General features: G+C 41.9%; 61 protein-coding genes and 1 pseudogene. 52 read left to right on the top strand and 10 right to left on the bottom strand.

What is annotated here, in order from left to right:
• Positions 1 to 39: 39 nt before the first annotated feature.
• The 9 genes from AC787_RS30235 (at position 40) to AC787_RS30195 (ending at position 5,992) form a co-directional block, all read left to right on the top strand.
• Positions 40 to 489 carry an SRPBCC family protein gene (locus AC787_RS30235; protein WP_054028704.1) on the top strand — a complete coding sequence of 150 codons (450 nt, stop codon included), beginning with the start codon at positions 40 to 42 and terminating at the stop codon, positions 487 to 489.
• A 204-nt stretch (positions 490 to 693) separates the two neighbouring features.
• A complete protein-coding gene (locus AC787_RS30230; protein WP_054028703.1) occupies positions 694 to 1,236 on the top strand; it encodes a hypothetical protein in 543 nt (180 codons plus the stop codon).
• 738 nt (positions 1,237 to 1,974) lie between these two features.
• Positions 1,975 to 2,658 (top strand): hypothetical protein, encoded by a 684-nt coding sequence (locus tag AC787_RS30225; protein ID WP_054028702.1) that lies wholly within the window; start codon positions 1,975 to 1,977, stop codon positions 2,656 to 2,658.
• Positions 2,659 to 2,944: 286 nt separating this feature from the next.
• Entirely contained in the window at positions 2,945 to 3,283 is a 339-nt protein-coding gene (locus AC787_RS34395; protein ID WP_054028701.1) for a hypothetical protein, read from the top strand.
• A gap of 166 nt (positions 3,284 to 3,449) precedes the next feature.
• Positions 3,450 to 3,881 carry a hypothetical protein gene (locus tag AC787_RS30215; RefSeq protein WP_054028700.1) on the top strand — a complete coding sequence of 144 codons (432 nt, stop codon included), beginning with the start codon at positions 3,450 to 3,452 and terminating at the stop codon, positions 3,879 to 3,881.
• A 166-nt stretch (positions 3,882 to 4,047) separates the two neighbouring features.
• Positions 4,048 to 4,428: a hypothetical protein gene (locus tag AC787_RS30210; RefSeq protein WP_054028699.1), complete on the top strand. Its 381-nt coding sequence runs from the start codon at positions 4,048 to 4,050 to the stop codon at positions 4,426 to 4,428.
• A gap of 153 nt (positions 4,429 to 4,581) precedes the next feature.
• A complete protein-coding gene (locus AC787_RS30205; protein ID WP_054028698.1) occupies positions 4,582 to 4,908 on the top strand; it encodes a hypothetical protein in 327 nt (108 codons plus the stop codon).
• Between the two features lie 267 nt (positions 4,909 to 5,175).
• Positions 5,176 to 5,565, top strand: coding sequence for an ankyrin repeat domain-containing protein (locus AC787_RS30200; RefSeq protein ID WP_152970815.1), 390 nt, complete (start codon positions 5,176 to 5,178; stop codon positions 5,563 to 5,565).
• A gap of 73 nt (positions 5,566 to 5,638) precedes the next feature.
• Positions 5,639 to 5,992 (top strand): hypothetical protein, encoded by a 354-nt coding sequence (locus AC787_RS30195; RefSeq protein WP_054028696.1) that lies wholly within the window; start codon positions 5,639 to 5,641, stop codon positions 5,990 to 5,992.
• Here AC787_RS30195 and AC787_RS30190 read toward each other — a convergent pair.
• Positions 5,979 to 6,206 (bottom strand): hypothetical protein, encoded by a 228-nt coding sequence (locus AC787_RS30190; RefSeq protein ID WP_054028695.1) that lies wholly within the window; start codon positions 6,204 to 6,206, stop codon positions 5,979 to 5,981. The genes AC787_RS30195 and AC787_RS30190 overlap by 14 nt on opposite strands.
• 334 nt (positions 6,207 to 6,540) lie before the next feature.
• The gene (locus tag AC787_RS30185) at positions 6,541 to 6,891 is read right to left on the bottom strand and encodes a helix-turn-helix domain-containing protein (protein WP_054028694.1); all 351 of its coding nucleotides are present in this window, start codon (positions 6,889 to 6,891) and stop codon (positions 6,541 to 6,543) included.
• A 650-nt stretch (positions 6,892 to 7,541) separates the two neighbouring features.
• On the opposite strand from AC787_RS30185, the gene AC787_RS30180 reads away from it, so the two are divergent.
• The 6 genes from AC787_RS30180 (at position 7,542) to AC787_RS30160 (ending at position 13,554) form a co-directional block, all read left to right on the top strand.
• The gene (locus AC787_RS30180) at positions 7,542 to 8,858 is read left to right on the top strand and encodes an epoxide hydrolase family protein (protein WP_235561170.1); all 1,317 of its coding nucleotides are present in this window, start codon (positions 7,542 to 7,544) and stop codon (positions 8,856 to 8,858) included.
• A 497-nt stretch (positions 8,859 to 9,355) separates the two neighbouring features.
• The gene (locus AC787_RS34260; protein WP_161807591.1) at positions 9,356 to 9,508 is read left to right on the top strand and encodes a hypothetical protein; all 153 of its coding nucleotides are present in this window, start codon (positions 9,356 to 9,358) and stop codon (positions 9,506 to 9,508) included.
• A gap of 135 nt (positions 9,509 to 9,643) precedes the next feature.
• Complete coding sequence (locus tag AC787_RS30175) at positions 9,644 to 11,083, top strand: spore germination protein (protein ID WP_235561169.1); 1,440 nt, start codon at positions 9,644 to 9,646, stop codon at positions 11,081 to 11,083.
• 11 nt (positions 11,084 to 11,094) lie between these two features.
• Positions 11,095 to 12,243 carry a Ger(x)C family spore germination C-terminal domain-containing protein gene (locus AC787_RS30170; protein ID WP_054028692.1) on the top strand — a complete coding sequence of 383 codons (1,149 nt, stop codon included), beginning with the start codon at positions 11,095 to 11,097 and terminating at the stop codon, positions 12,241 to 12,243.
• A gap of 7 nt (positions 12,244 to 12,250) precedes the next feature.
• Entirely contained in the window at positions 12,251 to 13,354 is a 1,104-nt protein-coding gene (locus tag AC787_RS30165) for a GerAB/ArcD/ProY family transporter (protein ID WP_054028691.1), read from the top strand.
• Positions 13,351 to 13,554 carry a hypothetical protein gene (locus AC787_RS30160; protein WP_054028690.1) on the top strand — a complete coding sequence of 68 codons (204 nt, stop codon included), beginning with the start codon at positions 13,351 to 13,353 and terminating at the stop codon, positions 13,552 to 13,554. Before AC787_RS30165 ends, AC787_RS30160 begins: the two co-directional genes overlap by 4 nt.
• A gap of 525 nt (positions 13,555 to 14,079) precedes the next feature.
• Here the strand turns inward: AC787_RS30160 and AC787_RS35480 are convergent.
• Positions 14,080 to 14,265: a hypothetical protein gene (locus AC787_RS35480; protein WP_054028689.1), complete on the bottom strand. Its 186-nt coding sequence runs from the start codon at positions 14,263 to 14,265 to the stop codon at positions 14,080 to 14,082.
• Between the two features lie 112 nt (positions 14,266 to 14,377).
• Between AC787_RS35480 and AC787_RS30150 the strand changes: the two genes are divergently transcribed.
• The 5 genes from AC787_RS30150 to AC787_RS30130 all read left to right on the top strand — a co-directional run bounded on the left by AC787_RS30150 (position 14,378) and on the right by AC787_RS30130 (position 18,380).
• Positions 14,378 to 14,599 carry a monothiol bacilliredoxin BrxC family protein gene (locus AC787_RS30150; RefSeq protein WP_321166192.1) on the top strand — a complete coding sequence of 74 codons (222 nt, stop codon included), beginning with the start codon at positions 14,378 to 14,380 and terminating at the stop codon, positions 14,597 to 14,599.
• Positions 14,600 to 15,287: 688 nt separating this feature from the next.
• Positions 15,288 to 15,767 (top strand): DinB family protein, encoded by a 480-nt coding sequence (locus AC787_RS30145; protein ID WP_054028688.1) that lies wholly within the window; start codon positions 15,288 to 15,290, stop codon positions 15,765 to 15,767.
• Positions 15,768 to 15,958: 191 nt separating this feature from the next.
• A complete protein-coding gene (gene ytxJ, locus AC787_RS30140; RefSeq protein ID WP_054028687.1) occupies positions 15,959 to 16,297 on the top strand; it encodes a bacillithiol system redox-active protein YtxJ in 339 nt (112 codons plus the stop codon).
• Between the two features lie 125 nt (positions 16,298 to 16,422).
• Positions 16,423 to 17,166 (top strand): SDR family NAD(P)-dependent oxidoreductase, encoded by a 744-nt coding sequence (locus AC787_RS30135; protein WP_082361316.1) that lies wholly within the window; start codon positions 16,423 to 16,425, stop codon positions 17,164 to 17,166.
• A 548-nt stretch (positions 17,167 to 17,714) separates the two neighbouring features.
• Positions 17,715 to 18,380, top strand: coding sequence for a TetR/AcrR family transcriptional regulator (locus AC787_RS30130; protein ID WP_200930796.1), 666 nt, complete (start codon positions 17,715 to 17,717; stop codon positions 18,378 to 18,380).
• Positions 18,381 to 19,349: 969 nt separating this feature from the next.
• Here the strand turns inward: AC787_RS30130 and AC787_RS30125 are convergent.
• Both AC787_RS30125 and AC787_RS30120 read right to left on the bottom strand, forming a co-directional pair.
• Complete coding sequence (locus AC787_RS30125; protein ID WP_054028685.1) at positions 19,350 to 19,955, bottom strand: hypothetical protein; 606 nt, start codon at positions 19,953 to 19,955, stop codon at positions 19,350 to 19,352.
• A 147-nt stretch (positions 19,956 to 20,102) separates the two neighbouring features.
• A pseudogene (locus AC787_RS30120) lies at positions 20,103 to 21,121 on the bottom strand (branched-chain amino acid aminotransferase).
• 597 nt (positions 21,122 to 21,718) lie between these two features.
• Between AC787_RS30120 and AC787_RS30115 the strand changes: the two are divergent.
• The 7 genes from AC787_RS30115 to AC787_RS30085 all read left to right on the top strand — a co-directional run bounded on the left by AC787_RS30115 (position 21,719) and on the right by AC787_RS30085 (position 28,827).
• Complete coding sequence (locus AC787_RS30115; protein ID WP_054028684.1) at positions 21,719 to 22,756, top strand: phosphotransferase; 1,038 nt, start codon at positions 21,719 to 21,721, stop codon at positions 22,754 to 22,756.
• A 232-nt stretch (positions 22,757 to 22,988) separates the two neighbouring features.
• Positions 22,989 to 23,576, top strand: coding sequence for a hypothetical protein (locus tag AC787_RS30110; RefSeq protein WP_082361313.1), 588 nt, complete (start codon positions 22,989 to 22,991; stop codon positions 23,574 to 23,576).
• A 273-nt stretch (positions 23,577 to 23,849) separates the two neighbouring features.
• Positions 23,850 to 25,115: an alpha-L-fucosidase gene (locus tag AC787_RS30105; protein ID WP_200930795.1), complete on the top strand. Its 1,266-nt coding sequence runs from the start codon at positions 23,850 to 23,852 to the stop codon at positions 25,113 to 25,115.
• A gap of 72 nt (positions 25,116 to 25,187) precedes the next feature.
• On the top strand, positions 25,188 to 26,165 hold the full coding sequence (locus AC787_RS30100; protein ID WP_054028682.1) for a metallophosphoesterase family protein: 978 nt from the start codon (positions 25,188 to 25,190) through the stop codon (positions 26,163 to 26,165).
• A 25-nt stretch (positions 26,166 to 26,190) separates the two neighbouring features.
• The gene (locus AC787_RS30095) at positions 26,191 to 26,394 is read left to right on the top strand and encodes a hypothetical protein (protein ID WP_054028681.1); all 204 of its coding nucleotides are present in this window, start codon (positions 26,191 to 26,193) and stop codon (positions 26,392 to 26,394) included.
• 213 nt (positions 26,395 to 26,607) lie between these two features.
• Positions 26,608 to 27,624 carry a Gfo/Idh/MocA family protein gene (locus AC787_RS30090; protein ID WP_054029033.1) on the top strand — a complete coding sequence of 339 codons (1,017 nt, stop codon included), beginning with the start codon at positions 26,608 to 26,610 and terminating at the stop codon, positions 27,622 to 27,624.
• A gap of 597 nt (positions 27,625 to 28,221) precedes the next feature.
• On the top strand, positions 28,222 to 28,827 hold the full coding sequence (locus AC787_RS30085) for a YdcF family protein (protein ID WP_321166191.1): 606 nt from the start codon (positions 28,222 to 28,224) through the stop codon (positions 28,825 to 28,827).
• A 430-nt stretch (positions 28,828 to 29,257) separates the two neighbouring features.
• On the opposite strand, the gene AC787_RS30080 is transcribed toward AC787_RS30085, so the two are convergent.
• Positions 29,258 to 29,899 carry an NAD(P)-dependent oxidoreductase gene (locus AC787_RS30080; protein WP_054028680.1) on the bottom strand — a complete coding sequence of 214 codons (642 nt, stop codon included), beginning with the start codon at positions 29,897 to 29,899 and terminating at the stop codon, positions 29,258 to 29,260.
• 139 nt (positions 29,900 to 30,038) lie between these two features.
• Between AC787_RS30080 and AC787_RS30075 the strand changes: the two genes are divergently transcribed.
• Positions 30,039 to 30,383, top strand: a complete 345-nt coding sequence (locus tag AC787_RS30075) for a winged helix-turn-helix transcriptional regulator (RefSeq protein ID WP_054028679.1) — start codon at positions 30,039 to 30,041, stop codon at positions 30,381 to 30,383.
• Between the two features lie 875 nt (positions 30,384 to 31,258).
• Positions 31,259 to 31,543 carry a hypothetical protein gene (locus tag AC787_RS30070; RefSeq protein ID WP_054028678.1) on the top strand — a complete coding sequence of 95 codons (285 nt, stop codon included), beginning with the start codon at positions 31,259 to 31,261 and terminating at the stop codon, positions 31,541 to 31,543.
• Between the two features lie 315 nt (positions 31,544 to 31,858).
• Here AC787_RS30070 and AC787_RS30065 read toward each other — a convergent pair whose 3' ends face one another.
• The 3 genes from AC787_RS30065 to AC787_RS30055 form a co-directional block, all read right to left on the bottom strand.
• Positions 31,859 to 32,785, bottom strand: coding sequence for an acetamidase/formamidase family protein (locus tag AC787_RS30065; RefSeq protein WP_235561168.1), 927 nt, complete (start codon positions 32,783 to 32,785; stop codon positions 31,859 to 31,861).
• A gap of 626 nt (positions 32,786 to 33,411) precedes the next feature.
• Positions 33,412 to 34,368: an ABC transporter permease gene (locus AC787_RS30060; protein WP_054028677.1), complete on the bottom strand. Its 957-nt coding sequence runs from the start codon at positions 34,366 to 34,368 to the stop codon at positions 33,412 to 33,414.
• Positions 34,361 to 35,281, bottom strand: coding sequence for an ABC transporter ATP-binding protein (locus AC787_RS30055; RefSeq protein ID WP_054028676.1), 921 nt, complete (start codon positions 35,279 to 35,281; stop codon positions 34,361 to 34,363). The genes AC787_RS30060 and AC787_RS30055 overlap by 8 nt, the downstream gene beginning before the upstream one ends.
• A gap of 475 nt (positions 35,282 to 35,756) precedes the next feature.
• Between AC787_RS30055 and AC787_RS30050 the strand changes: the two genes are divergently transcribed.
• From AC787_RS30050 to AC787_RS29980, 15 genes are all read left to right on the top strand, one after another.
• Complete coding sequence (locus tag AC787_RS30050) at positions 35,757 to 36,041, top strand: hypothetical protein (protein ID WP_054029030.1); 285 nt, start codon at positions 35,757 to 35,759, stop codon at positions 36,039 to 36,041.
• Positions 36,042 to 37,104: 1,063 nt separating this feature from the next.
• The gene (locus AC787_RS34250) at positions 37,105 to 37,275 is read left to right on the top strand and encodes a hypothetical protein (RefSeq protein ID WP_161807590.1); all 171 of its coding nucleotides are present in this window, start codon (positions 37,105 to 37,107) and stop codon (positions 37,273 to 37,275) included.
• A 131-nt stretch (positions 37,276 to 37,406) separates the two neighbouring features.
• A complete protein-coding gene (locus tag AC787_RS34245; protein WP_161807589.1) occupies positions 37,407 to 37,580 on the top strand; it encodes a hypothetical protein in 174 nt (57 codons plus the stop codon).
• A 142-nt stretch (positions 37,581 to 37,722) separates the two neighbouring features.
• Entirely contained in the window at positions 37,723 to 38,739 is a 1,017-nt protein-coding gene (locus tag AC787_RS30040; RefSeq protein WP_054028674.1) for a phosphotransferase enzyme family protein, read from the top strand.
• A 996-nt stretch (positions 38,740 to 39,735) separates the two neighbouring features.
• Positions 39,736 to 40,470, top strand: a complete 735-nt coding sequence (locus AC787_RS30030) for a YheC/YheD family protein (protein WP_063847737.1) — start codon at positions 39,736 to 39,738, stop codon at positions 40,468 to 40,470.
• 509 nt (positions 40,471 to 40,979) lie between these two features.
• Complete coding sequence (locus AC787_RS30025) at positions 40,980 to 41,297, top strand: hypothetical protein (protein ID WP_054028672.1); 318 nt, start codon at positions 40,980 to 40,982, stop codon at positions 41,295 to 41,297.
• A gap of 335 nt (positions 41,298 to 41,632) precedes the next feature.
• Positions 41,633 to 42,403: a hypothetical protein gene (locus AC787_RS30020; protein WP_054028671.1), complete on the top strand. Its 771-nt coding sequence runs from the start codon at positions 41,633 to 41,635 to the stop codon at positions 42,401 to 42,403.
• Positions 42,404 to 42,695: 292 nt separating this feature from the next.
• Positions 42,696 to 43,178 carry a DUF2975 domain-containing protein gene (locus AC787_RS30015; RefSeq protein ID WP_054028670.1) on the top strand — a complete coding sequence of 161 codons (483 nt, stop codon included), beginning with the start codon at positions 42,696 to 42,698 and terminating at the stop codon, positions 43,176 to 43,178.
• Positions 43,179 to 43,188: 10 nt separating this feature from the next.
• Positions 43,189 to 43,407 (top strand): helix-turn-helix domain-containing protein, encoded by a 219-nt coding sequence (locus AC787_RS30010; RefSeq protein ID WP_054028669.1) that lies wholly within the window; start codon positions 43,189 to 43,191, stop codon positions 43,405 to 43,407.
• A 1-nt stretch (position 43,408) separates the two neighbouring features.
• The gene (locus AC787_RS30005) at positions 43,409 to 44,656 is read left to right on the top strand and encodes a DUF4153 domain-containing protein (RefSeq protein WP_054028668.1); all 1,248 of its coding nucleotides are present in this window, start codon (positions 43,409 to 43,411) and stop codon (positions 44,654 to 44,656) included.
• Positions 44,657 to 44,859: 203 nt separating this feature from the next.
• A complete protein-coding gene (locus tag AC787_RS30000; protein WP_054028667.1) occupies positions 44,860 to 45,357 on the top strand; it encodes a hypothetical protein in 498 nt (165 codons plus the stop codon).
• Positions 45,358 to 45,492: 135 nt separating this feature from the next.
• Positions 45,493 to 45,744: a hypothetical protein gene (locus tag AC787_RS29995; RefSeq protein ID WP_054028666.1), complete on the top strand. Its 252-nt coding sequence runs from the start codon at positions 45,493 to 45,495 to the stop codon at positions 45,742 to 45,744.
• 155 nt (positions 45,745 to 45,899) lie between these two features.
• Positions 45,900 to 46,199, top strand: coding sequence for a hypothetical protein (locus tag AC787_RS29990; protein ID WP_054028665.1), 300 nt, complete (start codon positions 45,900 to 45,902; stop codon positions 46,197 to 46,199).
• 375 nt (positions 46,200 to 46,574) lie between these two features.
• Complete coding sequence (locus AC787_RS29985; protein ID WP_235561185.1) at positions 46,575 to 47,117, top strand: AAA family ATPase; 543 nt, start codon at positions 46,575 to 46,577, stop codon at positions 47,115 to 47,117.
• A gap of 349 nt (positions 47,118 to 47,466) precedes the next feature.
• Positions 47,467 to 48,153: a hypothetical protein gene (locus AC787_RS29980; protein WP_152970814.1), complete on the top strand. Its 687-nt coding sequence runs from the start codon at positions 47,467 to 47,469 to the stop codon at positions 48,151 to 48,153.
• Between the two features lie 550 nt (positions 48,154 to 48,703).
• Here the strand turns inward: AC787_RS29980 and AC787_RS29975 are convergent.
• On the bottom strand, positions 48,704 to 51,262 hold the full coding sequence (locus AC787_RS29975; RefSeq protein ID WP_054028662.1) for a rhamnogalacturonan lyase: 2,559 nt from the start codon (positions 51,260 to 51,262) through the stop codon (positions 48,704 to 48,706).
• Between the two features lie 367 nt (positions 51,263 to 51,629).
• Here AC787_RS29975 and AC787_RS29970 point away from each other — a divergent pair, with 367 nt between their 5' ends.
• From AC787_RS29970 to AC787_RS29935, 8 genes are all read left to right on the top strand, one after another.
• Positions 51,630 to 52,193 (top strand): phosphoglycerate mutase family protein, encoded by a 564-nt coding sequence (locus AC787_RS29970; protein WP_054028661.1) that lies wholly within the window; start codon positions 51,630 to 51,632, stop codon positions 52,191 to 52,193.
• A gap of 172 nt (positions 52,194 to 52,365) precedes the next feature.
• Positions 52,366 to 52,743 carry an NUDIX domain-containing protein gene (locus AC787_RS29965; protein WP_054028660.1) on the top strand — a complete coding sequence of 126 codons (378 nt, stop codon included), beginning with the start codon at positions 52,366 to 52,368 and terminating at the stop codon, positions 52,741 to 52,743.
• A 490-nt stretch (positions 52,744 to 53,233) separates the two neighbouring features.
• A complete protein-coding gene (locus AC787_RS29960) occupies positions 53,234 to 53,428 on the top strand; it encodes a hypothetical protein (protein ID WP_063847744.1) in 195 nt (64 codons plus the stop codon).
• On the top strand, positions 53,421 to 53,930 hold the full coding sequence (locus AC787_RS29955; protein ID WP_200930792.1) for a ParB/Srx family N-terminal domain-containing protein: 510 nt from the start codon (positions 53,421 to 53,423) through the stop codon (positions 53,928 to 53,930). The genes AC787_RS29960 and AC787_RS29955 overlap by 8 nt, the downstream gene beginning before the upstream one ends.
• A 445-nt stretch (positions 53,931 to 54,375) precedes the next feature.
• The gene (locus AC787_RS29950; protein ID WP_054028102.1) at positions 54,376 to 54,894 is read left to right on the top strand and encodes a GNAT family N-acetyltransferase; all 519 of its coding nucleotides are present in this window, start codon (positions 54,376 to 54,378) and stop codon (positions 54,892 to 54,894) included.
• Between the two features lie 173 nt (positions 54,895 to 55,067).
• Positions 55,068 to 55,520 carry a hypothetical protein gene (locus tag AC787_RS29945; RefSeq protein WP_054028657.1) on the top strand — a complete coding sequence of 151 codons (453 nt, stop codon included), beginning with the start codon at positions 55,068 to 55,070 and terminating at the stop codon, positions 55,518 to 55,520.
• Positions 55,521 to 55,636: 116 nt separating this feature from the next.
• Entirely contained in the window at positions 55,637 to 56,305 is a 669-nt protein-coding gene (locus tag AC787_RS29940; RefSeq protein ID WP_054028656.1) for a DNA alkylation repair protein, read from the top strand.
• A 347-nt stretch (positions 56,306 to 56,652) separates the two neighbouring features.
• Complete coding sequence (locus tag AC787_RS29935; protein ID WP_054028655.1) at positions 56,653 to 57,495, top strand: tyrosine-type recombinase/integrase; 843 nt, start codon at positions 56,653 to 56,655, stop codon at positions 57,493 to 57,495.
• Positions 57,496 to 57,671 lie beyond the last annotated feature (176 nt).

Genomic DNA, 57,671 nt, shown 5'->3' with positions numbered 1-57,671 from the left:
TTATCAAATGTAAATGGCTATGTAGAGGAGGGGTGACTCTTGCCAATTATAAAAATATCCCTGTTTATTAAAGCACCTATTCAGGTGTGTTTTGATTTGTCACGCAGCATTGAAATTCACATGGAATCGACCTCACATACAAATGAAAGAGCGGTAAAAGGTCGTACTAGCGGGTTGATTGGACTAGGAGAAACCGTAACCTGGGAAGCTACACATTTCGGAATTCGCCAGCAACTAACATCAATCATTACTGAGCTTGATCCACCTAATAAATTCGTGGACGAGATGGTTAGTGGTGCTTTTAAAAGGTTTAGGCATGAACATACATTTGAAATACAAGATGGTGGGACGTTGATGACAGATAGATTCGACTATACCTCACCCTTTGGGCCACTTGGTATGTTAGCAGACGTGATGTTTTTACGATCGTATATGGAGCGTTTACTCTTGCGACGAAACGAATATATAAAAAATAATGCCGAAAAATGAAAAGCGATACCCAATATAGGTTCATTACTCTAACGAGGAACAATAGTTGAACGAACATATAAGGAGCAGATTGCTACGTGGCAGTTGCTCCCTTTATTTGTTAAGCTAACTGGCAGTAGTGTTCCATTAATCTATATTCAATTCTAGTTATAACTTTTCATCTCTAAACTCGTCTATAATGCAAAAGGAGGGAGGAAGATTGCATTGAAGAAAGTGTTTCTTGTACTGGTTTTTGTTCTGGTTGTAGCGACAGGATGTTCATCTGCCAGTAAAGTCATTCCGATTCAGTTTGAGGAAACCATTGGAGACTTAGCTTATGAAATTCAACTGAGTAAAAATCAATATGAAATGAATGATGAAATTGAGGTTAACGCGAAGGTGACTAATCTAGGGAAAGAGATGTTAACATATGTTAAGGGCAGTTCCAGTTGTCCTAACAACGTATGGATACAGATCGTTAATCAAGATTCGAATAGATATTTAGCGAATAAGCCAGTCGACCAAAGTTGCACATCTGACCTTGCCAAATCACAATTAGCACCAGCTCAAACGGTTGAACAAAAGTTGATTTTCGTTCCGAAGTATTACGGCAAGTCTAATCTTGAGCCTGCAATCCCTGGCACTTACGATGTGAAGGTTTCGTTGCCTCCAGAAGATATCGAAACTACTGAAGATTATCAATCAAAGCTAATAAATGAACGTCCTAGTTCAAAAACATCGATAATGGTCCACGATGCTAAATCGTAACAGTTAAGAGTTTTACAATTGCCCCACTAACGATAAGAAATTTGAACACCGAAAGGGCGACAACGCGGTAGCCCTTCGTTACGCTAATGGGTATCGATATTGGAGGAGCTTGCTCGCTGCAGCTCCTTTAGAATAATCAAACTATAGAAGGTAGTTAGGGGAATGTTTATGAAAACCAAGGTACTTGAAGTATTAATTTGTATTGTCCTAGGCTTTTTTTCAGGTTTATTACTGAGTGGGACTGGGAGACATATTGAAGAAAGTGGAATTCATATTTTGCTCGGATGCATCTTTTGGATTTCTGTTTTTTCTTATCTCAAAAATAAATGATCGACTTGTTATTAAACTAACGTGCAGGATAGTTGAAGATCAAACGCGGGGAACCATACCATAAATAACGGCAAGTAATTTAGACAGTTGCTTACGGCGCAATGACGATTTCGGTCTGCTAGATGAAGACGAGCACAATGCTGTCACCCAGAATTATTTATTTCATGATTTGGAACAAGGTCTTGAGCCAGAGAAAAGACGATCCTCAGAGTAGGGGCAGGTTTGTAAGCTGACGGAGAGAAAACTTTGATTAGTAGCTAATTGACCGTTTTTTCTCTGTTGCACCAAATGGGTTGAGATTTGCAGTCTTTTGATCCATTTTGACATGTGTGACGCCCTCTTAAAACGCCCCATTTATAAAAAGATATGGTAGAATTGGGGTATTGTTGAATAATAGGGGGAAGGTAAATGAACAAGAAATATTGGGTGGGGTTTATTGTGGCAGTGTTCTTGCTTGGCAATGCAACCGGAGCCTGGGCAGGATCTGCTTGGAAGGAAGTAAAGGCGCTCTTTAATCCTTCGCTCAAAGTGGAATTGAACGGACAGGAAATCGATGGAGTCAAGGCATTACAGTACAATGGAAGTTTATATTTGCCAGCCAAGAGCGTTTCTGATTATTTCGGTCTAAATTCGAAGCTCGTTTTCGACAACAAGACAAATAAATTAATCATCGGCGGTCCCATGTACGTGGATTTGTATGATCGGGACACCGCGAACTTCTTCCAGATTGTCATTAACGGCAATTGGAGACCCTCTGTAATGACTGATAATCGGAAGTTGTACAGCAACTATTATATGGGAGTGGACTTCACATTGGAGTCAGAGGAAGGCTTGAGCTTGGACGAGTATGTCAAGCAGGCATTAAAGAATGCGTTCAAGTACGTCAAAGCGAACAAGCAAACGAACACAAAGGTCGCCGGAGCAGAAGCCCAGGTGATCGATTACGAGACAAGTGACACGGTCGGCAAGTTGGTCTTCATCCAAAAGGATTCCAATTTCGCAACCCTGATGTTCTTTGTCGATAAGACTCGGTATCAGGATAAAGATTTGAAGGAATACGACAAAATTATTGCCAGCTTTAACATTCAGTAGACTCCGGAGCATGGAATCTTGAGTCGAATATCAATATAAATTAACGGGAGCGCCGGATTTGGCGCCCCGTTTTTTAATAAAACTTGCGGTTACAGTCAGCGCGGAGAATCTTATCACAAATAAAACTATGTCATTATGCTTTACGAACGGGCAGGTTAACGAAATGTTTTTCCACAATTAGGAGTTAATTGTTGAGCAACCTTTCTCGAATTGAAGCGTCGAATAGATGATTAATAGAATTGCTTTTTGAAAGAAGGAGAGTTTCATCGCCTTTACTCATCTCATAGTGGAACTACATTGCTTACATGGACTTGGTGAAACAGAAGAGAAAGATAATGTTCCGACTTTTTGCAAATATGGTGTTCATAAGCCTGGCTATCATTGTTTAGCAAATGATTGTCAATTCGCAGGACACGCACCTGCACCACATGAAATTGCTTACTCTCACGAGGATGGGGAAGTAGGTCACGATGCATGGATTGGTTTTGGTGGGGATATGGAGCCTGAACCATATAATGAAAATGCGGTTACCATGCTTAAAGATACTTGGAAAAAGGTGTGCAAAGAAAAAGTCCATGATGCTTATGATGAATACATGCTGAAAAGCAAATTAAACGACAAATGACAAACTAAGCGTACTGTTTTATTCAACTAACGGAGAACGATAGTTCAACAATCAAGGAGCAGTTTGCTGCGGCAGCTGCTCCTTTCTTCGTTAAGCTAACGGGCAGTTTAGCGTAACAAATGCTGTCTCAGGGCGTATATAACTAGGTACCGAAAGGGGGGGGATTGTGATCCTAGGAAGATTAGGTTTAGGTCTTTTGTTATTAGCTACTTTAATTACCTTTATTTCTGGATGTTCTGGTAACGAACCGAAAAATGCAGAAATTATTTATTATGCGGAAGGCGAAAATTGGAACGCTCAATACAAAACAAATTCTTCTCAATCAGCAAAAGAAAAAGTGGAATTAAACTTTTTCTACAAAGGCAGTATTTCTGAATTATTAGCAACCAAAGAAATTGTATTTTCATATGGCACAAGAAATGGGAATATTTCGGAAACACTTCACTACGATAAAATAGATAATGCTCACTTTTCGATTGAATTTGATAGTGATCTAATACACGATATTGTAGGTAATCAAGATGAGAAAATTATGAGCATTATTAAATGGAATAACAAAAGTGAAACTATACACTTAACACAATTTGAAAAAAAGTAATTACTCAACTAACGAGGTACTATAGTTGAACAATTTTCCTCTAGTTTCAATTAGAAAACCAAAGCCCCCGGTTCATGCGGATAATTGCTTAGCGTACGATTAATTCCGTTTCGTGAGGTGACCCCTATATAGATTGTGAACTTCAAAGTGAACGGAGGTAGGTTCAATGAAAAAAATTCTTATTTTCTTGTTCATGTTTATACCCTTATGTGGTTGTTTAAACAGTTCCCCCATAGTTTATACAGGTGAGAGTAAGAACTGGTCAGCAAGTTATACAATTGAGAATCCACAGGGGGAGTATCATAACGAAACATTGAAGATCATTTACAAAGGGAAAAAACCAAAAGAAGTAAGTGATATCAAATATAAATATGATGGAACCAATATCGGGGGGAGTGGGGAACAAGAATTATCGGGAAGCCGTTCGATTGTTTCAAAAACTGGGGGTAATGGTGCCCTCCCACCGAAAGATTCGATAATTAATGTAACAGTTGGGTGGAATGGTAATAAAGAAGAGTTACAGCTTTCAACTAACGGGAAACGATAGTTCCATACCTGAAGGGGTGCCACATGGTAGCCCTTCGCTACGCTAACGGGCAGGTTAGTACAATGATTTCGACGAATACTCTTAGGATGGAATTTTTAAATAGTTCGTAGAATATACGTTAGTTGACATGTTAGCAAAACTAAGGAGTTCAAAATGAAACCAATAAAAGAACAAACTGAAGTCAGAAGATTAGGACTTTATATTGGTTTATTCAAACCAAAAGATATAGTAGCTTGGGTAGATAAACTTATTGAAGAAGTAGATATACCTGATAATGCTTTAGTAGATATCTCATTATTCGGAGAAAGTAATGGGATCAATTTTATTATTTCGAAATTCGAAGAGGTTAAAGGAGTTTATTCAAAGCATGAACCAACAAAAGTCATTGTTCAAATGCTTTATAAATCCTTGGTTGAGGACTCTTCGAATAATAATGCTGAAAAGATCTCACGAATGATGTTTAACCAGTTGAAAATGTAATCAAAGAAATGAAAGAACTATTAGAAGAAATAGAACGCAGCTAATCAGAGAAGGCTAAAACGTCATATAACACCCATATTCACGCTGCGGGGCGTCACTTGGTCGCCAAAAAGTATATCGGAGAAGTAGAAACAGGTGACAACCTCTTCAAGCCCAAGTCCAGGATTATAATTAAATATTAAGCTAACGGGCAGGACAATTCCATTACTAAGCGAATACATTGTGTGGAAGAATTATACAAATTACTATTTATAGGGGATGATTGTGTTGGGAAATAAAAATATTAGTCCCGAGTTAGTTCAGCTTTTTGTGGGTCAAGCCCATGGAGATTTTCAAAAGGTCCAAGAATTATTAGAACAAGAGCCAGGTCTTTTAAATGCTTCATGGGATTGGGGCAACGGTGATTGGGAAACTGCACTTGGTGCTGCTGCACATATGGGAAGAAAAGATATTGCAAATTATTTACTTGATAAGGGAGCGCGGATTGATTTATTTGCAGCTGCAATGTTAGATAAGGTCGAAATTGTAAAAGCAATAATCTCTGATAACTCTACCTTAAAAGATAGTTTAGGACCACATCAAATCCCGTTAATTAATCATGCCGAAACAGGCGAAGCAACAGCTGTAGTTAGTTTCCTCAAGTCAATAGAAAATTAAGACCTGTTATTAAACTAACGGGACACGATTGCTCAATGAACATAAGAAACGGTAGCCGGTAGGATTTATCCCCATGAGACCAAGCAGTCAAGCACTCATTGAACAATTAGGAACAGATTATATTGATGCAAGATTAAAAGGATTTACATACGACCATGAAACACATTTTATTCAAATAAGATATGGAGATTCAAATAACATTGAAAATGACAAGGTAATTATATTTAGGGATTGTTTTACGGTAAGTATTAACACATGGCTGGAAGGTATGAAGGGGAACATTCCTCGAAAACCAGATGAAATGAATTACTTTTTTCATAAGATAACTATTGAGGATATTGAAATCAATGGTGTTCAACTCTATAAATGTTCAATGATAATACCCATGATGGATTGTCTTATAACATGTGTCACTATTGTGCTATAGATAGTTTTTCTAAGTGAACATGGTTTACTGACGCTTCGCAATCAGTAAGATCGGAGAAAGTTGTTTTATCGAAACAGCTCGGAAGATCACTTGCAAAACTGCTGATCAAAAAACAGCCGTCCCATTCAATAAAGTGGGTGTACTCATCATTATAAGAAGTCCCTGAAGGTTTGGTCTTATGTAATAATGCTGACATCGCTTTATTAATTTTCATCGTAACCTCCAGATTAGTTGAATTCGCAAATGCATTGAACAAACGTTCCCCGCTAGTTCAATAATCAGTAATATTAGAAATAATTGACGCATGGGAAAACAACCATTGAAGTACAAATAAATAACTGATTCCATTAAATATAATAAGTTTTAAAAAAGCTGAATCCAGGTAGGGTATGGATTCAGCTTTTGAAGTGACAAAATAACAATGCTGAGAATTCAAGATAGATTGTGAAACGACGACTCTCACTCCCAAAAAAATGGGGGCGAGGGTTGTCTTTTTATTCTTTTCTCTTATATGCTCCAAAAAACTACATGTTCTTCAGTGGCCTCCCTTAAAGGCGGTGGGCTTTTCGATATTGCATTGGGGTTACGAGGCAATTGTTTTTGAATACACGGCTTAAGTAAAACCCGTTCTGATAACCGCAGCATTCCGAGATTTGATCCAGTGTCAAATTTGTTTCCGTCAGTAGAGTCTTGGCTTTTTCAAGACGAAGGGAGGTAAGATACTTGATAGGCGTCGTTCCTAATTCCGCGTGAAACTTTTTACACAGCTGCATACGACTAATCCCCAGAGTGGTGGCATTTGCATTCAGGCTGAATCGCTCAAATGCTTGGGCATGAATATGCCTTGTTGCCTGTTGAATAATCGAGTCTGCTGGTCGATGAGGTTCCTCGTTTAACAATTCTTCCGCCTCTTCACAATACAGCAGCCATATATGATGAAGGTAATAACCCGAATAGCCCTCTAAAAACCCGTGATTGCTCCATACCTAAATATACAATACTTTCATTTCTTCCTAATTCATGATACGCCAATTTAAAATTAGTAATACCCATATCCTGGGTTAACGCCAGTAGAGGATGATTGGTTTGATAAACTATAGATTCAATTCAATGCTGTAAGATTCGAGAAACCGATAAAAACATCGGACATAAATACAACAAAGGTCGCGTAAATCGCGACTTTTGTGTATTCATGTTTTTAATTTGGGATAGACCTGAATACTCTCTCAGTGGTTTTCAAATTCCTAAACGTCCGGCAATAATTACCATGCCAGGTGGTACTTATTATTTTTTTATCTAACTCGGAACCAAGTGGGGTAGTTCCGTCCGCTTTGATGTCGTAAAAAAGTGTAATTTGATATGTTTACAGAGGAAGCTATCCTGAAACTTGAACTTGATCAAATAAGCTTTCTCGACAGACTGAGAATAAGTCGACACATCGTATCGGCTTGTTCTGTTTATTTGGAAAAAGTAGGATAACTATTTCGGTTTCGAGGGAATCTAATGATAAGGTTGACCCTAAACCTTTCTGAAAGGAGCGTTACAACAGTTGGATTTGAACAGCAGCAAGTTCTGGTTTCGTATTGCTATGCTTGTGGCGTTATCCCTGGAATTGACGACGTTCGGCGCGATGACCAAAACGGTTAATGCGAATTCGAATTCATATGGAATCCCACAAGAATCCGAAGCAGATTCAACAGCGATTCGACCGTTTCAGGTTCATATTCCGGAGTTGGAGCTTACCGATTTGCATAGGCGTATACTTGCGACAAGATGGCCGGACAAAGAAACGGTGTCGGATCAAACGCAAGGCACGCAGCTTGCAACGATGAAGAACCTTGCCCATTATTGGGCGAACGATTATGACTGGCGCAAATTTGAGGCCAAATTGAACGCTCTGCCGATGTTCGTCACCAATATCGATGGGGAGGAAATTCACTTCATTCACGTCCGATCGAAACATGAAGACGCGATGCCAATCATCCTTATGCACGGATGGCCAGGCTCGATTGTCGAGAAGCTGAAGGTAATCGACCCACTGACCAATCCCACGGCCTATGGCGGGAAGGCATCGGACGCGTTCGATGTCGTCATTCCGTCGATGCCTGGCTATGGGTTTTCGGGCAAACCGACCACGACCGGTTGGGGCCCTGACCGCATTGCTCGTGCTTATGGAGAGCTGATGAATCGTCTTGGTTACAAGAAGTATGTGGCGCAAGGCGGCGACTGGGGCGCCATTATAGCAGACGTAATGGGTGTCCAACAGCCTAGTGGACTAATCGGCATTCACACCAACTTGCCCTTTGTAGTTCCATCTGATCTCGATATGGCGCTTCAGGCCGGCAAGGGCTGCCCGCCTGGTCTGACAAGCGAAGAAAAACGCGCATGCGAGCAGCTGGACTTCTTTTACAAGCATGCTGCATACGCCTTGATGATGGGAACGCGCCCGCAGACTCTTACGGGACTCGCGGATTCGCCTGTAGGTTTGGCCGCCTTTATGCTGGACCATGACGCGAAGAGCCTGGAGCTGATTACTAAGGCTTTCAACGGACAACCAGGGGGCCTCTCACAAGACGATGTTCTCGACAACATCACGCTCTACTGGTTGACGAATACGCCGATTTCTTCGGCTCGCCTCTACTGGGAGAATAAATACCCGTTCTTTGGCATCAAAGGTGTTAAACTTCCCGTTGCCGTGAGCGTCTTTCCCGACGAGCTCTATGAAGCGCCGAAGAGCTGGACACAAAAGGCGTATCCGAATCTTATCTATTTCAACAAGCTCGACAAAGGTGGACACTTCGCGGCGTGGGAGCAGCCAGTGCTCTTTGTAAATGAGCTGCGTAATGCATTCAGGTTACTGCGCTAAATCGAGTAGGAGGCGGTGATTAACCGCCGTCCTCTCACACCACCGTACGTACCGCTCGATAAAAGGCGGTTCATGAAATATTCCGTAGTGAGTTGTATCTGTACGCTAAACTCTTCAAACCATTGGATTTCCAGTACTGGTTGTCTAATGCTCGTTGTAGAATCGGACTGCCTGCAGTTCGCCAATACCCTTTTTGGGTATTTCCCCATTCATAGGTTTTTTAAAGAAAATCACAAAACCAATGCTTGGTTTCAAATCGTTTTTTACAGCAGATCAGTCGTTAAAGGGAATTGAGGCTTTACATATGATATGGAAAGGGCAGGCCGATGATAATTCGACTGTCCTCACTGCTGTTGAATGGATAAATAAGATATTTGGTTTAGTTGCATAGACAAAGTATAGTTTGTCGTGTAACTGCGAACTTTTTTAAATCCTTGCACCAGAACCTATATTTTTCTAATGGTTGTACACAATAACTTATGATGGAGGATTCAACCGTGCCTAAACTTTCTGTTACCGAACTGATGCAGGAGCAAATCCGAAATCGTATGAAGGGGCCCATGACTTCGTCATTCAGCCGTTCCCTCTCCGTGGATCTTCAGCTTTCACCTGCCTCTATCTATCCTCGATTGTGGAATCGGCTCTCGTAGATGAGTTTGTCATCAAACCCAAGCTTGCCGCCGTTCCAATCGAAGAGAAGAGGAAGAAGAAGCAGATCTGGGCTGACTTCAGTAGTATATTCTTCAAATGGTTGTACACAATAACTTATGATGGAGGGTTCAACCGTGCCTAAACTTTCCTTTACCGAGCCGATGCAGGAGCAAATCCGAAATCGTGTGAAGGGGGCCCCTGACTTCGTCATTCGACCGTTCCCTCTCCGTGGATCTTCGGCTTTCACCTGCCTCTATCTATCCTCGATTGTGGAATCGGCTCTCGTAGATGAGTTTGTCGTCAAACCCATGCTTGCCGCCGTTCCAATCGAAGAAGAAGAGGAATACGATCTGGGCTGGTTTCATCGCCACATTCCCTTCGTCCAAAACAAGGAATGGACAGATGCCGATGAGGGCATCCGCCTGCTGCTGGAGGGCCAGTGCCTGCTGATTCCAACGCTCGTTAACCGTTTCCTAAGCTTTGACGTCAAACGCAGTGACTATCGCAGTGTAACCGAGCCACAGTCGGAAGCCACAGTACGCGGACCAAGGGAAGGTTTCGTCGAAGACATCGGTCGGAACGTGGCTCTCATCCGTAAACGGCTCAAAAGTGAACATTTAGTTTTTGAACAGATGACCATCGGAACTAAGACAAAGACCAAAGTGTATTTAACCTATTTGCCCGACGTAGCCCCCACTGGCGTCGTAGAAGAATTCCGTCGTCGGTTGCAGGCCATCCAAGCTGATAGCATTCTGGAAAGCTCTTATATGGAAGATTGGATCCAAGACAAGACCTTGTCACCGTTCCCGCAACTTATCACGACAGAACGGCCGGACGCGGTGACGGGCAAACTGTTGGACGGGCAAGTAGCGCTTCTCACCGACGGCACTCCGATTGCATTGATCGGTCCAGTGACATTTTTCCAACTCTTCTCTTCACCAGAAGATTACTACCAGAGGCCGGATATCGCCACACTGTCGCGATGGTTGCGAATGTTCGCTTTCATGCTCTCGATCTTCATTCCTGCTTTATACATTGCGGTGGTCACATTCCACCAGGAACTACTACCGACTCCGCTCTTGATCAACCTGGCCGCGCAGCGGGAAGCTGTGCCTTTCCCGGCGTTCCTGGAAGCAATGATCATGATGGTCACGTTCGAGATTTTGCGTGAAGCCGGTTTGCGGATGCCTCGGATTGCCGGTCAATCGATCTCCATCGTCGGCGCGCTCGTACTTGGCATGACCACAGTCGAAGCGGGACTCGTCTCCGCGGCCATGGTCATCGTCGTTTCGATCACGGCCATTTCCAATTTCGTGTCGCCAATTTACGGCTTTGGCAATGCGCAGCGGATCCTCCAGTTCGTGTTCATGTTCCTGGCCGGCTTTATGGGGTTATACGGTATTCTGTGCGGAACATTTTTTGTTTTGGTCCATCTTGTCTCATTGCGTTCCTTCGGTGTGAAGTACATGTCTCCCATTGCGCCTTTGATACTGTCAGACTTCAAAGACACTATCCTGCGCGTTCCTCGGTTCTGGATGAAACGAAAACCTCAGATGTTCTCTAGGAAAAAATAGGGGGGCGAACATTGCGAAAATTATGGCTCTTGATCTTACTAGTCGCCTTACTTCTCTGTTCAGGTTGCTGGGACAAGAAGGAAATCAACGAACTGGCAATCGTCACCACAGTCGGCATCGACCGGGAACCATCGACTGGCATGTATATTGCTTATTACCAAGTAATCAACCCACCGGCTCTCTCCTCCAGGCAAGGTGGCGGATCCGTGGCATCGGTTTATACATATCGTTTCAAGGAATATAGCTTAGGCCGGTTCGAGCAGAAAACGGGCACGTTGATGCCGCGTTTGCTTTTCACCTCACATTTGCAGTGCTATATATTATCCGAAGAGGTGGCCCGTCATGGAATCATTGATATTCTCAACTACTTGGAAACGAGTCCTGAACTGCGCATGAACGCTTATCTGTTTGTGACAGACTCCCCTCTAGAGGCCGTAATGAACAGCTTTACGACACTCGAAAAGGTGCCCGGGCGCCATGCCACCTCGCTTGTTCGCGTTCTTTCGCGGGGGTCCTTTGCGGGAGGCGTAGAGCCGATCCGTGTCAAAGACATCGCGACAGGGATGGAATTCCAATTGCCGACACTCATACCGATGATCCACTACCGCGGCAAACCGGCGGCAACTACAAAGAGAATGGAGCAGATTGACGTAAGCGAACAAGCGCAGTCCTTGTTTGCGGACAGCGCTGTGTTTTTCAAAGGACGCATGGAGGGACGCTTGGACAGTCAGAATAAATACTATTTTCACATCCTGAACACGAAATATCGGAAATTCACAGAAACGGTTAAAGTAGGCGGAAGTTACGTCGACGTCGAGACGAATAATGTCAAAGTGAAACGGAAATGGGACCGATCCGCCAACCGTCTCAACATCCTCATTCATGCTGATCTCCGCATATTGAACAACCAACAGAACACCAAATTATCGTTGCAAAACGTTCACAAGATCGAAAAGGCGTTTAATCGCGTCGTAGCGGACAAAGCGGAGAAGATGGTTGTGTTGGGAAGGCTAAATAACTGGGATCTGTTGGGCTTGCAGGATGAAGGGGCTACTTCGGATTCATGGCGGCGGACATCGGTGAGTTTCTCGGTCACTTCTGACGTTACGACGACCGGCAACAAGAGTGATCCCTATACCAAGGAAGGCAAGGAAGGATGAAGAGCATATGGAATCCGTCCGGCTCAGCGCGTGGCAGTTTCACTTGTTGACGCAAGTCTATGTCATCGGCACTGCGTTTATTTTGCTCCCCGGCCCAATCATGGCGAGCGCAAAACAATATGGTTGGGTAGTTGTCATTTGGGCGACCTTGTATGGGCTAGTGCTTGCTTTCGGTTACTCGTACCTTGCCAAGTTGTATCCAGGAAAGACACTTGTCGAGATCGCTTTGCAGGCATTCGGCAAGTGGGCCGGCGGCCTCGTCTCGTTACTGTATATCGTCTTTTTCATCCAAATGGCATCGTGGGTAACCGGCAACCTTGGCGATTTCATGCATATTAACCTCATGCCACGCACACCTATTTCTGTATTCCATATCATGATATTGCTCGTCAGTGCGTACACAGTGTCGAAGGGGATCGAATCAATCGCCATGGTGAACGAACTTCTGGTGCCTTACCTCTATTTAGCGTTCTGGGTTCCGATAGTCATCATGCTGCGGGAGTGGAATTGGCATCATTTTCACGTCGCCTACCCATTCCAACTGAGCGACGTAGTTATTCAAACCCGATACGTGTTGGCGTTCCCCTTTATGGAGACGGTGGCATTCTTGATGATTATTCCGTTCGTGCAGTCGAAAGTGAAAATCGCGTTTATTACGGGAATCGCTGTCGCAGGTGCAATGTTGACCGCTTGCGTTTTTATTTCGATTGGGGTTCTAGGCGTATTTCGCGGCCAGCAATTGGTTTATCCAATATTTTCGATGTTCCGCGAAATGAGATTTACCGGCTTCATCGAGCATTTGGAAGCGATTCTGGCAGTGAATATCGTGCTGGTAGTATGTATTAAGCTGTGTATACTATTCTATTGCGCCGTATTAGGCGTCTGCCAGCTGTTCAAAATTGAGAGGCGAAACATCGTCATTTATCCGATGGTGTGGATCATTTCTGCGTATTCGCTGCTGTTTATGAATATCATCGAAAATCTCGATTGGATGAAAAAATATTTGTTCGAATACTACTCCTTATTCGCCGTGGCTTTTCCCATTCTCTTCATCGTTGCGGCCAAATGGAGAGATAACGGTCGGCGAATGAAGAAGGTCGGCTCTGCATGACGATTCTGGCCGCCATCTATGCCCTAACCATCGGAATCGGTTATGCGATGCGAAAATTCGGCACTTACAACGGCAAAGAGACTACAGTTTTCCTATCAATCGCAACTATCGGAGCCGTTTTGTGGCTCAGTATCTTTCTGCGTCATCCGCTAGATTTGAATGATGCGATCGCCTTCATCATCGAGCGGGTCCTGCCTTAAATCCACTTTATTTCTTCGGGATGAGAGAAATGACTGAGTGAGGCGTAGGCGCGATGCCTGAAAATTAAATTCGTCAAATTATTATTTTACGTAATAAACCCCAAAGATGAGGATTCTTGTTGTTGAACGTCAGTAACATCTACCGATAAATGACAAGAATCTGTGATATATTCCGTAAGGGTCCGAATTATCCTGCCCGGTAACGGAAAGCCCTACGGTAAATATTTATAATGTGGCTTTATCGGCAATCGGACAATATTCTACCTTCCCATGATTAGCTCCTTATCCTCTTCATTTTCTCAATCAAATCCATTGTAATAAGCTAAAAATTGCTCTTTATTTTTCTCCATGCTGCCGCAGTATGCTTGCAAGATTCTCACTCATCGCTACTCATCCTCCTAATATAGGGATCTTTGAACGTAGATCAAAGTCTCTCATTTTTCGTGATTCTTCCTTTTTATTGTAGTAAATTGAAACGTAAGCTCCAAATTATGGGACTTAAGCTTTCCCTTTCCTTTTCAAATATTATTGATAACCCACATACGCAAGCGTCAAAATAATAGCTGCGATAATTAATGGTTTAATGTATGGACCTGCTTTTTCATCAATCGTTTGCTCTGCTACATCAATGATGCTTGCTGATAAATAAATATTTGCTGTACTTCTCCAAGAAGGGTCTGCCTCCGTAGCGTCCGATCCTATAGAGCACAATTTGTGCTAATGTCCCGCCGAGACGCTTGGATTTCTATCTTCCTCGCAACCCTGATAAAAGTGGCTAGGAAAAATCATAATATTGAAATGAACTTAAAAGAGATAACGACAATTGAAGAGTGGAACGGGGTATTGGCTAAGTCGTCAGTACGCGGACTATGAAGATTATTTAAAGAGTAATACGAATCAATATTTGATTATTCTCGTGAAAGTTATCGAATCACGCCCTGTATCCAACCAAATTGCTGAGGATATACATGTGAAGCACGAATCCCCGCAAATGATTTATATTCAAAATAAATCGAAAGCGCATATGACAGCAGTACTTGAATAACGGAAGTATGATAGCGTCGAATAAATGAAGATATTTTTTTTGGAGTTGACAATCCAAAAACGGTTTGTTAGTATGAGCTTCTGAGAATGGATTAAACACTCCATAAAATGAAGGTGGACAGGATACATGATTTCGAATCAATCTACAGCACTTATTACAGGAGGAACATTGTTGATCAACTATCCTGCCCGTTAGCGTAAAGAATAGCTACCTCTTGGTAGCCATTCGCTTTTGAACTATCGTTCCCCGTTAGTATTTACGACATGATAGACCTTGACTTTAACGTAGCGACTTGAATGCGGCGCGGAGTTCTTCAGTGAAAAGCTCTGGCTGCTCCCATACCGGGAAGTGTCCGCCCTTGTCGAGCTTGTTGTAATACATGAGTTGGGATACGCCCGCTCTACCTAACTCTTCGGTGCTTGATAGAGCTCGTCAGGAAAGACGCTCACGGGAACCGGGATGGAGACGCCCTTGACGTTGAAAAAGGGTACTTGTTTTCCCAGTAGAGACGAGCCTAAGAAATCGCCGTGTTCGTCAGCCAGTAAAGCGTGATGTTGTCGAGGACATCGTCTCGCGTAAGACCTCCGGGGTGTCCGGCAAAGGCCTGAGAGATCAGCTCCAGACTAACAATCGGGAAACCGAGCAAGATAATACAAGTTGTCATTAATAAGAAAAGGAGAGATTTTAATTGAAAACAATTCTTTTTAACGAATTGGCTTTTATCAGAACTCAAACACTAAAAGCGATGGAGGGCCTAACAGAGGAGATGGCGGATCGAATTCCGGACGGTTTCCGCAACAACATCCGTTGGCATCTTGGTCATATCTATTTGGTTACAGATTTCTTAGCGTTGTCACAATTGAAACTTCCGATGAATCTGCCGGAAAAATTTCCTGATCTTTTTGGTACCGGAAAATCGCCGTTGGACGAAGACGCTCACTTATTCCCATTGCCAACATTGCCAGAATTGAAGGAGTTGTTGGCTGGACAAATCGAAAGAATTCGCCAAATTTTACCGGTTGATCGTTTGAACGAAACTGTATCTACTATTACAACATCAGGTGGAAATGACCTGGTTACTCCGGAGCAAGCACTTGTTTATAACCTGTATCATGAAGGAATGCATTTCTCGACTCTATCCTTGTATAAAAGAATGTTATCCAAATAAGATTAGGTATCACAATTAATTTTGCTTCCACGAAACTGACAAGGGCGTACCCTTCGAAGCATGGAAGCAGCCAGAGTATCTTACTGCAGAACTTCGCACAGCGTTTAAATCACTGCGTTAAGATAAATCAGGTGTAATGTGCCCACACGGGCGTTGGGCATGCGGAGCATATGGGAAAGGGGCTTATTGAAATGAACTGGAAAGAGATAACGACAATTGAAGAGTGGAACGGGGTATTGGATAAGTCGTCAGAACGCGGACAGATGATTTTGAAACATAGTACGAGTTGCCCAGTTAGCGCCAATGCGCTTCGTGAATATGAAGATTATTTAAAGAGTAATCCGAATCAAAATGTTGATTACAATCTTGTGAAAGTTATCGAATCACGCCCTGTATCCAACCAAATTGCTGAGGATATAAATGTGAAGCACGAATCCCCGCAAATGATTTATATTCAAAATAAATCTAAATATTGGGCTACTTCCCACTGGTCAGTTACGAAAGCGCATTTGACAGCAGTACTTGAATAACGGAAGTATGATAGCGTCGAATAAATGAAAATAAAAAATGGAGTTAACAATCTAAAAACAGTTTATTAGTATGAGCTTCGGAGAATGGTTTAAACACTCGATAAAATGATGGGAGACAGGATAACATGAATTCGAATCAATCAACAGCACTTATTACAGGTGGAACAAGCGGTATCGGCCGGGCAGTTGCGAATCAGCTTGCCGCGCAAGGCATCCACGTCGTGGTTGCGGGGCGCAATGCGGACCGTGGCGAGCAGACGGTTGCGGCCATTCGCGCAGCAGGAGGAAAGGCGGATTTCGTGAAGACGGATCTTCGCGACGCGTCGAGCGCAAGAAGCCTCGCGAAGCGCGCAGTCGAACTGGGTAACGGCCGAGTCGACATTCTTGTAAACAATGCAGGAATCTTCCCGTTGGGACCGACGCATGAAACAACGGAGGATGATTTTGAACGCACGTACGCACTGAACGTCAAAGCACCATATTTTCTAGTCGCCGAACTGGCTCCGCTGATGGCGGAAAGTGGCAAGGGGGCAATCGTCAATATATCGACGATGCTCGCCGATTACGGAATGTCTGGTATGAGTCTTTACGGTTCGAGCAAAGCAGCTATCAACCTGCTTACCAAAGCGTGGGCGGCCGAATACGGCCCAAGCGGTGTCCGTGTCAATACCGTCAGCCCAGGACCTACGCGCACGGAAGGAACTGATGCAATGGGCGAAGGTCTTGATCAACTTGCTGCCCAAGCACCGGCAGGCCGTCCTGCTTCAGCGGATGAGATTGCCGAGGCCGTCGTCTTCCTCGCGACGGATCGTGCCAGCTTCATTCATGGCGCAAACCTTGCCGTCGACGGTGGACAAACCGCTGTTTAATTATTGACAGTCTCTCAGTTTTTTTCAAAGTTAAACCGAACCAGGAAACGACATCATGTAAGATCTCTCATCCAAGTTCAGAAAAGGGGCGTGTCTTTAGATCTCATGACGATCTGAAGACACACCCTTTTTTTAGGACATAAGAAAGCAAACACGGAAAATCAGATTCGGTTAACGGTCGTACCGAAAACGAGTAGAATCAACCAAGAGATTTTGCTTGTGAAAAGAATGAACGAGAAATCAAAGCGGATCGTAATTGAATTCAAGGAGCGATTAGATGCTTCACAGGGAACTACCGATGGATAAGCGCCTAATCTACTGGTTTTTGAAATTAGTCCTAACGAAGGCATTACGCTTCAATTAAATACGAGGGATCTGCAGGACAAAGGAGGATATAAATCCATTCAACTCGACTTCCATGAGAGTTCGACATAGTTCAATCCGCCTAGCACCGCTGAATCGCGGTAACGTTCTACCAAGCGATCAACAGGTTCTATCCCGTTCGGAAGAGAAACCACCTTCGCGCACGGCACATCAAAAGTTTTTTTATGGATTGTAAATTCCATTTTTGTTATACTACATGCATGGAAAATATAATGGATGTCAAAACACAAGAGCAGCGGCTGACGAAAAAGGGAAAAGAGACACGCGCTCGTATCGTCGCCGCCGCGGCCAAATTAATGTTTGATCGCGGAGTTGCCGGTACAAGCGTGGAAGATGTGCAGCGGGAGGCCAAGGTCAGCGCCTCCCAGCTGTACCACTATTTCAAGGAGAAGCGCGAACTCGTATTGGCGGTCATTGTGTATCAGACCGAACAGGTGCTGGATGCCCAGGAGCCTCTGTTGAGTCATTTGGACAGCATGGAGGCGCTTCGAATGTGGCGCGATGCGATTGTGAAGCTTCAGATTGAACGGCAATACCAAGGAGGCTGTTCGATTGGCTCGCTTGCCAGTGCACTGGCGGATACAGATCCGGCAGCTCGTAGCGAGCTCGCAGCCGGATTTATGCAGTGGGAGATCGCTATTCGTAGAGGACTTCGCGCTATGTATGACCGGGGAGAGCTGAGACCCGATGCGGATCCGGACAATCTCGCGCTGGCGCTACTGACTGCGCTTCAGGGAGGCCTTCTTCTTACTCAGGTTCGAAAGGAGACGAGCCCGCTCGAAGCGGTAATGGACGTCATACTCGCGCATATCCGTACGTTCATCGTCTGATGTGCCGCCAGATTAGAAGGTAGGATAATCTCAAGAAAGCAAGTTGTTTTTAGCCTGTGGTTTGATTTTGACCCAGGCTTTTTATTATGGTCGTGTTATATACTGTCCAGGATAAATGCAATCACTTTGTTCAAATCAAGCGGATAGTGCACAAGAATGGCTTCCCACAAAATGCAACCCAGCGTGAAATGGGTTCGCCAATTCGAAATTTTCATTTATTTCATGTCGGATGACAAGAATATGTTCCGATTAATTACCGCGTAAATCGCGGTTTTTTTGTTTTATCGGTACATATTCTTGGCAATGTGCAATGTCAAGAATATGTACCGAATGCCGAAATAGGCCAAGAATGTATACCGAATGCCGATGAGCTATTTATCAAGTGTTTGGCTTATTTCACAATAAAATCAAGACTCGGCCTTTGTTCTGCTGGACATTAAGCTCTAACGGGTACCGATTTCTCAATGAACATAAGAAACGGCGGCCGACATAATGGCTGCCGTTTTCTCAACTAATGGGCAGGATAGCTTAGTCTCAATATGGAATATGTTGTGTTTGGGGAGGGGTTAAATATACGATATGAGCAGAGAGGGAGCTGGCGGTCTGAGAAAAAAGAACCCTATGATGTAGAGACCTTTATTAAAGACTTAGAACATTTAAGGATTCATTTAGGAATAGACAGATGGATTATGTGCGGACATTCTTGGGGAGCATCATAGGGGCTAGCATATACCGCCCAATATAATAGTCAGGTTAAAGCAAAAATTTACATATCGGGAACAGGAATAAATCCGGCGTGGCATGCCGATTGCACCACACAATGGACTCATTGAATATAAACTAGTAGCCTCGTACTCAATAGCTTTTAATTTGGTATTTTTAAGAATACTTGGTCATAATAAAAAAACTGCACCTCCAATTGTTATGTGTATCTAACAATTGGAGGTACAGTTCACCCATTGCTCTTTTTTATATTTGTTTCAATTGTTTGAGTATGGTTATCCAGATTCTCAAACCTGTCACCCATAGCGTCAAAGCAGACCCAAAACCGATAAAAGTAGACGTCGCAATCAGAGATACATTGCCAAGAGTGGCGTTCATTGGCAAAAAGAAAGTGATAATGCCTAAAATACAGAGCACTACACCTGTACCATAATAAAAATGTTCTCGAAACAATTGAGCTAAAGGAAAAAAATGAATACCAACAATGATAGCCATGATAGGGAAAAAGAGTTCAAAATGATTGATTATGTTACAAATCATACTTGCAATAAAGATCGCAAGACCTTCTAGACCAAAGATCAAACCAAATTTTCGATTTATTTTTTTCCAATGGTCCCTCTCTTTCGGTGTAACAGTATTGTTCATGTTACGAGCTTTACCAAAAAGCGAAATGGCTCCGATCAGTAAGATTAATGTCACAATACCCGAAAGAACAAGTAACCATGGAGATCCAAGTTCATGTGAACCTACAATACCAATACTAGCCCAAAGCGCTCCAAAAAAAGTCATGAACATTACGCCATTTGCAGATCCAAAGACAGCAGCCTTCGGCAATTTTACTAAATCACTCATATTAAGCAGACTCCTATAATCAGAATTATTTTATGCTCTCTTATAAAATAATAATTTACCTTTTTTGTATACATTCTCTCACAAAGGCTATGACCTAGAAGTGGAAGGGTCGCATCTGCATATGTGGAGTAATTAATATTGATGACGTTACCGCATATTTACTTCAATCGTCCAATGAAACAGGTCTGGAAGTGCGCCTTTTTGTATACCTGTTAAAGTCTGATAAAGTTTGTTTGACAGTTCGCCTGTCTGACCATTCTGGATAACCAGTTTTTGTCCATCCAAATTCAGTTCGCCAATCGGAGAAATGACTGCCGCCGTACCCGTTCCGAATGCTTCTTCCAATGTTCCTTCCAGGCCGGCCTCAAACACTTCCTCAATTGAGATAACCCTCGCGACTACCGGGATGTTAGCGCTAGCGTATTGACGACCCCCCTTGATTTTGAAAATCACATTCAAGCTGCCCACTTCTTCGGTATATTTGTGATGCACGCCATCCAACCATAAATCTTGAGCATAACCACTTTGCTTGGCATCTCCCTGTGCTTTGAGGCTTGCTGCAAAATTGGCTGCTGTCTTGGCTTCGCCCACACCCCCGATGACAGCTCGAACAAACGTTGATTCCACAAAGATTTTCACAGGATTCAATCCCTCTGCGTAATAGGGGCCAACAGGTGACATGATGATAAACTGAAAATGTGAGGATGGCGATGCGATCAACGTAGGCTGAGTCGCGATCACAAAAGGGCGAATGTACAGGGAGGTTCCGGACCCACTCGGAATCCAGTCCTGATCAATGGAGATCAGTTGTTTCAGTGCATCGAGCGCGAATCTCTCGTTGATCGGAGGAATGCTGATTCGCTCGTTAGAACGGTTTAATCGCTGCATATTTTTTTGTGGACTAAATAGAAGAATTCGACTATCTTCGGTTTTGTAGGCTTTCAATCCTTCAAAAACAGTTTGCCCATAATGAAATACTTTGGCAGCGGGATCCATAACAAGCGGTTGATAAGGAACTATCCGCGCATATGCCAGCCATTCTTTGTCGTGTAATCCATCATAAACATATGATCCGTAAAATGAATCCCAAATCCAAGTTGATCCTGTTCCGGTTTTGTTTGACTGGCTGATCTCCGTTCCATTTGTATATCCAAATACTGTTTCATCCTGATAATCTCTCCTTCACTTAGCCGCTTTATGAAACCCTACATTTTGTACGTTGAATGGTTTTAGTCGTACAATGTGTTAGCTGCCACCTTTGATTTTTGATGAAGTATGGAATTAATACATTTAATATTTGAATTCTACCATATCATCGAATATCGCGAAAATATCCATTTTATTACATTGGCATACCTTTAAGGTATGGTTGATGGTGGGGAAGTTATGTATATACGTCAGTTAAATCATTACCCTATTTTTGATTGAGAAGGAGCATTGAAAATCAGTTTACAATTTTGGAGCAATCCTAATTTATAATCCTGGGATAAGATTCACCACTTACGAAGCGCGATGATAAAAGATGCTAGGGCAGCGAGTGAGGCTATATTCCGCACATGATCCGCATCATAGGTAAAAATGTGGGCATTCCGCTAACGGGAAACGATAGTTGAATATCATACATGGATGAGCAGGCGCTGCGGTGGCCTGCTCATTTTATTAAGCTAACGGGCAGTTTAATCCTTTTAATTGATACTAAGGAAGGTGAAAGCTATAAATTCAAGAAGTAGTATATAGAAATAATCACTTTGGGAGTGAAATGTTTGGAAGTTAAATATCGTATCAAAGATAGTGTACTTGCAACGAACCTTGATAAAGAATATGGGATACAAGTTGAAAGTATACACTTCATTCCTTTGGGGAATTCAGCTTACTCTTATTGGGTGAATTGTGTTAATGAAGAAAGATATTATCTTAAATTATTTGACAATCAAAATGAAAGTCAAAGAAACGGTATTGAGCGTCTTCAATATTACTTACATTTAACTTGGAAAATGTATCATCAAGGACTCTTTCGGAATGTCACACATCCGATAAAGAATCAGAAAGGAATCTTTAAAACATCATTCAATGATATTACGGTCGTATTATTTAATTATATAGAAGGGGAGTCTTTGGCTGACGCATACCCGTTCTCAAAGGAAATTCTTGAAAACATTGCTAAGTCCGTGGCTTCAATTCAGTTGATTACACCTTTAATTGACAAAGCGATGCTTGTGACAGAAACATTTGATATTTCCTTTGAGTCAGACCTTGAGAAATGTATAGCCACGTTAGAAAGTAAAATAACATTTAATAACCCAATTAAACAGTCTTTACGAGAGCATGTATTGGCAATGAAAGAGCAGATCATTCTCCTGTTGAATCGTGTACGTAAACTTCGCGACGTAGCATTGGCCGATACTAAAGAAAAAGTGTTGTGTCACGGAGATATCTGGGGAGGAAATTTAATTCACCATGAAAATGAGTTGTATTTTATTGACTGGGAAACTGCAATAATTGCACCACCAGAATTCGAAATGATTGGCTATATAGGTGAGGAGTTCAATGTTTTCTTCTCTGCTTACGAAAGGCATCTAGGCAAATCTATAACTGTAAATCTGGACTTATTACGATTCTACTCATATCGCCACCATCTAAGAAATTTAACCCACTGGTTAATTAATATTCTATATAGAAACACAGAAGAGGCCCAGGATAAGAATGATTTGGAAATGATTTTATATCATTGCATGAACCGATGGGATAGTATTGAACCGAGAGTTAGGGCCGTAGAAACCATCTTGCAGAAACGAATATAACACAATTTTGATTCAACTAACGGGCAGTTTAACGTAGAAAAGTCACTTACAGGTTAATTCAAACTATGGTAAGATTATCACATAAATATTTCCAACATTATGCAGTCAAAGTGTGAATAGTCACGACATAAAGGAGTCCCAGTTTGCTTGGAAAATGTGTGGAGACGGGCTCAGTTGCACATTCAGGATTGCTTAATTTAAAACTGTAAACCTTTATTGGAGGACAATAACGATGATGATTGAATACATAACCCACTGCTATAATACTGTGCCCTTTAGAAGTTTATCTGCACTATCAAAGCCTGAAGCTCTAAAAGTAATGGAGGATTTGTGTGACGACAATGCATTTTTTGAAAGATTTAAGGAACCACTGCAATATTGGGAAAGCCGGTTAGAAACAGAAGCCTGGTTGAGAGCTGGATTCATCCAGAAAGGTGGTAAGCTTAAAGATGAATATCCTTTGTATTCGGTCCTTGGTTCAGCAACTTGGATAGAAAATTATTCATTATCTACTGGTATAGCTGTCGATATGCTCCAAATCCCTCTTTCATTATTTAATGAGAATGATATAAGTTTCACATTTCCGGACAGTATGGTTTCATACTGGATAGCAAGAGATAAACCAGAAGCATTTTACCACCCCAGTTATCATGGGCAAGTCTTCACATTGACAGAAATAAGGTCACTAATTACAAATGAGATAATGGATGGTATAGAATCAATGCACCCGGAAGGTACAATACCATACATCGAAGCACAGATTTGGAATCATGAAATTGCGATGAATTATTATACTGAAAAGATTAGTTCCGAAATGTAAGTGGTTCGGATTCCAGGGCATCGGGATACATCAGTTAATCTTATATGATTAAGCTAACGGGAAACGATAGTGGAATGAACATTCGATCGGACGATTCATATTCATGCCCGGGTCGGCTATGCGAATGGCCCGCAACGGCAAACGTGATTTGCAATCCGCACAAATGCGTGGTTACAACTTAGTTTTGTATAAATGAACGTTAGTTTTATGCATCGTTTTTCGTTCAGGGTGAAGGTTACAATAGAGTCATATCTAATCCAAAATGAGAGGAATATGATGATGACACATAACAATATACCGATACCGGAGCCCCGAATCGCACATTTTGAGCAGTTGGGCTTCGGAATGTTTATTCATTGGGGCTTATATTCACAGCTAGGACAAGGCGAATGGATTCAACATCTGGGCAACATCCCGATGCTGGAATATGTGAAGCTGCAGGAAACGTTCGCCGCTGCTGACTTTGATGCCAAAGAAATCGCACGCATCGCCAAAAGATCCGGCATGAAATACATTACGATTACAACCCGCCATCACGACGGCTTCTCCTTGTACGACACACGGGGGCTGAACGAATACGACGCACCGCACAGCCCAGCTGGTCGCGACCTGATCGCCGAATTCGTTACGGCCTGCCGTGAGGAAGATTTGCTGCCGATGCTGTACCACACGACACTGGATTGGCATGAGGAAAGCTTCGAGAACGATTTCGAAACCTATCTCGAATACTTATACAAGTCCGTTGAAATCTTATGTACCCATTACGGGAAAATCGGTGGATTATGGTTTGACGGCAACTGGAGCAAACCGGACGCAGACTGGAAGCTTGACGAGCTGTACAGCATGATTCGCCGACTTCAGCCAGACGCGCTCATTATCAACAACACGGGGTTGGATCAACGCGGAGCGACGGGGCACCCGGAAATCGATAGCGTGACTTATGAACAAGGGCATCCTGAGCCGATGAACCGGGAAGGCATGGCGAAATACGTTGCGGCCGAAATGTGTGAAACGATCAACGATCATTGGGGCATCGGCAACATCGATTTTGCGTACAAATCAGTGCCGTATTTGATCGAGAGTTTGTGCGCCTGCCGCAAAGTGGGGGCGAATTATTTGTTGAACGTGGGGCCGACAGCAACAGGCCGGATTATGCCGATTCAGCGGCATATGATGGAGACGATCGGCGAGTGGATTGCACTCCACAGCAAGCCGATCTACGAAGGCAAACCAAGCGACGTGAAGGGCGAAGGGAGCAACTTCGTTCTGGAAACGTTGGACGGCAAGCTGTATGCATTCATCTACAATTTGAAAATTAGCGGCCACGAAAATGTAACCGTTGGCGGCGGCGGAGCTGGGGATAAAACCTTCACGGGACTCTCGCGCAAAATCAGTTCGATTCGTTGGCTCGACAATGGAGAAAAGCTGCCATTCAAGCAGGATGAAACTGCTGGATCATTTACCTTCAACGCAACGGGGTATCCGTACGGGATTAATCTGGTCGTGCGGGTAGCGGAAATCGAAGCTGAATCCATATAAAATAACGAGAATGTCCGATTCGCGAACCTGTGGGTCGAAAAGCTTTATTATAAAAAACGGGAGATTTCAACAATGAAGCGTAAATTAACCTTTCGCGAGGACGGCACGTTCAAAATCGTACAATTTTCCGATACGGAACTGTTAGATGAATTCGATTATGATCCGGAAACGCCGGAATACGACGCCGCAACACTGAGTACGATGGAAACGATCATTCTCACCGAGCAACCGGATTTGGTGGTATTTGCGGGGGATGTGATCGCGAGCAATCGGGCGAAGGATCCGATCAAGTCGATGCGCGATGCTGTATCCGTTGTAGAACGACTTGGCGTCAGTTGGGCGGCTGTGTTCGGTAATCACGATTCCGAAGGGGTCGTGCCGCGTAAAGCGATGCATGAAGAGCAGTTGAAGCATCCTTACAACGTTGCACTTGCAGATCCGGAAGACGTAAGTGGAGCAGGCAATTACGTCTTGACGGTCACGGATGAAAGCGGAAAACCAGCTGCAGCGCATTATTTTCTCGATAGCGGAGATTATCCTGCCCATGGCAGCAGAGTCGGAGGTTACGCGTGGATTAGGCGCGACCAGATCGATTGGTATACAAAACAGTCGCGCGAGCTGACGCTGCACAATGGCGGCAAACCTTTGCCAGCGCTTGCTTTCTTCCATATTCCGCTGCCGGAGTATAACGAGGTGTGGGATTTCCACGTTTGCCGCGGCTACCGGTATGACGGTTATTGTGCGAGTCCGCAGATTAATTCGGGCTTTTTCACGGCGATGGTGGAAATGGGTGATGTGATGGGGACATTCGTCGGCCACGACCATGCCAATGACTTCGTCGGAGAGCTGCACGGAATCAAGCTTTGTTACGGACGATCGACCCGGTATGTGAGCTTTATTGATGGGGTAAGAAACGACCGTATGCCCGTTGGTGCTCGCGTTATTCAACTGAAGGCGGGCGAGCGGAAGTTCGATACTTGGATTCGCGATTTTGAGGGCAATGTGGTCTTGGAGCAACCGGAGCATTTGCCGGAAGGCCGCAAAGCGTAATGTTTGGCTAAGGAGGACGAGGGCCATGCAGGATAAGGGAGTGTCGCAATCCGCGCCAGCAATGATCCAATTCGGCATTTTTGCCGATTTGCATCAGGATATTATGCATGACGGCGAACAAAGGTTGCAGCAATTTATAAATCGTATGAATGGAGAACAGATCGATTTTATCGTCCAACTGGGTTATTTGTTTCAACCGAAGTCGGAGAAAAGACAACACGATTACTAGCATATTACGCACCAATAAGCTTCTAAATGATCACATTTCATTAAACTAACGGGACACGATAGTTGAATTCAAAACGATAGCAACTGGTCAAAGGAGCGGTTGCTTTTTTCGTTTAACTAACAGGCAGGATAGCGGTTAAAGCTGTCGAATGGTTAGGTGAGTTAGCTGATGTATTTGGATATTCCAGGTGATCATCAAAATGGAGGAGAGCGGATGAAGAAGCTACGTTGGGGTATTATGGGGTGCGCCCAAATTGCCGCAAAGGCGTTTATTCCGTCTGTCCAGGCCTCGGACATTCATGAGATCGCCGCTGTTGCAAGCCGTGATGAAACAAGAGCTCGGGCGTTTGCGGACGCTCACGGCATACCGAATGCCTACGGCAGCTATATGGAGCTGCTTGCCGATCCGAACGTCGATGCGGTCTATATGCCTCTGCCAAATCATATGCACCATGAATGGACGATCCACGCCGCTCGGGCAGGCAAACACGTGCTGGTCGAGAAGCCGATGTCGCTGTCGGAGCGCGATGCGGTAAAGATGGTCGAGGCATGCGAACAGTTCGGCGTTCACTTTCAGGAGAACATTATGTACCGCTGCCATCCGCGCTATGACCGGGTCAAGGAAATTATCTGTTCTGGCGAGATTGGTATGGTTAGGGCCGTTCACGGCGTCTTTACGTCAGACCGTACCGCCATGGAGCGCGATATCCGGTTCCGTCAGGAGATGGGTGGCGGCAGTCTGTACGACATCGGCTGTTACTTGCTCAGCGCCGCCCGCTATGTACTGCAGGCGGAGCCGGTGGCCACGACAGTGCAGGCGTTTTTTTCACCGGAGCATGATAGCGTTGATATGATGGCCGCCGGCCTCGTCGAATTTCCGGGTAACGTGGCAATGACGTTCCAGTGTAGCTTATGGGCGGACTTCGCCAATACGCTGGAAATCCGGGGCACGCACGGCACGATCCGGCTGCCGTCGGCATTCACGCTGCGTGGCGACCTGAGCCCCGACATTGAGGTCACTGTGAGCGGCGAGATGCGGACGGAGCCGTTCGATCGCGGCAACCAGCAGTTATTGCTGCTGAACCGATTCGCGGGGGCGGTGCTTCACGGAAAGTCGGAGCCGTTCAGCCCATGGGACGGCGTACGAACCATAAAAGTAATCGAGGCATGCCTTGCATCCGCGCGCGAACAGAGACGGGTGGCAATCGAACCTCTTGAAGGAGGCGCCTGAGTGGCGTCTCCTTTATATTTTCCTGGACATGCTCAGCTGTTCAAGGAGATGACGGCGAAAGGACACTAACGGAGAAAAGATAGAAAGACTGAGTAAATGACGGGGAACTATAGTTTAATAATCACCAAGACGAGGCTGACGATATATAACGGCAGCCTCGTTGAGTTAATGGGTAGATTAGTTTAATAAAGCTAGTAAAAAATCGAGTGTCTTGAAGGGATTATTTATTCACAACCATAATGTTACAAATACATCAAATTCTGATGTAATGGTTATATGAGTTATGATCTTCATATTACTAAGGTGGAGCATTGGATAAATAGTGAAAAAAAACCTATAAAGGATGAAGACCTAGAGAAGGTTTCTGATCTCTTAGACACATATAAGGGAGTACCTTTTCTGCCTCAAGGTGGTAGGCTTATTATAAGTGGTGCTGACGAAGGGAAACGATAGTTGTATAAAGACACGACGGCAGCCTATCAAATGATGATAGGCTGCCGTTTTCTCAAGTAGCTGGAATTATCGTTAATAACTCAAACAGATGATATAAAATAAAATTGGGATTTAATAGGAAAATAGAGAGGGAGGGACGTTTTTTTGTTTAACAATCATGTTGGAACTGCAGCATCGTTGAAATATCCGTTTGATTGTCTTACAGATTTGATATTTGTCACTGAAGAAGAGATTATACCAGCGGATATTATCCTGGTTCCTGGTGGGAGTCATACTAAACCAATGAAAATTGCATCGGAGTTATTCCATTCAGGGATGGCAAGTTACATATTACCTTCAGGTGGCTATAATGTGAAAATCGAAAAAACAGAATGGGAGTTTCAAAAGGAGATTGGCATATCTTTAGGCGTCCCGGAAGATAGAATACTTAAAGAAGATCAAGCGAAAAACACATTCGATAATGCAAAAAATTCCTGGAATGTTATCATGGAGCAGCAAATTGAAGTAAGACGTGCCATATTAGTTTGTAAGTCCTTTTTCTCAAGGAGGGCACTGATGACTTATCAAACCGTATTCCCTCCGAACGTAACCTTCCAAATTAAGCAAGACGATTTACGTTATAACAGAGAAAACTGGTTTCTTGATGAAGTTGGAATAAAAACAGTTCTCACAGAAGCTGAAAAAGTAACGAAATATTTTGGACATCATATTCCTAACTGGGTCCGTCAGAAGGAACAGGTATTAAGCTAACGGGACACGATAGTTCAATAATAAAAGGGCTGCTGAGAGGTAGCCCTTTGTTCAACTAACGGGCAGAATAGTTTAAGATCAAACGCGGTGAACCGTACCATAAGTAGGGACAAGTTTTTTGGGCTGCAAAGCCTTCCATCTGATCGTCTGTCCGGAGCAATAGCGACGTGGTTGTTGAATTTTGAGACGGGCGGCAAGTTAAGAATCGATCATAGACCGATAAATTAAAACGCTCTGAAATTACGTTTATGCAGAATGTTCTTTGCGCATTCAAAGCCCAACCCTGAATTTACTCCCGTAATAATGACTGTTTGAATAAGGATTCTCCTCTTCCAACCTAATTCATATTTTTAAAAAAATACATGGACTACCCCTATCTTAGCACTTGTTGTTAGGCTGACATTTCCATGCAATGCCAGCCTGGCTTCCTTTACTCGGCTTCCCCGGCAAGGGTAAAGCGTTCATTGATATGCCGCGGCTGTTCGATTTCATCTATCACCGCAATGGCAAGGTCTGCGTAGCTGATGTAGCTTTGACCGCTGCTGTTTGAGACAAGATGATCTTTTCCCGTTTTGTAAGAACCCGTTCTTTTTCCTTTCGGGTCAAAATAAGCAGCCGGACTGAGATAAGTCCATGTGATTGTGTGGGTATTTTGCAATTCCTCAAGCTGCTTAGCCGCATTGACGGCCGTTGGAATAATGGCAGCTGGGAAATCAGGCGTGTCCATCAGTTTTGTTGTACTTTCTTCATCAACAAAGAGGCTACCGGCGCCTCCCACAACGATCAACTTTGTATTGGGGGCTTCTGCAAGTGCCTGAATCAAGACTTTCCCCGATTCAATGTACAGATGTTCTTCCCCAAACGGTGCTGCATAGGTGCTTACCACAACGTCAAGGTCTTTAAGATCGGATGCCGTAAGAGTAAAAACATCCTTTTCAATCACCCGGACGTTGGGTTTAGTAATTTTTGAGGCATTTCTCACTAATGCGGTGACGGTATGTCCTCTGTTCAAAGCTTCCTCCATTATAAGATTTCCGGTTTTCCCGTTTGCGCCAATAATTCCGATGTTCATTGTCTATTCCTCCATTGTAGTGATTGATATTGATTAAAGTCATATACTATACTAAAGTATGGGTTCTACTTTTGGTAGTAGTCATTATTTTGTGATATAGTCTTATAAATATGACCATCAGGAAGGGAGAGGGCTAGATGTGGCAAGATCGTCATTTCAGGGTGAAATTCCCGTCGAACAAATTGAGGTTTGCCCAGTAACGGATACGCAAAACATCATCGCCGGTAAATGGAAGATCATTATTCTGTGGCATTTAAGAGAGACCAGGCGATTCGGTGAGCTGCAGCGGCTAGTGCCGGGAATTTCAAAAGGCATCCTGACCAGTCAACTGAGGGAGCTGGAAAGGGACCAAATGGTGCATCGAAAAGTTTATCAGGAGGTTCCGCCGAAAGTGGAATATTCCCTGACGAGTGCTGGACATAGCTTTATTCCCATACTGGAGAGTATGGGCGAGTGGGGCAAGAAGTATCATAAGAAGGGATAGCCGCTGCCAGCGGCTTTTTTTTGGCGGGATCGTTGTTGTCCAAGCGGTATGAATCCGGCGGAATACCAAGGATCCGAAATCTTACGAAATGAGAGTAAGGATGTAACATCGCATGCCTATAAAAGCGAGATGTGGATACCTGTTAAGAAAAAAGACTGAATGATAAGACTGGCCATCCCTAAAGGGTAGCCCTAAAACTTGCCGTTACAGATAACGCGGTGAACCGTATCATAAATAACCGCTATGCTAACGGGACACTATTGTTGAACAATCAAGAAGCAGTTTGCTACGGCAGCTGCTCTTTTTCTTTATTAAGCTAACGAGCAGGATAGTTTAAGATGTTTTGAAACTTACTCCCACTGATATGCGTCTTAATTATGTATGTAAATATTTAGAAACACTGCTTTTACAATAATGTTAATTGGGCAGCAAAAAATGTATTTGATTCAATGATGATTGTTAAAGCATTTTTATGGAGTATTTATAAATGTAAAAGAGGCGGGGGATTAATTCTGTGATATGGTGTTACGTATGAGAAAAACTATATTATTTTTTCTTGTATTCGTCTTAGCATGCTTATTTATGATATTTATGTACATGAGACACTTCTCGCTCATTAAAACTCTGGTATGTATAGTTGTAATTACTTTTTTAACTGCTTTTATATCCAAGAAACTTAATCATACAGATATATTAGTTATTTTGGCTTCTATACTAACGGCATATTTAGTTTCAGAATGGGTTTGTGACCGTTATATTATGTTCCCACTTTAGGCAACCGCTGGGCGTTGAGATAACATGCAGTTTAGTTTTATTAGAATAAAAAGGAATTTGAGAAAGACATAGTTATAAAATTAAATGAGGGAGGGATTAAAATGAATGCAATCAGTCGTTGGATTGTTTTTATTTGTCTAGCTTTCATTACTGTTTTAATGTTCAATAAAGGATTAGATTTACGGTCTCTGGGAACAAAAGTTGATGGTGATGGAATAGGAATTTATTTTCTAGGCTTAGAAATAAATTCTCGAGTTCCAGCAGATAGGATTCCAACATATGCAGACGGCTTCTTTGTTACGAGTATGATTTCTATGTTAATAGCCATTACTATTTTTTTTTGGAAATCCTTTATAAAGTTAAAAGGTAACAAAACGACAAGTTAATTTCTGATATAGTTATTACGCTAACGGAGAACGATAGTTCAACATCGAGAGGGCTGCCACTTGGTAGCCCTTCGCTCAACTAACGGGGAACGATAGTTCATAAACACGATGAAACGGCGGCCTTCTTAAAGGTTGCCGTTTTCTCAATTTGCGGGATAGCAATTCTGAAAGACAAGGACGTCTGTCGCGAGTCAAGAACATTGTCCCATTCCCGACCGAGTGGGGTGACAATCTGGAACCGTCGTAAGTGGACCCGCATATATGGTGGTATGAGAAGAAGGGGGCTTTCCGCCACCTCTTAATCGATTGAGCGAGCTAGGATTTGCGAACAGGTAAATATGCTTTTGAAATTTTACAGGCGATACTGTAAGCGGGATTGAACACGTTGGCCACCTCATATTCAACGACTTGGCCGAGAAGCAGGCTTGCTTCATTTACCGAGAGCCCATAGTCTTCGACTAGCAAGGAGAGCATTTCTGTGGTTGCGTACTGAAGTGCTTGTTCGAGCGGTCTGACGTTGCCGATGCAAGTCAAGTGAGTGTCGGACTCCACCCTCGGCCATTTTATCGTCTTGCCCTTATGCACCCGGACGGAAAAACGGACGTCTAACGATATTTCTATGCCAGTGCCGACGATTTCGCCGCATCCCTGTGTCGCATGTCCATCGCCAAGATAAAAAAGCGCGCCTTCCGTAAACACTGGAAAATAGGTAGAGACACCGGCAACTAACGCTTTGTAGTCCATATTACCGCCGTAATTGCCGCTTGTCGCCGTTGATATGGCCTGACCTTGGGAAGGGGCTACGCCAAAACAGCCGAGAAACGGACGGACCGGCAGGTTCAGGTATTCTAAACCGGGTGTCGGCTTCTCTAACCGCGCTATACCCTGCGCTGCGTCCACCTGCCAGCGGGTTAATTCCGGAGCAGGCAATGTTCTAGCCGTCAGCGGATTGACTACGTTAGGCGCAAGCACATTGTATGTCCATCCCCAGTTCCGGTTTGGAGTCATTGATTCCAGCTTTACCTCCAACACATCACCGGGTTGCGAGCCTTCCACGTAGAAGGGACCCGTCATCGGATTTCCTCCGGGGGCAACTCTTTCTCCTATGTGATTCCATCCTCCTGCATCGATGGTAGAGGTTATAATCGTGTCGCCGTCGTTTATAACTAGTGCCGGTTCATAAGATCCAAAATTGTTGTAATACAGCTGCGGTTGAAACGTATGTATGGCCACTTCATTCACGGCCTTTCCTGAAATGTTTATAGTAATAATTCCACCAAACCTAATACATACGAGAATATATTTTGCAACTGGCCACACGAGTTGCGAGACGGGTCACAAGCAATTAAGTCCGGGGTCAGCGATTTTAATTTCGTGAATTGGTTTAACGGCAGTACGAGAGACTAACAATCTTAACATGGTAAATTATATCACTGTATACAGGAATTTGATACAGTGTAGGGAATGGGATCAAGTTCTTGTCACTAATGGGATCAAGAATGCATACCGATTGCCGGTTACAGAACTTCATTATGCTAACGGGCAGGTTAGCGTAACCTTTTATCGCAGATAGCGTCTAAATTATTACATATTCAGGATTCATAAACGAGGTGAGCTAATAATAGAATGAAAAAACGAATTTTACTTTTTGTTGGTATTATTGTTTTCGCGGCAATTATCGGTGGTATTACATTGCATAATTTTGCTAAAAATCTAGGCGAAAGTTACAATCAAATAGGTTAATGGGAAAAGAGGACTTACAAATCCTGGCGTTAAGCTAACGGGTAACGTTAGTTGAATTAAAACAGAAGAACCTCGACACAGCTTCTTGCAAGCAGTGCCCGAGGTTCTTAGTATTGGAATTGCCCTTAAGCGGCGACGTCGCGTCTCGTAAACAGTAGCCAAGCTAAGAATTGGAATACGATGTAGTAGGCGACAAGTATCATAATCGAGAACGTCAACGTCATTTCCGGTCTTAGCGGCGACGCGCCTTGCATGTATTGCGTCAGGTCGATGTTGGAGAAGAGCAAATACTTGACCCAGCTATAGCCGCTGAGAAGCGCCGATAACGTATTGCCGACCAGCATGAACAGAAGCGAGAAGGCTATGGCCATCGAAGAGCTGCGAAACGCGGACGAAATCATGAAAGCCATCGTTACGTACATGAGCATTGATACGATCGAGAAACCGTATTTCTCCAACGAATTCAAGAAATAGGAACTTTCTTGGATAACGCCGCCATCGGTAATCGATATTTTCGCTTGGCTTGTTCCTTCGAAGCCTTCGAGAATACCTCCGGCCGCGTAAGCAGACGCAAAAGTCAATATGAGCAGCAGAAGCGCGAACCCAAGCGTGGCGATGTATTTGCTGATCATAATCTTCGTGCGCGAAGCCGGACCGACAAGCAGCAGCTTGATCGTGCCCCATGTGAATTCGGCCGCAATCATATCGGCAGCGATAATGACGGTTAGAATCGTCGCTAAAATAATTAAGTATGATGATGTATCTACATAATTCCACAATGACAATTCGTTAGGATTTATATTTTGTTCCAAATAATATTCATTGAGCTTGATTTCGTTAGCGAAGTATGTTTTGTCCTCTTCCGAGAGTTCTTTGTTTTCTTGAAGTTCCTGCTGCATGTTGCTATTCCGTTCGGTCAGGTTGTTTTGCCAGTCGATCGTATTATTTTGGCTTGATTCCCACTTCATGATGCCGCTCATCAATGCGATTGTTAAAACGAGGAAGGCGATCATAAGCCATGTACGAGGACGACGATATATTTTCATATTTTCGTTTCGAATTAGATTAGACAGACTAGACAACCATCTCACCTCCAGTAATTTCCAAGAACTGTTCTTCAAGCGACTTCTGCGCCGCTTGAATGCCGAGCACGTCAATCTCCGAGCTTACAAGCAGCCTTGTAATATCGGGGATGGCAGCTTTGTCAGCCGCAATTTCGAGCTGATTGCCTTTCACCGTAATGCGGGTTGCATCGAAGATAGCGGATAGCAGCTGCTGAGCGGCAAGTAAATCGCCGACTTCGATAACGATCTTTGACTGTATCGAATCGCGAGTTTCCTGCAGCGAGCGAATATCGATGAGCTTGCCGGCTTGTATTATCGCAACCCGGTCGCACATAAGCTCCATTTCGGATAGAAGATGGGAAGAGACGATGACGGAGATGCCTTCTTCTCTCGTCAGCTTGCGCAAATAATCGCGCAGTTCTCGAATGCCCGCAGGGTCGAGCCCGTTTGTCGGCTCATCAAGGATGAGCAACGATGGACGATGCAGAATCGCTTGGGCCACGCCAAGCCGCTGCCTCATGCCGAGAGAGTAACGCTTAACCTTCTCGTGAATACGGTTCTGAAGTCCGAGAAGCTTAACGACCTCATTGATCCGTTCCTTCGTAATGCCTTTATGCCGACGGGCAAAATGAACAAGGTTTTGATAACCGGTCAAAAATTTATACATTTCCGGATTTTCAACGATCGCTCCTACATGCGTCATGGCAAGCTCGAAGTGCTCGCGGACGGATACGCCTTTAATTAGGGCCTCGCCCTTCGACATCGATATCAAGCCAACAATCATTCGTATTGTTGTCGTCTTGCCGGCACCGTTCGGTCCGAGAAATCCGAATACTTCGCCTGCGGGTATATCGAAACTAAGATTGTCGACGATCTTACGTCCGCCAATCGATTTGGTCACGTTGCGAAGCTGCAAAACGGCTTCTGTCATGCTAAAACCTCCTAGTATTATCGTACATACGAACTATACTGGAAGTTGCTTTGTCATAAAATAGACCTTTGATCAGGATTTCCCCCCTGCTTAGGTCGAGTATGAACGTTTTTCAAAGCATTTTTTAAACAAATACTTAAAAATATGCGTGATAATACAACTAAGGATTATTTACAACATAATGAGGTATCTCTCGAATTTGAACAGGAGGGTATAGGTGCACTGGTGTCGATAGCTCTATGCGGTGAACAGAATCATAAATTGAGGTTTTGATCATTACCCTGACTAGACAAAACCCGAAAGATGATCACTTTTTCTAAAGTGTCTATCTATCGGGTTGCAGTTCAGCCACGGCAGCTGCTCCTTGGTTTTATTAATCTAACGGGCAGGATAGTTGAGGATTAACCATGAATACTCCATTTTCAAACAAATGTAATGCGAAGTGAGGAGAGCTTATTTGGAAACTGATTGCTGGATTCCATTAATAAATTTTGAAGACGACGGGAAGATTTGGGTAGGGACAAAAGTAAGGTTATATAATGTGGGATTTAACGTGAAGGATAAGTCTCTTGATTATTACGACTATCTGGTGTCGAATATCTATGAAAACAAAGACTATTTCCAATTAACTAATCTCTCGCAAGGAAAAGCTGGAAATTTCATTTGTGTTATGAAAAAGGACAGTCCAAATCATTATGCTTTAGGTAAGTCTCTAAAGGAAGTGATGGAATTAGAAAATACGTATTTGCTTCTGGAATAACTAAATGCCTTCTTAGACCAACAAAATCAATCAAGTTAACGATAGTTCAACAAATAAGGAACAGTTTGCTGCGGCAGTTGCTCCTATCTTCGTTAAGCTAACGGGCAGGATAGTTCCAATATATGGTATGTTAAGGTAAGGGATTTGAATAAGGGGGGACAATGTTGAGGGAAATAAAGCATCCCGTTAAGAGTCCATCAAGGATTAGTACCATTATAGGCATGATTGCTATTATATTGAGTCAATCTATTCTTGTATTGAGATCATGGGATCAGAGAGGTGTATTCTACGCTTCGTTAACAGCGGTTGTTCTATGTTTAGTTGTACTGTTACTCGCATTGTACAGATCATTTTTCAAGAAACAAACGGAGTTATGCCTATCCAGTGAGCAAATCATATTAAATGGAAATATAATTAATTCGAGGGATATTAAAGTGATTATGACCAGAGGGTACTTTAAACCTGTTATCGGGATATTACCTTACAGGAGGAAAATCGTCCCAGCGGATATGGCATTTAGGTATTCAAAGGATGAAGATAGAGGTATCTCGGATTTAAAGAGTTGGGCAAAAATGAATAATGTAAAGATGGTCAATAAATCGTTTCAAACGTGGATATAGTTAGTAAAATGTTTAGACTGAGGCAAGATAAACTTATTTTTGTAACTGAAAAACCAATCTCGCTGGCTCTTATACTTTACCGTGTTGAGTGAGCATCATTATTTATCATCGTAGGCTCAGTAATGCCATTCAACAAACGGGAAACGTTAGCTCAATAAAACAGTGGTAGTCTAGGAATTTATTTTCTCGTCCACGACTAGCGCTGTTTTCATAGTTATGGCAAAAGTACTTTGGCACAGTAAGAACGAAATGGCCCAAATTAAGTGTAGACGCTAATGTCATGGCTTCTTTTTTCAATTCAGCACGGGAAGGGAATGACTTATTATTTTATCCTCGAAAATGGAGCTATACAGTGTATGACACCAAATACTGTCGGGTGACAAGAACATTATCTCAGTAATGGCCGCGTAGATCGCGGCTTTTTGCGTTATGGGATAAAGTTCTTGTCAAATTTCAATGACAAGAACTTGATCTCATTCCCGATAAACGTCATTGACAGCGTTATTCCCGTTCGGGAAACTCAGGTCATCATACTGCATATTGAAGTAGCTCTGGTTCACTTTCGGATCAGCCAATTCACGCTCCAATTGGAGAATGCGACAAACGGCAGCTGACCAGAAAATCAGCTGCCGTTTTCATTAAGCGAAAGCGCAGGATATCGCGGAAATAAGTGGAATTTTATATGGTAGGTATAGGTTTTAAGCATTCACGAATGGAGCGATTAGATGATCGGGAGAACCCGTAGGTGACGCGGATTCCCGTCTCGTTCGTGCTTTCTTCCGAGCCGGTATCGTGGCTGGAGGTGCCGAGGCGCTTCGAGAGCATGATTGTAAAGCAGCTGAACAAGCTGGGCGGGTATTTTCTCGGAAACGCTCATTACGGAGGAGAGCCCCTTGTTCGAGCCGGACGGATCGGATGAGGATGTGCTTCTGAGAGAGGGCGCTGCTGGACAATTACCTGGAAAGCGGTCAGCAGGAGGCCTTCCGTCAGGTGGTCGCCGAAATTTTCGATTGAAAAAATTATGCAACTACTTAAATTATGAATGAAAGAAGGTATAGAAGATGATACGTGAAATTAAAGAGCAATTCACTGAAGAGATCCTTACCGAAGCAATAAAGCGATATGACATTAATAATGACACCGTTCGTTTATTGGGCGGTTATGAAAGCTTTGTTTATGAATACCAGAAAAACAATGCATTTTTCATATTAAAAATCTCACATACAATTAGAAGATCAAGAAATAATATACGGGGTGAAATTGAATTTTTAAATTTTTTGTCGAATAAAGGACTGGCAGTTTCAAATGCTGTTCCATCGACCAGGGGTAATATGGTTGAAGAAATTGCTGCAGAAAATGGTTTGTTCCTAGCCATTTCATACGAAATGTCTCTTGGAAAAGAAGTGTCGGATGAAGATTGGAATGAATCGCTTTACGAAAAATGGGGCGAATTTCTAGGGAAAATCCATCATGCCACAAAGGGTTATGAATGGAGTAATCCGGCGTTTAAACGACAAGCCTGGGACCAAGAAGTTCAATTAAAGGCGGAGAAATACCTGCGACCTGATGATGTAATGATTTCAATTCTAAAAGAAAGATTAACAAAACTTACTTCTCTGCCCAAGTCCAAAGATACATACGGTTTGACTCATACTGATTTTCATCAAAGTAATTTTTATCTGCATAACGGAGACATTTATTTGTTCGATTTTGATGATTGCGGTTATACGTATTTCGTAAACGATATTGGGATTACATTGTATTATGCACTTTCTTATCCGTTTAAGGAATTTGAAAATAAAACGGAATATTATAAATTGTTTTTCCGCCATTTTATGAAAGGATATCTGAAGGAAAATACAATCCAAGAAGAAGAAATAGTATATTTACAAGATTCTATTAAACTTCGTCATGCATTGCTGTATATTTATTTTCATCAAGCAAACGATGTGTCAAATTTGGATGAAGAATCAATGAACTGGTTAAAAGAGCTTCAACGAGTAGCCGCTTCTGATGACCCTATGCTGCCGATTGATTTTGTTCAAGAATTTAAAAGCATTTATAATAGTATTCATTAACCTGGGAGCATCGTATTTTACTAACATGCTCGCGGCTGTAATCGAATTGGAAAAGGGTACAAGATCGGGACGAGGCCTGATACCTTACAACGAACAATCAGACCGACAAAACGTACACAAACATGAATGATAAATCCGGCAATCGAAGAGGGTTGGTTTGACATCGCTTGGCCTTTACGTTGGCGGTACCGGAGCACAGTATTCAAAGAAAAAGCAATTCGGATTTAATCCGAATTGCTTTTTTACTGCAAGAAAGGGAACTAATAAAAAGACAGAACGAAAATCGAGCTATATGGTGTATGACACTAATGTCGGATGACAAGAATATGTACCGAATGCCGAAAAAGGCCAAGAATGTATACCGATTGCTGATATGCTATTTATAAAGTGTTTGGCTTATTTCAAAATAAAATCAAGACTCGACCTTTGTTATGCTGGGCATTCAGCTCTAACGGGAAACGTTAATACAATAAAGTGATTAAACCCTTCCTTTTCAAGAGAACCTAGATTTAATAGCTTTATATTATGGGAGGATTTCTCTATGTACCTGAGCGAATTATGGAAGCTGTATGAAGTTGATAAACGGATTCAGGGATTCAGTCCGTACACTTTAAAAGCCTACTCATTGCAATTAATAATGCTGTTTGGCGATTTTGTGATCTTGAGATTGAGGAATCAACTTTGCTTGAGCTAAATTGAAATAGTTGGAGACTCATTGATTATAGTTAAAGCGATTGCTTTTCGAAATTCCATTACTATTAGTAGAAATGACATTGATGAGCTGATTAATTTGCTAGAAAGAGCAGAGCTAGAGTTCTATCCAGAGTATGCTCTATATAAAGGACTTAGAAAAATGTTTCATTAAAAATAAAATATACATTTTATCAATATATTAAAAACACATATTTCACCGAAAAGTCCTCTATTGTCCGTTCCATTTTCAATGAACTATTCGTATATTACTAGTGATGAGATGAAAGGAGCGAGATTGTGAGAATGGTGAAATATAAATTTGGGAAATTAGGGAAATATCGCTTTATGAATGGATATGGCCGCATTTCAGCATCTTTACCTGATACACGTGCAGCAACTAAATCTAATATAAATACCATGTTAAGATTATATGATTCAGTATACTTGAAGCCTGACACGGGGACTGGAGGTCATGGAATATATAAGTTAACTAAAAATGCAAAAAGATATACTTTGAGGAGCGGATCAATATCAAAACAGTTTGATTCATTAGACACCTTATTTAGGTCTCTTCACAAATTACAACTTAAAAACAAGTATGTTGCTCAAAGAGGAATTGGCTTATTGAGGCATAGTAACCGACCATTTGACATCAGGGTTATGGTGCAAAAGAACAGAAGTAAACAACTTGAGGTAACAGGTATTATTGGAAGAATGGCTAAACCTAGAAAAATCGTAACTAATTACCACAGTGGAGGTACACCGTTACCAGTAGAGATATTGCTCAAGTCACATCTAAATGGAATAAAAAGGTTGAAATATATTAAAAAAATTGAACTTTTGGGAAAAGACGCGAGCGTAGTACTCGCAAAAGGTTATCCTAAAAATAAAGCTTTCGGCGTTGATATTGCAATTGACTCTGAACTGAAACTATGGGTTTTGGAAGTTAATACTAAACCAGATATGAGCATTTTTAATACCTTGAGTAACAAAACGATGTATAGGAAAATTCTAAAGTTTTCAAAATTAAATGGATGAGCTATTAGCTTATTCATTACATAAGGAATCCATATGTCGGATGACAAGAATATGAGCGATTAATTACCGCGCAAATCGCGGTTTTTTTGTTTTATCGGTACATATTCTTGGCAATGTGCAAAAAGAAAATTAAGTAGTAACAATGACTTAACTCGATTTATAGACATCTATACAAAATACAAAGGAATCTAAATTTCAATGAAACACTAAAAAATCCTATTATATCAATCATTCGAATATGAGTTGTCAACCTATATGACTTTACTTTATCCAGTCGCTTAACGATAAACTTACAGTAAAAGATATTAAAAAGACACAAGGCTTCCGGCTTATTGGGCAGCCTGATCAACTATCGGGCAGACTCTGTTAATGACATAGTTTATAACCGTGTGCGGTAGCCTGCTCGTTTTATTAAACTAACGGGCAGGATAGTTTATATGATTCGCGAATAATTCAAATAACGAAGTTTGCAAATAAAAGCTGCAAGGACCAAAAAAAGAGGTGTTGATATGCAATCTGAAACTTTTCTTAATCCCTGGCAATCTTCAAACTTAGAAAAATTTATTCAAGAACTACAGAAAGAAATGTGTGAAAGTCATTTATTATTTGGAGCAAATCTAGAGATAGTTGCAAGAAGAAGAGACAGGGATGAATATCTCTTTAAATACATTGATGAAGAGAAATATGCTCAGGTTCATTTAACATGGCGTGGAGCCATTGAACCAGATCCGTTTTGGCCAGTAACAACCATTTATGATACCATTGAACAATGGAAAACTGAAATCATGATTCCAAACAATTTAAGATACGGATCAGAAACGGAATAAAGCAAATCCGAAATAAAAGCTATGCCCGGTAGTACCACTCTAAAGATTTACATATTACGCAGACAAACAAGAAATATCACCCCGATCCCCAGCTAACCCATTTAGACCACAGATCTTCGTTTTTCTTCAAACCAAATGATGGGAATGATAGAATGAAGATAGGAAAGAATAATGATGGAAATAGCAAGCATCGGATATTGAGCTCTATCGGTCCCCGTTACCTGAATAATTTAACGAGACTTCAACACAATCTGCGGCATATATGATTCGAGAGATTATTGTTCCGGCACACACATCTGCGTGACTCCCTCGGATCCGCCAGAAGGAGGACGAATATGACGAGGCAACGAAAGGTAAAAAGGTCCTTAATGCAGGAGTTAAAGAAAACCCTTCATTCTCTCACGAAGCCAAAACGCCTCCCCAAGAAAACCAAGAGCCGGAAAACCACTTCTACAAAGACCACGACTAAAACCAAGGCCGAAAGCAACCTAGAAATGCAGAAGAAATTAGAGCAGGATTTAACCCGGAAAATGAAGCAGGGTATGCAAAAGATTAAGCAGGAAATGGAACAAGAACTCTTGGGAAAATTGATAAGCAAGAAAGCTAAGACTACAACGAATAGTGATAAAGAAGTTTCTTCCGATGTTAAGAAAACGAATGTGCGAAAAGTCTCCAAAGGCGTGACTACAGGAAAGTCGTCTTCCAAAACTACAAAGGAAAAATTCAAACCGAAAACGGATTGTACATTACTTAAATTACTTACTTTATCCGAAAATTTAGAACGCAGAGTAGTTGTCGGCTACGAGGTTTTAGATAATAGCAGTCAGGAGATCTGGGGCATTGACATCCATGAAGGTACCAAATTAGGTAGGGCTAAAAGGATCTTGAATACTAAAGTAAAAAGCCGTAAAGTTGGTCCGGAACGACAATACTATTTAGTACATGTAACGGATGATGCTCTGTATTACTCTGATGAATACGCTAAAGCGGTCCTAGAGCGAGGAAGACTGACAATCCGGAAATATACGCCCGAATTGGCTGACGCTATCAAGAGCGCATACGATTCAGGATACAAAAACAATAGTAAATTGCCTAAACTAGGATAGATGTTGAAGGTTACATAAACAGACTTCTGATAACTGAACTGAACTTCCCCCCGTCAATCAAACAATATTAAAGAAGCAGCCTTAAGCAACCTTGGTACGGTATTCAACCGGACTAAGGTTGTTTATTTAATGTTATTGAGCATTTCTTTGTAATGAGGAATGCTTTTTTTGGTTGTAAAAAGAACTCCCCTGTAACAACAACAATGTAATCAATATCGGTATTTATTTATTGCAAAACGATAAATATTATGTTAAAATCGAATTAAATTTAATGATTAGTGAGGGGCTTTTTATGGAACGAGGAACAACACTCTTTTTAAAGGCAGCTGTTATTCTTATTGGAATCCCAGTTCTTGCTTTGTGCATATTTTTGGTGCCAGAGATCGCCAATTTTGCGGTAGAATTGTATCCAGAAATGACTTATTTGAAATATCTCGTGTTTATCGATTTGTATGCAGCGGTAATACCTTTTTACTTTGCTCTGTATCAAGCATTTAAACTTTTAAGCTATATTGACAAGATCAAAGCATTCTCGGAATTATCTGTACGAGCTTTAAAGAATATAAAATACTGTGCAATCACAATCAGCAGCTTGTTTGTGGTAGGCATGCCACTCTTCTATCTCATTGCGGAGAAAGACGATGCCCCAGGTATCATAGTCATCGGATTGGTCTTGATTTTTGCCTCCATAGTGATTGCCGTTTTTGCTGCTGTTCTCCAAAAGCTTTTAAAAGAGGCTATTGATATAAAATCAGAAAATGATTTGACGGTCTGAGGTGAATAACATGGCGATTATAATCAATATTGATGTGATGTTGGCTAAAAGAAAAATGAGCGTAACAGAACTTTCGGAGAGGGTTGGAATAACAATGGCTAACATTTCAATATTGAAAAATGGAAAGGCAAAAGCAATTAGGCTTTCAACTTTAGAGGCCATTTGCAAAACATTAGAATGCCAACCTGGAGACATTTTAGAATATAAAAGTGACAAAGAGGAGGTATAACATGGACATTAACAATCTGATTATTGAAAATATTGCTAACCCCCATGAGCTGGAGAGAATGTATAGAAAAGAACCCGAAGCTTTTAAAAAAGCATTCTCATACGCCTGGGAACATCATCCTGATTCGCAGATTCTTGCCATTTGGTATGAAAGATTGCATTTCAATGAGACGGCAAATTCAGAAAAAGCTCCCTTGCTTCAAAAGAATTTCTTATTCATGGGCATTTTAGCGATTCTTGCCGGGATAAGCACCAGAATAATTTTTCATTTTACCGAACAGCAAGCAATAGCTCCGATTAACCTTGTTTTTGGTATACTTCCCTTTATTACAGCTTATTTTGTATATAGTAGTACCCCCAAAAAAAATATTATTTATATCCTTGCATCGTTATTTCTAATCTCCGGATTTTATCTTAATATGCTGCCACTAGAGCATAAAGATAGTATTATCTTGGCTTATCTTCACCTTCCCATTTTCTTATGGGTAGTATTAGGGCTTGCATTTACAGGTAATGAATATAGAATAGGCAGCACGAGATTAGCTTATCTTAAATTTAATGGGGAATTTTGCATACTCTACGCCACTATGGCAATCAGCGGAATGCTGCTAACAGCATTAACCATGCAGTTATTTAGATTTGTCGGCATGGATATATCTCAATTTTATTTTAAAAATGTCGTATTATTTGGTGCTGCGGCTCTCGCTATTGTGTCCACATACCTGGTATCGAGGAACCTTAAACTTTCTAAAAATATTGCACCCTATATAGCCAAAATCTTTAGTCCGCTTGTACTTGTCACATTGGTGGTCTACCTAATAACGGTTATTTGGGTCGGAAAAAATCCATTCTTGGACCGCGATTTCCTTCTATCCTTCAACGGAATACTCCTTAGTGTATTGGCTGTCACCATATTTTCCATTACCGAAAGCCGCAAAGACGAGAAAAAGAACATTTCTGATTATATAAATTTTGCCCTAATCGTTCTTGCTCTTATTATTGACAGTGTGGCTTTATCAGCCATAGTGTTCAGGCTTTCTTCTTATGGGATTACGCCCAACAGACTTGCAGTTTTAGGCGTAAACATACTTATCTGGGCCAATCTAATTTGGATTATGATCTGCTATATGCATTTTCTACAAAACAAAACCGGGCCTTCTACTATCCAAAATGCCGTTACGAAGTATTTGCCGGTCTATGGACTTTGGGCAGCATTCGTTACATTTACTTTTCCTTTAATTTTTTATTAGAAAGGTTCTGTTAATGTAATATCGACCTAATCAAACTTCTTAAACTAACTGATAGTTGAAGGAAAAATGGAGCAGCTTGCCTACGGCAGCTGCTCCATTTTTCGTTGCGCTAACTGGCAGTGTAGCTTAATATTACTATCCCTTCTTTTGCAACATACCTCCATCTCCAAACGTCAATAACTGTTGAAAAGGGGATTATAATAATGAAAAGAATCATGATTACACTGATAGCAATGTGTTTCATTGTAACAGGATGCTTTGCTAATCAAACGGAAAAAGAGCCAGTGATTGTGAAAGATAAAGAGAAACCTGTGACTGTAAACGAAAACAAGAAAAGCAAGCTTACTTTGGATAAAGTTAAAATTGCAATTGAAGCAGAGGGCATTGAAATGTTTGTAAAGGAAGTGCAGTACGATTGGGTTCTGAATAAGGTTAAACCCAATAGGTTTTCTGTAAACCACCCAACTGAAAAAGCTGTTTACCCAGAGTTCATTTCAATTTACGTATTTGAGTCGGAACAAGCTCGTAAAGATGGTCTTAAAGATTTCAACATCCAAAAAGAAGCAAAAGATATGCAGATACCAACAATTTACGAACTCAAAAATGTTCTAATACTCTATTGGCATCGTTATGAGAACTTAGATAAAGCTAAAAACACTAAATTTGGTAAACAAATTGAAATGGCAATTCAAAAGATTTAAGTTAATTATTCAACTAACGGGACACGATAGCTGAACAATGACAAGAAGGCAGTCAGTTGGATCAATGGGCTACTTTTCCACGTTAAGGTGCAGGTGAGCCAGATATTAGACGATTTTCATTGAGGAGGTGGGGGCTTGAACAAGTATATATTCTATATAGTTGTAAGTGTCATTTGTATTATAATACCAGTAGTCGGCCTTATATATGGTTTGTGGGATATTCATCAACCTAAAACAGGACCAGTGGGAGATGGAAAACCAAATTACCCCACTATACCTCAATTGATACCGATTATATCTTGTTTTCTTCTTGGAGTTGGGAATTTACCTATTGCTATTATGCGATACAGACAAAACATAAGGACTCAAGAAGACAAAAAGATTTAAGACAGGTATATTTATTTGTTACGCTAACGGGGAACAAGAGTTCAATAAAGTGAAAGCGTTCGTTGTAATGGATCAGTCGCCTTTTGTGATTTAGAAGGATATTCAGTCAAGAAGAAGAAAAATATTTTAATAACTATCAATTTCGGAGGAGAAAAATGAAACATATAATGATGGTGATTAGTATTGCTTTACTTACATTTCTAACTGCCTGCAATTCACCTTCAAAAGTTGTTGACGACTATGATACAAGCCAGTTAAGTGTCGATTTCGGTGTTAACGAAGCGTATGAAATAGGAGCTAATGCCGAAGGAATGCCAATTTTTAAAGATCATAAGAAGGCATTGCAACAAGCTCAAATCGATTATAAAAAAGGTTTTGATGCAACTGTGGTCGAGTATGATTTAATGCCTATTAGTAATGAGAATTATAGAGACTATAAGAAATATGCTGGGTAACTTGAGACCAAAGATGAATGGTTAAACAACAAGGTGTAATGGTATCTAAGTTCCTTGATATTTATGAAAATAGTTTTAATGATTAAAGTTTTTTAAGTCAACAACACATCGTTACGCTAACGGGAAACGATAGTTGAACACCGAAAGGGCTGCCATATGGTAGCCCTTCATTACGCTAACGGGCAGTTTAGCGTGGAAATGACCAAATCAAAACATGAAAAGATGACACATAAAAATTGCACTATTTTGGATAAGAACAAATGAAATACAATGTTCTAGGAAGGCTATTAAAAATTCGTGAATATAATTTTAGGTGAAATCAGTCAAAGCTTATTAAAGACATAATATTACCAGAGGAGTGATCACGTGATTATCATGATAAATGGGGCTTTTGGTTCTGGTAAGACCTCCACAGCCAAAATGCTACAACCATTAGTTGCGAATAGCATGATATTTGATCCTGAAGAAATTGGACTTATGATTAGAAAGATAATACCTGAGGAAGTGATGCACATCCATGAACAAACTGATGATTTCCAGGACATGGAACTTTGGAAAATCTTGACCGTAAGGGTGGCAGGAGAGGTAAAGAAGAAGTATCAAAAACACTTAATTGTGCCCATGACCTTATATAAAGAGGAAAATTTCAATTACATTTACAATGGATTTAAAGAATTAGATGAGGAACTCTTTCATTTTTGTTTAATAGCTTCAGAGGACACCATTTACAATAGATTAGTCAAGCGTGGTGACACAGTAGGAGGATGGTCATTCCAACGGACAGCTAAATGTATCGACGCTTTTAGGAAGGATATTTATCAAGAGCATTTAATTACGGATAAATTAAAGACAACTGAAATTGTAGACATTATTTTAAAGAGAGTAAACAACAATTTTGAATTAAATTCGTCGAAGTGACTGACTTCACCTAGCATTATATTCACGCGGCAGGCTGACTGTCGTCGATGAGCAGTTGCGGTAGCACCTGCTCATCGATATGTTTTATTCAACTATCGTTCCCCGTTAGTTGAATCCCGAAGTTCCTCGGGCGGACCAAGGGAGGAAATCAAGGTTTCGGACCGGGACACGGCATAAGTCATTAAGCTAACGGGACATTATAGTTCAATAACATGAGGGCTGCCAGCGGGCGGCCCTTCGTTACGCTAACGGGCAGGTTAGTTCCAATATGTGGTATTATTGAGGGGCTAAAATAAGCAGGAGCACCCGGACATACCCATTCCCCTAAGATAGTAGCTATCTAAGGGGTATGGACATCGCGAAAAAAAGAACGTTATTAGAAATTCATGTAAAACTTGGAGGAGATGGAATGGGCACAAAGTTTGCCAATCTTCATATCAAAACTAATAATCAAGAGGTACTCGTTGATGCGTTACAAAGACTGAGTAACAAAGCTGGATCAATACTTACAACAGCAAATAATACTGGTGTAGATATCATAGACCAATATGTATATCAATCGAACAAACAGATTAGAAGAACTACATCATCGGTATCTTTCTATATTAACCAAGGAATGAATTGGAGTAGTGTCCTGAATGATCAATTTTCATGGGGAAAAGTCGAGGAAATTGGTGAAATACTTTCTAATTTTGTGTCAGAACCTGTTATGACAATTGGATTCTTTGATGAAGATATATTTGAATTTACTTTATTTCAAGAAGGAGACATTAGAACAAAGAAGTACTTTTGTGAAGAATGGGCAAAAGAAGAATATGGCTTAGAGTCAGAAGTAATTGATCATGAATATTTAGAGAAAGTTCTTGAGTTAGCTCATGAAGACTTAATAAAATTATTAGAAATTAGCAATCCTGAACAAGCCATTGATGAACTATCAAGAATGATACAAATACATCTTTGGGTGGATTCAGAATGGATTAGTGAAGATAAAGAGATTGAAGAAAGACATACAAGGCTAGATATAGAGATAATGTAAGTAGTACAAGAGGACATGAACTTCCGATAACACCGTATTCACGCTTCGGGCCAATCGACACTCGGTCCACCCGAGGCATTTCGAAGATTTTTGACACGATCTTCATTACGCTAACGGGGGACTATAGTCCAACTATAACAGGCGGCGGTTCAGAGGAGGACAATGCTTTGCAGGAGGAGAGAACGAAAGCACAGATTACAAGATTGGTTAGAAAGGCAGCATGGACTCTTGGGGGAGTTATATTATTAATGTTTGCTCTTGTATGTTTGTTTGGAGTTATCTTCTTTGGGGGGTTGTGGTATCGAGATATCTTTATGTGAAGAAATCGGTGATTAAGCTAACGGATAACGATAGTTGTATAAGCAGTGTAGCAGCCGAATCTGATATGCTCCCCTTACGGTAGACAGGTGAAATAATAAAACCTGCAATTGTAAGGGGAGCATATCAGACTTTATTTTCTCGTCACTGGCTGCCGCTGTTTCTATTATTGTCAGTCTAAAACTTATTTACGAACTGCGTGCCTTACATGAATGCTCCTTACATTTCCTGCTTATTTCCACATCTTTATGAAATTCCACGCATGATAGGAAAGGTTCTTTAGCGCCCGTTCGGAGACTGCGTCTTTCTTCGTTTCTTTGTCCAGCTGGGCAATGAATTTCTCCAAAGACTTCACTGCATTGTTCATTGAACCCTTCTCTTGATGATGTAGCGCCTGTTTTAACGTATTGTTCAGCTGCGGCACAATCGGCCCATTCAAATCGCCGGATTCTGCATAATCATCCAAAAGCTTCGACAGAGCTGTCAACACCCCTGGAGTCTGAACAGCTGGAACCGGAATGGCAGACCAATCAGTATCGGAGGCAAAATAAAAGCTCGTATACGCAGGCTGGTTATACGCCGTATTCTGTCTCGCCACCTCTGCTCTGTACTGAGCGTCATGCATGAGCGTATACAGCTTACGGTCTGTTACCTCGGTGCTGAGGTATATCCGGATCGCCGAACTTTCTGCAGTCCGGACGAGCATTTCTTCTCTCCAGTCACCGAGTATATCCGCAACCAGACCCGGATTTCCTTTTGTATAATTGTTTGTTCTTGTCCCTTCGGCTGTCAGCAGTCTGCCTTTCTTCCAATCATCAATGGTCGGAGTGGCATCAATGGCTCCGTTTACAATTTGCGTCGTCATATCGGCTGACCATTTTATATTCATATTGGTGCCCGGCGCGGATGCGCTGACTGGAGTACCGTCCGCCGTCCACAGACCGACCGCCCATGTTTCAAGACCGCTATGACCAGGTTCAACATCTCCGATTATCCCGCGTCCCGTATCTTTGCCGGTATATCCGCCGTTCAGCACTTCGCCTGTTTCTGCATCACGCAAGGAATAGCCGTAAGGCGCCCAGACGCCACCTTCATGAACCATGAAGATTTCCTTCCCGGGCCTGTTCGGATCGATATCCGTTACATGAAGCGCGTCGCCGTGGCCTAGTCTGGCAGTCGTTCCTGGAGCAGCGCTCTGCGGCGGCATCACATCCATCGAGCTATACAACAAAGTGCCGTCATGATCAATCGTAGCCGATCCATATACGATTTCATGTTTGCCGTCACCGTCAACATCTGCGGCGCTTAAGGAATGGGCTCCTTGCGTCGTTAAGGTGCCGAACTCGGGGTCCATTCCATCTCGGCCGTGCGGTCCGTCGTTGAAAGGATTTGTCATCGGCGTCCATCCGCTGTCAACGAACCACTGCTCCTTAAGATGCTTGCCGTCCCAGTCGTAAGCAATTAGAGTCGATCTCGTATAATAGCCTCTTGCAAACACCACTGACGGCTTCTCGCCATCAAGGTAGGCTACCCCGGCCAGAAAACGGTCTACTCGGTTGCCCGGCTCGATTCTTGCCATCGCATAGTCTCCCCACAGAAGACCGTCGTCCTCGCGTCCGGGCTTATAGGGTACCGTCTCCAGCTCAGAGCCGGTTGCACCGTTAAAGACGGTCAAATACTCAGGCCCTTTCACAATAAAGCCTTCGAACGCCCGGAGATTGTTACGTGCGCTTCTGCTCGGCGCATATACGTCCATAAAGTAATCGACCATACTCTCCGCATCCACTTTGGATAACGGATAGTCGTATTTCTTTTCGATACCGAAGCTCTCTTCGAGCGTAGCTGGCCAACTGCCGTTTTTCACTTCCTCATGCTCTGACCAGTTCATAAACACGCCGACCAGATGCTCATAATAATCAGCACTGCTCATCCGGTAATCATCCTTATTGCTGTAGCCGGTATTTACATCCTCAATCGGCATCGTAATATATTTCTCGGAGGAGACTTGGCCTTGTCTGTCATACGAGATGATTTTAGTTCCTGGAGCGGTCTTCAGCATCGCTTCCGCCTTACCATCTCCATCAAAATCGTAAACCATGAACTGCGTGTAATGAGCACCGGAACGAATATTCACGCCCAGATCAATGCGGTACAACAGTGTTCCGTCTATTTCGTAGCAATCGATATAGGTCACACCAGTATATCCGACTTGTGACACATCCTTCGAATTGGACGGCTCCCATTTGACGTATAACTCATATTGTCCGTCACCGTTGACATCGCCTACACTCAAATCATTCGCGGAGTAGGTGTACGCTTCTCCTGCCGGTGTGATTCCGTCTGCCGGTTTATGTAGCGGCAGATCATAATAGGCATTTCCCCAAGGCTTAACCTGGGCGCTTTGATCTACCTCCCGGCTGTTTAAAACAGCGCTTACATAATATTGCGAAGCAGCGGAGCCGTCTTTGTCGAGGTAATTGGTGCTGTTATCGATCTCCGCAATTTTAACGCCGTCGCGGTACACGTTGAAATTCGCGCCTGTCAAACCAGTCTCCGAATATCCCGTCACTTCGTTCGAGAGCAGTCGCCAGCTAAGAAATACACCTTCCGATGTAGAGGCCGCAGTTAAGCCACGGTCCAAATATTCCAGCTGAATGCCGTGTGCGTTCCCTTTCTTGTCTTTCATATCCGTACCAGATGCAGATGCCGTTGCTATACTCGTAAGCAGAAGCGGAATAATCACAACACCTGTAAGTATTTTCCTGCCAAATGAGGCTCTCTTAAATCCCATTATTCCATCACCATCCATTAATTAGTTGATAGATCCTTGCCGACTTGCATGTCTACTAGATGTTGCCCCCTTTCTACGACTCATTATAGTTGTAACATTCTGTCATCAACACCCAAATAATCAATATTTTTTGTTTAAAAAACAGTGATTTTCATCATGAAGCGTCATTCGTTACATTCTTATTCTTACAGATAGACATAGAAAATGACGCTGAGAAAAAGAGAGCAGCAAAGTGTCAGCCGAAAATAAAGTCTTAGACTAGAAAAAATAAGTATTAGATTGACGGTGCTTCATTAAGCTAACGGGCAGGATTGTTCAATCATATCATCGAATAGTCAATATGGAATTTGATGTCAGGGGGAGGAAAATGGAATTCATCTTTATTCGGCACGGTCATGGAGAACATCTCAACGATTATCCAAATCGGTTGAACACTCTGCATCCTAGTCTTACAGAGTACGGCAAATTTCAAGTAATGCAAATACGAGATGAAATTAAGATTAATCCTGATGATTTAGTTCTTGTAAGTCCAACTAAACGTACAATTGAGACGGCAACTATTATGAAAAACGGTATGGACTTCATTATTTCTCCATTTGTTGGTCCGAGAATGTTTCCTCAAAACCCTGAACTCCCTTTTTTAGCTTGTGATCATATCCTTTCTATAGCTGAAATCACAAATCTTTATGGACATACTGATATTCTTGATTTTAATTTTGATTGCTGGAAAGAAGGAATTAACAGGATCGAACAAAATGTTTTTGAAGGATATGCTAAGCAGTTATTAGATTGGATCGGGGAAAACTATCAAAAAATATTTATTATTTCACATGATGGTACGATAACGAATTATCGGATATTGCTTGGAGAAAAAGGATTGACCAGAAAGGATTTTCTCGGTGAGGCTGGGGTATACCGAATGACTTTGTAGTCTGTTGGTCGCTAAGCAAACGGGACACGATAGTTAAACATCGAGAGGGCTGCCACTTGGCAGCCCTTCGCTCAACTAACGGTCAGTTATGTTGGCAAGAACGTCAAAAAAGAAGGAACCAACCTATCCGACACCGAAGTATAAATACCTAAATATGGAAGAGATGAGAAATATGGAGGTTAAATTTCGCCATATTGCGCGAGCGATAATTGTTCATGAAAACAAAATTTTAATTGCTCGTTTGAAAGGTGCCCATTCTTTTTTACCAGGTGGAAGTATTGATTTAGGAGAAGGGGCTCAAAATGCATTAAAAAGAGATCTTTATGAAGAATTGGGTGCTAAATGTACAGTAAAGAGATTCATAGGGGTAGTAGAAGCACACAGGGTCGATGAAAAAGGTGCCCTCCAACATGAAATCAGCTATCTCTTTGAAGTTAACTCTGAAGATTTGAAATCTGACTGTACACCCATTTCAAAGGAAGATCACCTTGAGTTTTATTGGATTGACTTAACCACGGAAAGTATAAAAAAACAAAATGTATTGCCCTAATTTTTACAGGAACATATCGTGAGATTAAATATAGATCAAAACTGTGCGTGGATAACTAATTTCATGCCTAAAGAATAAACGGAAAACTTATTCAGCTAACGTGCAGTTTAACGAAAAACAGGAAGCTATCGTAACTTAGCAGCCGTTCTGTAGGGAACGTTGACATAGTTTTAGAATTGCGTGGAGGACAGACAGACGTAATAATAGAAAAGAGGAACTCGATCGTCTGTCAGCTGAGAGGCACGAAAAGTTACTCGAGGAGGCAATACCGAAGATACGCGCGCGGTACGAGCAGCTGGTCAAACTCCGTCAGCAACAGCCGAAGGCTGAGGAGGGTGGCAAGCTTCCGAGTGATTCCGCTAACGGGACACGATAGCGGAGGAGCCTCCTATGTGGTAGCTCCTATTTTCTATTGAACTAACGGGAATGAAAACAAAAGTGAAGTAAAATGGTGGATGTGTTCAGGGTTTTAAAGGGAAGGGTATGGGGAATGTCGGAAGAGTTGAATCTGGAAATACTTGATGGTGAACTTAAGAAAATAAATCAAAAATCAGATACAATTGGTGAACGAAGAGGAATATCAACTCCTCTTAAATTTATTGCAGTAATAGTAGGGTTTATAATTGTAGGTCCTCTACTTATGATGGTTATTGGAATTATAGGTAGGATATTTCATATTGGTTGAGTTATCTGTTGTTACACTAACGGGACACGATAGCGAAATTAAGACAGAGGGGGATTGCAGCATGCTGCCTTTATCATTTACAACCGAAGAGGCGATCGAATTTGCCAAGCACGGCTGCATCGAAGAGTGGGTACACCTTTTTCTGAAGACAGCGGGGGGCAACGAGCCGTTTTCTGAAGGGCTTAAGCTACAGCCGAGATTTTGGGCGGGGCCTGTGCGTTTACCGCTTCAGGAACTTATCCGCTGCTGCGGACCGGAAGCGGAGATGGAATATTGCGTTTCGCAGGACAACTGGGGCCTGCACGTAGCAGAGCTGATGGAGCTTTATCGCAAAGACTGGTCATACCCGCCGTTGATCGTTCAGCTCGTGGGCGGACAGCTGTCGATTCGTGATGGCAATCATCGTCACGAAGCTATGCGGCGTCTGAATTTCACGGAATGCTGGGTCGTTCTGTGGGCCAGCGACAGTCAGGAGAACTTGGCACATTATGCTGAGATTTAGCCTGTACAAAAAAGGCTGCCGAGAGATTGAACTACAATTCACCTTCCCATGATAAAGAGTTTTATTAGATTACATAAATTATAAATCATTCAACTAACGGGAGACGATAGTTGAAAACCAAAAGGGCTGCCGCGTGGCAGCCCTTCGAAAGCCGCGCAAATTGCGGTTTTTTTTATTAATGGGATCAAGTTCTTGTCATTTGTTGATGACAAGAACTTGATCCCATTCCCGACTAGTGACAAGAACATAGTCCCATTCCCGACGGGGAAATGATTCACCATGTCGTTCATTCTAAAAAACAAACGTGCTGCCGTAATATTCATGAGTAAGTCGTGTTATAGAAAATAAAGTATTAGACTGACGATGCGTCATTAAGCTAACGGGCAGTTTACTTCAATCCGCAAGTTTTATTTAGAACAATTTGATAAATGATCGGAAGTGACTAATGAACATTCGTCTGTTGAATGACTCTGATGCCCAARTGTATAGAGAAGTAAGGTTGCGTGCATTGAAAAATGACCCCGATGCATTTGGATCAACGTATGAGCAAGAAGAAACTAAACCACTGGGGCACATTATAGAAAGGATACACCATACAAAAGATCAATTTACATTGGGATGTTTTGACGACAGTAACACATTAGTTGGCATTGTCAATTTTTCACGTGAAAACAGGCTTAAGACGGCACATAAAGGAAACATTTACGGTATGTACGTAGAGCCTCAATTTCGAGGACGGGGGGTAGGTAAAGCCCTTCTATTAGCCTTGATTGAAAGAGCAACAAAAGAATGTGAAGGGTTGGAACAGATTCATTTGACGGTTGTGTCTAATAACAAATCAGCAAAACRCTTATATGTCTCGCTGGGGTTTGAAGTTTACGGTATAGAACCACATGCATTAAAGTTTGATGAACAGTATTTCGATGAAGACTTAATGATTTTAAGATTGCGACTTTTAAACTAAAGGGTACGATAGCTCAATGAACCGCCTTTTCAGCAAGGTGGTTTCTTATGGTTAAATATCAACATTAGAATTAAACATAGCCTTATTATTAAGCTAACGGGCAGTTTACTGAATCCTCACTCCGTAACATTTGTCCATTTTTTTCGTCTATGTTAAAAAGGGGAAAGATCATCATGAAAAATTTCAAACTCGTTTTGCTGATACTTGTTTGCTTTGGAATATCAGCATGCTCAAACTCAAGCAATAATCATAAGCAACCAATCCATACAGGTAGCGATATCTTAAAAACGTTCGGTGATGAAGACTTAATTCGGATGAAGGAATTTGTAGATAGATTCAATAATAAAAAATCAGATTACGTTCTAGCAATTCCACCTTTCCTTGATGGGGGATACTCGATCTACGATTTAATTTCAGATGGTAAATTGGTAACGATCAAAAGGGATAGTACGAGGGACATTTATGGAGTACGTTATCCATACGTTACACTAACGGGTAACGTTAGTTCAATGGAACAGCGACAGTCTAGGATTCTATTTTCTCGTCCTTGGCTGTCGCTATCCAGAGAAAAAATAGTATTAGACTGGCGGCAGTTGGAGAAAGCTTTAATAATGTTAGAATATTAAAATGGTAAACTTTGGAGGCACACCACTATAATAAGACTTATAACGAAATTAAGTTCTTGATATATCCCATCAAGGACATATTATGAAACAGTGCTTTAATAAAGGAGTTGTATAAAATGAATGAAAATATAGGTACAGAAATAAAACGTTCTTCAAAAACAGAAAACATTCTACCTCAGATCAATAGTAAAACTAAGCTAGGCGACTTACGAAAAATAGCAAAGGACATTAAAAAAGATCACGAACTAGCTATGGAACTTTGGTCAACCGAAGAGTTTTTGCCCAGACTATTAGCAATCTTAATTATGGATAAAAAACTTCTTTCACAAGAAGTGCTAAATAAGCTTGATAAGGATATGCAGACTCACACTTTTGATGAGCGAAATAACTTAATGGATTGGTTAATGGCTAATCAGCTCACCAAAGACAAGAAGACAATTGCATTGATGGAGTCATGGGGAACTAGCCCTTCTGCTCTTCAAAGGCGAGCTTTCTGGTATTATCAAGCGCGATTGAGATGGACTGGACAAACACCGCCTGATAACACCGCAGACTTACTATCTACATTAGAAGCTAATATTACGCAGGAAGAACCGGAAGTTCAATGGGCTATGAATTTCACCGCAGGTTGGATAGGCGTTTATGATGAAAAGAATCGTGCACGTTGTATTAAACTTGGTGAGAAAGCGGGTCTTTACAAAGAGGAAATAGTAGCAAAAGGATGTACTCCCAGCTATTTACCGGAGTTCATTACGATTGAAGTTAACAAACGACAAAATAATTAGTTACCTTTGAAAAATTTATTAAGGAATAATGTAAAAAATAAAGGAATTCAAATCCTTAATTATGAAAATTGTAATAGGCTTGGACCGAAAAATAAAGAAAACAACGCGTTATGGCAGCTAGTTAGTGAAATATGCAAGGAAGATGAAAATGATTAGCTCACTATCTCTTTTTGATCTGTAGGGGCACTTATCTTTAAGAAGAACACTTTCCAGCTGCGCAGTACAATAATACTATTCAAAAGACTAATGTGATGTTCAACAATCGGGTAACGCTAATTGAATAAATAAGTCTAAAACCTTCTATTAGAAGCAAACTAGTATTAATTGCTCTAATAGGAGGTTTTATTATGATATTAAGCGAACTATGGCGTCAATATGAAACGGATAAGCGAATCCAAGGGTTTAGTCCAAATACATTGAAAGCCTATGCCCTGCAGCTCAAGATGCTGGTTACGGAACTCGGGGATTTAGATATCTCTGAAATAACTTTGATTCTGCTTAAGGAATACCTAGCTAAGCAGTCCGATAGATTGAAGCCAAGCAGTCTAGGACACCGCATTCGTTTTGTTCGTTCCCTCTTTCGTTTTGCATATGAAGAAACATATCTACCTACCAACCCTTCACTCAAACTACGTGAGCCCAAGATGGAAAAGCGAATTCCTAAGTTTTTGATGGAGGAAGATGTGATCCATTTGAAGATATCCTGTCAGACATCAAGGGAAAAGGCGCTACTCGAGTTTCTCTATAGCACAGGTTGTCGTATTGGAGAGGTCGAGAAGATAAACGTTGAGGATCTAAACTGGGAGAACTGCTCTGCTATAGTAAATGGGAAGGGATCAAAACAGAGAGAAGTTTACTTTACCACTGAGTGTAAAGTATGGCTGAAGAAGTATTTGGAAAATCGTGAGGATTCGTGTAAAGCCTTATTTGTAACGGATACTAATCCTGTTAAACGCATGGTAATTCCAACGCTCAGGTGGACAATAAAGCGGCTTGCAGCTCGCGGAGCGATCGAGGCAAACGTCTATCCTCATCGTTTTCGTCATACTTATGCATGCCAGCTGCTGGATAACGGGGCACCGTTAGATTTTATTCAAGGCATGCTGGGACATGAAAAATCATCGACCACACAAATTTATGCTCAGCTCCGCGGAGAGCGTAGAAGAGAACTTTATCGCCGATTTTTTTAGTGTGCTAGCAGCATATGATTCAACTAAAGGGCAGGTTAGCATAATGATTTTCCTCATTTAGGGAAAACTATCCCAAAAAACAATGAGGTGAAAAATGAAGAAAACGTTGTACTTAATTTTTATTATCTGTTTTTTGGCTAACATGCCCACTGTTTTTGCTGAACCACAAGAATCGA

This window comes from Bacillus sp. FJAT-28004 (assembly GCF_001280845.1).
Taxonomy (GTDB): Bacteria; Bacillota; Bacilli; order Paenibacillales; family Paenibacillaceae; genus Pristimantibacillus.
Note: the sequence above shows the minus strand (reverse complement) of the source record. Positions and strands in the feature narration are given on the sequence as shown.

Excerpts from the sequence above, each read along its gene's own strand:
- AC787_RS30195 (WP_054028696.1), top strand. The coding sequence starts at position 5,639 with ATGAGACCAAGCAGTCAAGCACTCATTGAACAATTAGGAACAGATTAT.
- AC787_RS30110 (WP_082361313.1), top strand. The coding sequence starts at position 22,989 with ATGATGATTGAATACATAACCCACTGCTATAATACTGTGCCCTTTAGA.
- AC787_RS29940 (WP_054028656.1), top strand. The coding sequence starts at position 55,637 with ATGAATGAAAATATAGGTACAGAAATAAAACGTTCTTCAAAAACAGAA.
- AC787_RS30010 (WP_054028669.1), top strand. The coding sequence starts at position 43,189 with ATGGCGATTATAATCAATATTGATGTGATGTTGGCTAAAAGAAAAATG.
- AC787_RS30015 (WP_054028670.1), top strand. The coding sequence starts at position 42,696 with ATGGAACGAGGAACAACACTCTTTTTAAAGGCAGCTGTTATTCTTATT.
- AC787_RS29960 (WP_063847744.1), top strand. The coding sequence starts at position 53,234 with ATGTCGGAAGAGTTGAATCTGGAAATACTTGATGGTGAACTTAAGAAA.
- AC787_RS30005 (WP_054028668.1), top strand. The coding sequence starts at position 43,409 with ATGGACATTAACAATCTGATTATTGAAAATATTGCTAACCCCCATGAG.
- AC787_RS29975 (WP_054028662.1), bottom strand. The coding sequence starts at position 51,262 with ATGGGATTTAAGAGAGCCTCATTTGGCAGGAAAATACTTACAGGTGTT.
- AC787_RS30070 (WP_054028678.1), top strand. The coding sequence starts at position 31,259 with ATGAATGCAATCAGTCGTTGGATTGTTTTTATTTGTCTAGCTTTCATT.
- AC787_RS30095 (WP_054028681.1), top strand. The coding sequence starts at position 26,191 with ATGCAGGATAAGGGAGTGTCGCAATCCGCGCCAGCAATGATCCAATTC.
- AC787_RS30165 (WP_054028691.1), top strand. The coding sequence starts at position 12,251 with ATGGAATCCGTCCGGCTCAGCGCGTGGCAGTTTCACTTGTTGACGCAA.
- AC787_RS29935 (WP_054028655.1), top strand. The coding sequence starts at position 56,653 with ATGATATTAAGCGAACTATGGCGTCAATATGAAACGGATAAGCGAATC.
- AC787_RS30160 (WP_054028690.1), top strand. The coding sequence starts at position 13,351 with ATGACGATTCTGGCCGCCATCTATGCCCTAACCATCGGAATCGGTTAT.
- AC787_RS29970 (WP_054028661.1), top strand. The coding sequence starts at position 51,630 with ATGGAATTCATCTTTATTCGGCACGGTCATGGAGAACATCTCAACGAT.
- AC787_RS30030 (WP_063847737.1), top strand. The coding sequence starts at position 39,736 with ATGGTGAAATATAAATTTGGGAAATTAGGGAAATATCGCTTTATGAAT.
- AC787_RS30020 (WP_054028671.1), top strand. The coding sequence starts at position 41,633 with ATGACGAGGCAACGAAAGGTAAAAAGGTCCTTAATGCAGGAGTTAAAG.
- AC787_RS29985 (WP_235561185.1), top strand. The coding sequence starts at position 46,575 with ATGATAAATGGGGCTTTTGGTTCTGGTAAGACCTCCACAGCCAAAATG.
- AC787_RS30055 (WP_054028676.1), bottom strand. The coding sequence starts at position 35,281 with ATGACAGAAGCCGTTTTGCAGCTTCGCAACGTGACCAAATCGATTGGC.
- AC787_RS30125 (WP_054028685.1), bottom strand. The coding sequence starts at position 19,955 with ATGAGTGATTTAGTAAAATTGCCGAAGGCTGCTGTCTTTGGATCTGCA.
- ytxJ (WP_054028687.1), top strand. The coding sequence starts at position 15,959 with ATGAACTGGAAAGAGATAACGACAATTGAAGAGTGGAACGGGGTATTG.
- AC787_RS30135 (WP_082361316.1), top strand. The coding sequence starts at position 16,423 with ATGAATTCGAATCAATCAACAGCACTTATTACAGGTGGAACAAGCGGT.
- AC787_RS30090 (WP_054029033.1), top strand. The coding sequence starts at position 26,608 with ATGAAGAAGCTACGTTGGGGTATTATGGGGTGCGCCCAAATTGCCGCA.
- AC787_RS29980 (WP_152970814.1), top strand. The coding sequence starts at position 47,467 with ATGGACATCGCGAAAAAAAGAACGTTATTAGAAATTCATGTAAAACTT.
- AC787_RS30040 (WP_054028674.1), top strand. The coding sequence starts at position 37,723 with ATGATACGTGAAATTAAAGAGCAATTCACTGAAGAGATCCTTACCGAA.
- AC787_RS30205 (WP_054028698.1), top strand. The coding sequence starts at position 4,582 with ATGAAACCAATAAAAGAACAAACTGAAGTCAGAAGATTAGGACTTTAT.
- AC787_RS30025 (WP_054028672.1), top strand. The coding sequence starts at position 40,980 with ATGCAATCTGAAACTTTTCTTAATCCCTGGCAATCTTCAAACTTAGAA.
- AC787_RS29990 (WP_054028665.1), top strand. The coding sequence starts at position 45,900 with ATGAAACATATAATGATGGTGATTAGTATTGCTTTACTTACATTTCTA.
- AC787_RS30100 (WP_054028682.1), top strand. The coding sequence starts at position 25,188 with ATGAAGCGTAAATTAACCTTTCGCGAGGACGGCACGTTCAAAATCGTA.
- AC787_RS30130 (WP_200930796.1), top strand. The coding sequence starts at position 17,715 with ATGGATTGTAAATTCCATTTTTGTTATACTACATGCATGGAAAATATA.
- AC787_RS30190 (WP_054028695.1), bottom strand. The coding sequence starts at position 6,206 with ATGAAAATTAATAAAGCGATGTCAGCATTATTACATAAGACCAAACCT.
- AC787_RS30225 (WP_054028702.1), top strand. The coding sequence starts at position 1,975 with ATGAACAAGAAATATTGGGTGGGGTTTATTGTGGCAGTGTTCTTGCTT.
- AC787_RS29945 (WP_054028657.1), top strand. The coding sequence starts at position 55,068 with ATGAAAAATTTCAAACTCGTTTTGCTGATACTTGTTTGCTTTGGAATA.
- AC787_RS30000 (WP_054028667.1), top strand. The coding sequence starts at position 44,860 with ATGAAAAGAATCATGATTACACTGATAGCAATGTGTTTCATTGTAACA.
- AC787_RS30210 (WP_054028699.1), top strand. The coding sequence starts at position 4,048 with ATGAAAAAAATTCTTATTTTCTTGTTCATGTTTATACCCTTATGTGGT.
- AC787_RS29965 (WP_054028660.1), top strand. The coding sequence starts at position 52,366 with ATGGAGGTTAAATTTCGCCATATTGCGCGAGCGATAATTGTTCATGAA.
- AC787_RS30080 (WP_054028680.1), bottom strand. The coding sequence starts at position 29,899 with ATGAACATCGGAATTATTGGCGCAAACGGGAAAACCGGAAATCTTATA.
- AC787_RS30105 (WP_200930795.1), top strand. The coding sequence starts at position 23,850 with ATGATGATGACACATAACAATATACCGATACCGGAGCCCCGAATCGCA.